Genomic DNA, 54,947 nt, shown 5'->3' with positions numbered 1-54,947 from the left:
TTGATCCCGCTACCGCCAGCTTGCTGATAGGAGATCAAGCAATGACCAAGTTCATGACTCGCTTCGCCAAGGATGAATCCGGCGCCACGGCTATCGAATACGGCCTGATCGTCGCCCTCATCGCCGTCGTCATCATCACCGCCGTGACGACCCTCGGCACCAAGCTCAACACCGCCTTCACGACCATCAACGGCAAGCTGACCTAAGACCCGTCAGCTCTACCGTCGAAGACAGGAGGCCGCGGAGAAATCCGCGGCCTTTTCTGTTGCCGGTAACCCCATAAGTTATTGAAATCTTACAATAAATTCGCGAAATTTGGTTCAGGTATCAATGATCGATTCACGATCTCCGCGCATAGTGTCTCTCGAAGGCCGGGCAAGCCTCCCAGAGGTTCCCGCCCAGGCCCTGAGACCCGAATTCCAATCGACCCGCCCTGACGGCCGGTCACATCGAGGAGCTGCACTATGACGAAGTTCATGACCAAGTTCGCCAAGGACGAGTCGGGCGCCACGGCCATCGAGTACGGCCTGATCGTCGCCCTGATCGCGGTGGTCATCATCACCGCCGTGACCACGCTCGGCACCAAGCTGAACACCGCCTTCACCACGATCAACGGCAAGCTGACGTAATCCACGTCTGACAGACCGCCGAAAACAGGAGGCCGCGGAGCGATCCGCGGCCTTTCTGCTGCGCGGAACCTCGGAAGGTACCGAAAATAATGTCGTAAACCCGACATTTGCTTTGAAACCTCAATCTTCGATTCACGATCCCCGCGCATAGTCTCCCTCGAAGGCGCAACGAATTCCTGTCGTTACTTGAGATCGCGCCGAAGCGGATAGGCAATCAGACCGGTTTTCGGGGCCGGTCTTTCACGAGGAGAAGTGCAATGACGAAGTTCATGACCAAGTTCGCCAAGGATGAGTCGGGCGCCACGGCCATCGAGTACGGCCTGATCGTCGCCCTGATCGCGGTGGTCATCATCACCGCCGTGACCACGCTCGGCACCAAGCTGAACACCGCCTTCACGACGATCAACGGCAACCTGACCTAAGATCCAGGCGGTTCACATCGCCAGGGCCGGGGCCGCGGAGCAATCCGCGGCCCTTCGCTTTTTCGGCCCTCGTCAATCATCGGTTCACCGCCCGCCGCGATGATGGATCAACGACCCTGGCGCGGACTCCCATGCTTCACCTGATCCAGACCCTCATCCTCCTCGTCTTTCCCGCCCTGGTGGTGATCGGGGCGATGCGAGACGCGGTCAGCTTCACCATTCCGAACTGGGTGTCGATCGCCCTGGCCGCCGCCTTTCTGCCGGCGGCGGTGCTGATGGGCGCCGGGCCGGGCCAGATCGGCCTGGCGGTGCTGATCGGCCTGGGAACCCTGATCGCCGGCATGGGCATGTTCGCCGTCGGCTGGATCGGCGGCGGCGACGCCAAGCTGTTCGCGGCGGCCGGCCTGTGGATGGGTCTGGGCGCCCTGCTGCCCTATCTGCTGGTGACGGCCCTGGCCGGCGGCGCCCTGGCGGTGATCCTGCTGGCGCTGCGCTCGGTCTGGGTGCGCCCGATCGCCGCTCGCGGCCCCGGCTGGTTCGGCCGACTGGCCACGCCCGGCGAGAACGTTCCCTACGGCATCGCCATCGCCTTCGGGGCCCTGGCGGCGTTTCCCGAGAGCCTGCTGTCGACCCTCGCCCGCGGCCTGTCCTAGGCGCGGCTTAGGCCCGCGTTAACCATGGCGGACCGAAGGTAGGCCACCGCCAGAACGGTCGGTGACGAATCGCCCGTTTGCCCGGGCCGGACCGGCCGGGCCTGACACAGTTTCACCCCTCCATGGGGCCGTTCGAGTTCATGAGCGCCGTCCGCCTGTTCATCCTGGTGATCGCCGCAATCGCCGCCATCGCGCTGGCGTTTGTCGTGCGGGGCGCCTTTGCGCCTAAAAAGCCGGACGCAACGCCCGCCCAGGCGGCCGCGTCGGCGACGCCGGCCGTGACGCCGACCGTCAAGGTGCTGGTCGCCCAGCATGACCTGCCCGTCGGGACGCGCCTGACCGCCGCCGACCTGACCTGGCAGGACTGGCCCGCCGCCAACCTCAACGCCGCCTTCATCACCGACGGCGCCGCGCCGCAGGTCCAGCCGACCGGGGCCGCCGGCGCCGCGCGCAAGGCCGCCACCGCCGCGGGCGCCCTGCTCGGCGACTCGGCGATCCAGGCGATGGCCGGCTCGGTGGTGCGCGAGCCCATCCTGCAGGGCGAGCCGGTCATCGCCCGCAAGATCGTCAAGGCAGGCGAAGGCAACTACATGTCCGTCGTCCTGATGCCCGGCATGCGCGCCATGGCCGTGCCGGTCACCGTCGACACAGCCGCCGGCGGCTTCATCATGCCGGGCGACCGGGTCGATGTGGTGCTGAGCCGCGACGCCGGCGACAAGGGCGTCACCACCCAGACCGTCCTGCGCAACCTGCGCGTCCTGGCCATCGACCAGGCGGCCGAGGCGGCCAAGGACGCCAAGACCATCGTCGGCGCCGTGGCCACGCTCGAGGTGGCCGCCGCCGATACCGAAGTGCTCGCCGGCGCCCAGGCCGACGCCAAGAAGGGCGGATCCCTGGTGCTGGCCCTGCGCGCCTACACCGACGCCGGGGCGCCTGCCGGCAGCGGCGGAGGCGGTCCCAGCGGCCCCGGCCGCGTGGTCAGGGTCTTCCGGGCCGGTCAGTCCAGCGAAGTGACGGTGTCGCGATGAACAAGCTCCGCAGGCTGCGAACCGCCGCCCCCGCCCTGCTCGCCGCCGCCCTCGTCCAGACGGCGGCGCCGGCCGTTCTGGCCCAGGATGTGTCGGTGCAGTCCCAGACCCTCGCGGGCGGCGCCGGCCCGGCCACCGTGCGCATCGACCTGACCGGCGGCGGCGCGGCCCGCAACCTGGCCCTGCCGCGCGGCAAGTCGGCGGTCATCGACCTGCCGGTCGACGTGCGCGACATCCTGATCACCAATCCGGCCGTGGCCGACGCCGTGCTGCGCTCGCCGCGCCAGATCTATGTGCTGGGCATGACGTCCGGCCAGACCGACGCGATCCTGTTCGACGCCGCCGGCCGCCGCATCCTGTCGCTGAATATCCGGGTCGACGCCGACACCGGCGCCCTGGCCGACACCATCAACCGCGTCCTGCCCGGCTCCCGGGTGCAGGTCGAGCCGATCGGCGACGCGGTGATCCTGACCGGCATGGTCGCCAATGCCGGCGACGCCGACAAGGCGGCCCAGATCGCCCTGCGCTACGTGTCCAAGCCCGACCAGGTGCTGAACATGCTCAGCATCGCCGGCAAGGACCAGGTGATGCTCCGCGTGCGCGTCGTCGAGGTCCAGCGCAGCGTCATCAAGCAGCTGGGCGTCAATCTCAACGCCGTGCTGCAGCAGGGCAGCGGCAGCATCACCTTCGGCCAGACGGCCAACTTCAGCATCAACGGCTCGCTGCCGGGCGGCGTCACGGTCGGCGGCAGCTACACCGGCCCCAACAGCCCGGCCGACATCCTCAACGGCTCGATCCGCGCGTTCGAGCGGGTCGGCCTGGTGCGCACCCTGGCCGAGCCGAACCTGACGGCCGTGTCCGGCGAGGCCGCCAAGTTCCTCGCCGGCGGCGAATACCCGGTGCCGGTGAACCAGGACTCGAGCAACGGCTCGGTGACCGTCGAATACAAGCCGTTCGGCGTCGGCCTCGCCTTCACGCCGGTCGTGCTGTCGGGCGGTCGCATTTCGCTGAAGATCTCGACCGAGATTTCCGAGCTGACCACCCAGGGCGCCTTCACCCTCGGCAGCGCCACCTCCACCACCAGCCTGACCATTCCCGCCCTGACGGTGCGCCGGGCCGAGACCTCGATCGAGCTGCCGTCGGGCGGATCGATGATGATCGCCGGCCTGATCCAGCAGACCACCCGCGAGAACCTCGACGCCCTGCCCGGTGTGGGTTCGGTGCCGGTGATCGGGTCGCTGTTCCGCTCGCGCGACTTCCTCTCCGGCGACACCGAGATGGTGGTGATCGTCACGGCCTACATCGTCGACCCGAACAATCCGGGCGCCTTCCAGACACCGGCCGACGGCCTGCAGTTCGCCAGCGACGCGGACACCCTGCTGTTCGGCAAGCTGAACAAGACCGTCGGCGCGCCGCCCGGCGCCAACGCCGGGCGCGCCTACCAGGGCCCCATCGGCTACGTGATCGAGTAACCCCATGACGTCATCCCTCACCCGACTGACGCCCGTCCTCGCCGCCCTGGCCCTGTCGGCCTGCGCCTCCACCTCGACGCAGACGGCCGGGCCGCTCGCGCCGACGCCCCTCGATACCTGGTCGGCCCGGGTCCAGATCGTCGCCGAGCCGGAGGAAATCCGCCTCGCGCCGCACGACACGGGCCTGTCCGGGACCCAGGCCAGGGCGCTGGCCGAGTTTCACGCCCGCTGGACCCTCGCCGAAGGCGGGGTGATCACCGTCGCGGCGCCCACCGGCGCCCAGGGCGCCGGCGCCTATCGCGTCAGCGCCGACGCGCGCGCCTTTCTCCTCGCCCAGGGGGCCCGTCCGGAGATGGTCCGTCTGATCGGTTACGACGCGGGCCCCGCGGCCGACGCGCCGGTCATCGTCGGCTTCCAGCGCTACGCCGCCCTCACGCCCCGCTGCGGCGCATGGACCGCGGCGACCGCCACCGCGTCCAACCAGCCCTATGGCAACCTCGGCTGCGCGGTCACCGCCAACATCGCCGCCCAGGTGGCCAATCCGGGCGACCTCGCCGGGGCCCGGCCGATGGATCCGGCCGACACGGGCCGGCGCATGACGGTGCTGGGCAAGTACCGCGCCGGTGAGACGACCTCCACGGCCAAGGACGAGCAGGCGTCCGGCGCGGTTTCCAGGGCAGTGCAGTAGATGCCGACCGGACCCGCCGATCACGACCCGTTCGACCTGGGGTTCGACGCCGACGACGAGTTCGCCGCGTCGTCCGTCGATCCCTGGCGCGAGCCGGCGACGGGCGCGTCGCCCGGCGCGGATCCGTTCGCCGACTTCCCGCTGGCCCGTCAGGACGAGGATGATCCCTTCACCGACCGGCGGCCCATGGCCCAGGCGACGGCCGCGACCGACGCCGGCCGCCCGGCTGTCGGCTATGCGCCCGACCTGGCGTCGGTCGGCGACGGCGGCCTCGGCGACGTCAGCGTGCCGCGCATCTCGATCCACGTCTTCTGCGCCCGTCCGGACACGGCGGAACTGATCGAGCAGGCGGCCGCCGACCGGCGCATGTCGCGCGCGGCGACCACCGTCTTCCCGGGCGGCGTCCAGGCCGCGGTGGCCCAGTACCAGAACCAGCCGACGCCTTCGCTGGTGATCGTCGAAAGCCTCGATCCGGCGCCCGAACTGCTGGCCCAGCTGGATCTGCTGGCCGAGGTCTGCGATCCCGGCACCAAGGTCATGACCATCGGCTCGGCCAACGACATCGCCCTCTATCGCGAACTGATGCGCCGCGGGGTCAGCGAATATCTCGTCCCGCCCCTCAGCCCGCTGCAGGTCATCCGCTCGATCACCGGCCTCTACGCCGACCCGGCCGCGCCGTTCGTCGGCCGCCAGATCGCCGTGGTCGGCGCGCGCGGCGGGGTCGGCGCCTCGACGATCGCCCACAACCTCGCCTGGTCGCTGGCCGAACGGATGCAGGCCGGCACGGTGCTGGCCGACTTCGACCTGCCGTTCGGCACCGCCGGCCTGAACTTCAACCAGGACCCGCTGCAGGGCATCGCCGACGCGCTGGGTCAGCCCGACCGCCTCGACCCGGTGTTGATGGACCGGATGATGGCCCGCGTGACCGACCGGCTGTCGCTGTTCGCCGCTCCGGCCACGCTGGACCAGGATTTCGACATCCACCCCGACGCCTTTGAGGAGGTCGCCCAGAAGATCCGCGCCGCCGCGCCCTTCGTCGTGCTGGACCTGCCGCACGCCTGGAGCGGCTGGAAGCGCAAGATGCTGATCGGCTCCGACGATCTGGTGATCGTCGCCACGCCGGACCTGGCCTCGCTGCGCAACGCCAAGAACATGATCGACCTGGTCCGCCAGGCCCGTCCGAACGACGCTCCGCCGCGGCTGGTGCTCAACCAGGTCGGCGTGCCCGGACGGCCGGAGATTCCGGTCAAGGACTTCGGCGAAGCCCTCGGCATAGCTCCCTCGCTGGTGCTGCCGTTCGAGCCCAAGGCCTTCGGCCAGGCGGCCAACCACGGCCAGATGATCGGCGAGGTCGCGCCCAGGTCGAAGGCGGCGGAGGGCATCGACCAGCTCGCCCGCCTCGTCGCCCGCCGCGACCCGCCCCCCCAGCAGAAGTCGTCGCTCCTCGGCGGCCTGTTCAGAAAGAAGTAGGCCAGCGTGTTCGGCAAACGGTCCGATGGCAGTGTACCGCCCGAACGCAGGGCGCCTCCGCCCGCCTCCGAGGGCGCGCAGATCGCCACGCGTCCGCAGCCGGCCGCCGCGCCGGCGAAACCCGCCGCGCCCTCGCGGGCCCATGAGCCGCACAATCCCGCCACCGTCGCGCCCGGCCCGCAACGGACCAAGCCGAAGGAAATGAAGGGCCTGGACCAGCTGCGCTCGGCCCAGAGCCCGACCGCGCAGATCGTCCGTGAACAGAGCGACTATTACCACGCGACGAAGACGACGATCTTCAACGCCCTGCTCAACACCATCGACCTCAGCCAGCTGGCCCAGCTGGACCAGAAGTCGGCGGCGGAGGAGATCAAGGACATCGTCGCCGAGCTGGTGGCGATCAAGAACGTCCAGATGTCGGTCGCCGAGACCGAGCATCTCGTCCAGGACATCATCAACGACGTTCTGGGCTACGGGCCGCTCGAACCGCTGCTGTCGCGCGACGACATCGCCGACGTGATGGTCAACGGCGCCAACCGCGTGTTCATCGAAGTCGGCGGCAAGGTCCAGCTGACCAACGTGCGCTTCCGCGACAACGCCCAGCTGATGAACATCTGCCAGCGGATCGTCAGCCAGGTCGGCCGCCGCGTCGACGAGAGCTCGCCGATCTGCGACGCCCGCCTGCCGGACGGCTCGCGCGTCAACGTCATCGCGCCGCCGCTGGCGCTGGACGGCCCGACCCTGACAATCCGGAAGTTCAAGAAGGACAAGCTGACGATGAAGGACCTGGTGGACTTCAAGTCCATCAGTCCTGAAGGCGCGCGGGTCCTGGGCGTCATCGGCGCCTGCCGCTGCAATATCGTCATCTCGGGCGGCACGGGCTCGGGCAAGACCACCCTGCTCAACACCATGACCGCCTTCATCGACCCGACAGAGCGGGTCATCACCTGCGAGGACGCGGCTGAACTGCAGCTGCAGCAGCCGCACGTCGTGCGCCTGGAGACCCGGCCTCCGAACCTCGAGGGCCAGGGCATGATCACCATGCGCGACCTGGTGAAGAACTGCCTGCGGATGCGTCCCGAGCGGATCATCGTCGGCGAGGTCCGTGGCCCCGAAGCCTTCGACCTGCTGCAGGCGATGAACACCGGCCACGACGGCTCGATGGGCACGCTGCACGCCAACAGCCCCCGCGAAGCCATCAGCCGGATGGAGTCGATGATCACCATGGGCGGCTACGGCCTGCCCTCGAAGACCATCCGCGAGATGATCACCGGCTCGGTCGACGTGATCATCCAGGCCGCCCGCCTGCGCGACGGCAGCCGGCGCATCACCCACATCACCGAGGTCGTCGGCCTGGAAGGCGACGTGATCGTCACCCAGGACCTGTTCGTCTACGAAATGACCGGCGAGGACGACAATGGCCGGGTGCTGGGCAAGTTCCGCTCGACCGGCATCGCCCGTCCGCGCTTCTGGGACCGCGCCCGCTACTACGGGCTTGAGCGCGAGCTGGCCGAAGCCCTCGACGCGGCGGAGTAGGCCGCGATGATGATCCTCGTCGCCGTTCTGGCCTTCGTGACCATCGCCGGACTGGGCTTCGTGTTCGCCGGCGGCGACAGCGGCAACAGCCGCGCCGCCAAACGGGCCCACTCCCTGGTCAGCGGCGGCCCGGCCGCCAGCCGGGTGCGCAACGCCAGGGCAGTGGCCAATTCGCCGGAAGCCCGCCGAAAGGCGATCCTCAAGACGCTCAAGGACCAGGACCGGCAACAGAAGAAGGCCACCCTGTCGGTCGCCGCGCGGCTGCAGCAGGCCGGGCTGACCTTCAGCGAGAAGCAGTTCTGGATCGCCAGCGCCGTGTTCGGCCTGGTCATCGGCGCCATCTCCCTGCCGTTCGGCAAGTCGCCGCTGATCGCGCTCGGGCTCGCCTTCGCCGCGGGCATGGGCCTGCCGCGCTGGATCGTCGGTTTCCTCGCCAAGGCCCGGATGAAGAAGTTCACCGAGGCCTTCTCCGACGCCATCGACATCATCGTGCGCGGCATCAAGTCCGGCCTGCCGGTACACGACTGCCTGAAGATCATCGGCAAGGAATGCCCCGAGCCCCTCGCCGGCGAGTTCCGCCGCCTGGTCGAGAACGTCGGCATGGGCATGGCGATGGATCAGTCGCTGGAGAAGATGTACGAGCGCATGCCGACCAACGAGCTGCGCTTCTTCGCCATCGTGCTGGCGATCCAGCAGAAGACCGGCGGCAACCTCGCCGAGGCCCTGAACAACCTGTCGGTCGTGCTGCGCGGCCGCAAGCTTATGCGCGAGAAGATCAAGGCGCTGTCGTCGGAAGCCATCGCATCCTCGTTCATCATCGGCAGCCTGCCGCCGGGCGTGGTGACGATGATCTCGGTGACCTCGCCCAAGTACATGGCGCCGCTGTTCACCGACCCGCGCGGGCACCTGATCCTGATGGGCGCGGTGCTGTGGATGAGTCTGGGCATCTTCGTGATGCGCAAGATGATCAACTTCAAGTTCTGAGGGCGGACCGATGGATCTCGTCCAGCTCCTCACCGATCCCGACAACGTCCTGACCGCGTTCGTGGCGATCGTGGCCTTCGCCACCATCATCACCCTGATCCGGCCGATGTTGTTCACCTCCAGCCTGGAGAGCCGGCTGAAGTCGGTGTCCAACCGCCGCGAGGAGCTGCGCCGCCGCTCCCGCGAGGAGATGGCCAAGCGCGCCTCGGGAAGCAGCCTGCGCCAGACCGACGAGGGGCTGTACAAGAAGGTCGTCGACCGGCTGCAGCTGTCGCGGCTGCTGGAAGACCCCAAGGTCGCCGAGAAGATGGCCCAGGCCGGCTTCCGCGGGCCCCGGCCGATCACCACCTTCTACTTCTTCCGCTTCGTCATGCCGTTCGTGTTCGCCATGGTCGCGGGCTTCTACCTGTTCGTGGTCAACGACTTCGGCCTGCCGACCATGAGCCGCTTCACCATCTGCGTGGCGGCCCTGCTGCTCGGCTACTACGCGCCCAACGTCTACATCAGCAACGTCGCCCAGAAGCGCCGCGAGTCGATCGTCGCGGCCTTCCCCGACTCGCTCGACCTGCTGCTGATCTGCGTCGAGAGCGGCATGTCGATCGAGGCGGCGATCCAGAAGGTCAGCCAGGAAATCGGCGGCACTTCCATCGAACTGGCCGAGGAACTGACCCTGGTCAGCGCCGAGCTCAGCTACCTGCCCGAACGTCGCCAGGCCTACGAGGGTCTGGCCAAGCGGACCAACCACCCGGGCATCAAGGCGGTGGCCACGGCGATGATCCAGGCCGAGCGCTACGGCACGCCGCTCGGCGCCGCCCTGCGGGTGATGTCGAAGGAGAACCGCGAACTGCGCCTGTCGGCGGCCGAAAAGACCGCCGCCGCCCTGCCGGCCAAGCTGACCGTGCCGATGATCCTGTTCTTCCTGCCGGTGCTGTTCATGATGATCCTCGGCCCGGCGATCATCACCGTGCAGGACACCCTGGCGAAACAGCACTCGGGCGGCTAGCGGTCGCTTCCCCCTCCGTCATCCTCGGGACAAGCCCGACGATGACGGCGTTTTGGAGCGCCGGCTGACGCCGAATTGCTACTCGCTCAACGCGCCGGCCAGCACGGCCTCGGCATAGGCGCAGTGCATGGCGATGCCGCGCGCCATGACCTGTTCGTCCAGGGTCATCCTGTTCGAGTGCAGCGCGCAGCAGCTGCGGTAGTCGCCGCCGACCCCGGTGGGGGCCGCGCCGAGGAAGGCCATCAGGCCGGGAACCTTCTGCAGCACGTAGGAGAAGTCCTCCGCGCCCATCATGGGGTTGGGCATGGTCATCCAGGCGCCGTCGCCATAGAGGGCCTTGGCCGTGGCCTCGGCCAGGTCGACCTCCGGGCCGCTGCAGACGGTCACCGGGAAGCCGCGCTCGATGTCGACCTCGGCGACGCAGCCGTGGGCGCGGGCGATGTTCTCCGCCACCTTGCGGATGCCGTCATGGGCCGCCTCGCGCGTGCGCTCCGACAGGGTCCGCAGGGTGCCGCGCAGGGAGGCGAACTCGGGGATGATATTGTAGGTCGTGCCCGCCTCGATGTGGGCGATGGTGATCACCGCCGGGTCGAACACCGAAAGGGTCCGGGTGACCATGGTCTGCAGCGCGGTGACGATCTCGCAGGCGACCGGGATCGGGTCGACGGCGTCGTGCGGCATCGAGGCGTGGCCGCCGGCGCCGATCACCTTGATGCGCAGGAAGTCGGACGAGGCCATCAGCGTGCCCCGGCGGCCGGCGAACACCCCGGTCGGCATGTTGGGCGAGATGTGCAGGGCGAAGGCGGCGTCGGGCAGCGGGTTGATCAGGCCGTCATCGAGCATGAAGCGGGCCCCGTGATGGCCCTCCTCGCCCGGCTGGAACATGAACATCACCGTCCCCGCCAGCTGGTCCTTCTTCGCGCACAGGGCCCGCGCCGCGCCGGCCAGCATGGCCACATGGGTGTCGTGGCCGCAGGCGTGCATCGCCCCGGCCGTGCCCGACGAGAAGTCCAGTCCCGTGTCCTCGGTCAGCGGCAGGGCGTCCATGTCGCCGCGCAGCAGCACGGTGCGGCCGTTCGGCGAGCCGTGCAGGATGGCCAGCACCCCGGTGGTCGACGGCCCCTGGCGGATTTCCAGCGGCAGCCCTTCCAGCGCCTTGAGCACCTTCTCGGTGGTCTTCGGCAGATGCAGGCCCAGCTCCGGTTCGCGGTGGATCGCGCGACGCAGTTCGATGGCGTCATGCAGCAGGGCGTCGCCGGCGGCGGTCCATCCCTCGCGATCAATGGTCAGGGCGTTCATAAATCGACTCCGGATGTGATCTGGACCAACGTCGCCCTTTTTCGCGCATCGGTCTAGGAGAGGCGCATGAGCACCGTGACCTTCGCCGACATTGCCGCCGCCGCCGGACGCCTCGAAGGCCTGGCCGTGAAGACGCCGCTGATCGAGAGCCCGGCGCTCAACGCCCGCCTGGGCGCCCGGGTGCTGCTGAAGCCCGAGACGCTGCAGCACGCCGGCGCCTTCAAGTTCCGCGGTGCGATGAACAAGATCTCGCAGCTGTCGCCCGAGGAACGGGCCCGCGGCGTCGTCGCCTGCTCGTCCGGCAACCATGCCCAGGGCGTGGCGCTGGTGGCGCGGATGCTGGGCGCGCCGGCGGTGATCGTCATGCCCGTCGACGCCCCGGCGATGAAGGTGGCCAACACCCGCGGCTACGGCGCCGAGGTGATCCACTACGATCGCTACAGCGAGGACCGCGACGCGATCACCCGCGAGATCTCGGCGACGCGCGGCATGACCATCGTCTGGCCGTTCGACGACGCGGACATCGTCGCCGGCCAGGGCACGGTCGGACTGGAGCTGGTCGGGCAGGCGACGGACCTCGGCGCGCGCCTGGATGTCGTTCTGACCCCGGTCGGCGGCGGCGGTCTGGCGGCCGGCGTGTCGACGGCGGTGAAGCATCTGTCGCCGGGCGCGCAGGTCTATGGCGTCGAACCGTCCGCCTTCGACGACACGGCCCGCTCGATGGTCAGCGGCCATCGCGAGAAGATCGACCCGGCGGCCCGCTCGATCTGCGACGCCCTGCAGACGCCGTCCCCCGGCGAGATCACCTTCGCCATCAACCGCGACAGTCTCGACGGCGTGCTGACGGTCAACGACGCCCAGGTGGCCGAGGCCATCCGCTACGCCTACACCACCCTCAAGCTGGTCGTGGAGCCGGGCGGGATCGTCGGGCTGGCGGCCCTTCTCGCCGGCGAACTCGACGTGTCCGGCCAGACGGTCGGCGTCGTCCTGTCCGGCGGCAACATCGACCCGGCCCTGTTCAGCAGGATCCTGGCGGGAGACCTCTGATGATCGCCGGATTTGTCCCGCCCCAGACGCCGCTGCTGGTGCTCCTGCGCTCGGCGCTCGACCATAACCTGGCCACCATGCAGAGCCGCTGCGACAAGGCCGGTGTGCGGCTTCGCGCGCACGGCAAGACGCACAAGTGCTCGACGCTGGGGCGGCTGCAGGTCGCCGGCGGGGCTGTCGGCCTGTGCGCCCAGAGCGTCGGCGAGGCCGAGGCGTTCGTCGCCGGCGGTATCCGCGACGTGCTCGTCACCGCGCCGCATCCGGACTGGGGGTCGGCGCGGCTGGCCGAGCTGGCGAAGCGTGGCGCGCGTGTCGGCGCGACCGTCGACGATGAGCGGCAGATCGCCCGCCTGGGCGCGGCGGCGCGGGCGGCGGGGGTGACCCTCGACTGCGTCATCGACATCGACCCCGGCACCCATCGCACCGGCGCCCATCCTTCAAAGGTGGTGGCGCTGGCGGCGCTGGCGGCGGCGACCGAGGGCCTGACCTACGCGGGCGTCCAGGCCTATGCCGGCCACCTGCAGCACATGGACGACATCGGCGCCCGCCGGGCGGCCGACGACGCGGTCACGGCCAGCCTCGCGGGCGTCGTCGAGCAGCTGCGTCAGGCGAACCTGGCCCCGGGCGTCGTCACCGGCGGCGGCACGGGCACCCACGCCTGGGACCTCGACTCCGGCGTGTTCACCGAGATCCAGGCCGGCTCCTACGCGGTGATGGACGTCGAGTACGAGACCTGCGGCGGCCCCGAGGGCGGCTGGCCGTTCCAGCAGGCGCTGTTCGTCGTCGCCGCCGTCGTCTCGACCAACCACAAGAGCCACGTCACCATCGACGCGGGCTTCAAGGCCTTCTCCAGCGACGGCCCGCCCGCGCGGATCGCCGCCGGCGCCGCCGACGGCTCGCTGTGGCGACCGATGGGCGACGAGCACGGCATGATCATCCATCCGTCGGGCCTGCCGGCGCTGAAGAGCGGCGACTTCATCGGCGCCGTCGACGCGCTCGACGCCGACCCGGCCGCGCCCTGGCCGGACGACGCGCCGAAGCCGGGCGGCTTCGTCTGGCTGCAGCCCGGCCACTGCGACCCGACCATCAACCTCTACGACGCCCTGCACGTGGTCTCCGACGACGGCGCGATCGAGCGCTGGGCGATCGATGCGCGACGCTCGAGCCGGGCCGGGGTCCGGTCCCGCGCCGGAGAAGAATGATCAGGGGCTTGCGCTCTCCCGGGGTCAGCCGTGCAGTCTCCCGGAAAATCAGGGAGCGAACGCGATGAACGACATGGATTTCACCGGCAAGCGGGTGCTGGTCGTCGGCGGCACCAGTGGCATCGGCAACGGCATCGCCCATGCGTTCCGCGAACGGGGCGCGAAGGTCGCGGTCTGGGGGACGCGTGACGCGTCGGACTACCGCGTCGAGGACGGGTCGGACCTCGCCGGTCTGACCTTCGCCCGCATCGACGCCTCCGACAGCGACGCGGTGGCCGCCTCGGCCTCGCCGTTCGATGGCCTGGATGTGCTGGTGCTGGCCCAGGGCACGGTGCTCTACCGCAAGGGCGAGTTCGAGATGGACGGCTTCCGCAAGGTGGTCTCGGTCAACCTCGACAGCATGATGGCCTGCGCCATGCGGTTCCTCGCCGACCTCAAGGCCTCCGGCGGCAACATCATCACCGTCAGCTCGACCTCGGCCTATCACGCGACGCGCGGCAACCCGGCCTACAACGCCTCCAAGGCCGGCGTCGTGGCCCTGACCCGCACGCTCGGGCAGGCCTGGGCGACCGACGGCGTGCGCGTCAACGGCGTGGCCCCGGGCCTGGTCGACACCAAGCTGACCAAGGTGACCACCGAGCATCCGGACCGGCTGGCCGGCGCCCTGCGCGGCATTCCCATGCACCGGCTGGGCACCCCCGCCGACATGGCCGGGGCGGCGCTTTTCCTCGCCTCGCCGCTGGCCAGCTACATCACCGGCCAGACGATTATCGTGGACGGTGGTCTGACCCTCTGAATCAGCGGTTTGCGGTGAGCGATTTCGGGCGATAGGGTCCGGACCGCAAAATCCTCGCCACCAAGAGCGCTGTTTCATGAAAAAGCTTCTGCTTGCCGCCCTCGTCGCCGCGATGCCGCTGGCGGCCTTCGCGGCCGACCCCGTGGTCAATCCGGCCCATCTGGCCACCGACATCAAGGTGCTGGCCTCCGACGCCTTCGAAGGTCGCGGCCCGGCGACGCCCGGTGAAGCCAAGGCGGTCGGCTGGATCATCGGCCAGATGATCGCGGCGGGCCTGCAGCCCGGCGGCGACCTGAAGGACGGCAAGCGCGCCTGGACCCAGGACGTGCCGCTCGGCCGGTTCGAGATGAAGGGTCCGGTGACCTCGAGCTTCTCCGTCGGCGGACAGCAGATCGCCCTGAACCAGGGCGAGCAGATCGCCATCCGCGCCAGCCTGACCAACGTCGACAGCGTGAACCTGGCCAACGCCCCGGTGGTGTTCGCCGGCTACGGCGTCGACGCGCCCGAGCGGAAGTGGAACGACTTCGCCGGCATGGACGTGAAGGGCAAGATCGTCATCGTCCTGATCAACGACCCGGACTTCGAGTCCGGCAAGGGCGACTTCGGCGGCAAGGCCATGACCTACTACGGCCGCTGGACCTACAAGTACGAGCAGGCCGCGCGCCTCGGCGCCGCCGGCCTGATCATCGTCCATGAGACCGGCCCCGCCTCCTACGGCTGGGCCACGGTGAAGAACTCCAACACCAATGTGATGTTCGACATCGTCCGGACCGAGCCGACGAAGAGCCATCCGCCGCTGGAAGCCTGGATGCAGCGCGACGTCGCCGTCGACCTGTTCCACCGCGCCGGCCTCGACTTCGACGCGCTGAAAAAGAAAGCCGCCAAGCGCGGCTTCAAGGCCGTCGAGCTGCCGGGCGTGACCTTCTCGGCCAGCTACAACGTCGATCACCAGGTGATCGTCTCGAAGAACGTCGTCGGCGTGCTGCCCGGCAAGACTCGCCCGGACGAGCGGCTGTTCTTCACCGCCCACTGGGACCACCTGGGCGTCGGCCAGCCTGACGCGAAGGGCGACACGATCTACAACGGCGCCGTGGACAACGCGACGGGCATCGCCGCCCTGCTGGAGCTGGGCCGGATGTACGCCCAGGCCCCGCGCACCGACCGCTCGATCGTGTTCCTCGCCGTCACCGCCGAGGAAAAGGGCCTGCTGGGCTCGGAATACTACGCCGCCAACCCGCTCTACCCGCTGGCGACGACGGTGGCCGACCTGAACATGGACGCGCTCAGCCCGACCGGCCCGGCGCGCGACTTCACCACCTCCGGCGACGGCAAGGTCAGCCTGCAGGACGACCTGGTCGCCGCGCTCAAGGCGCACGGCCGGACCTTCACCCCCGACCCCGCCCCGGAAGCCGGCCACTTCTTCCGCTCGGACCATTTCCCGTTCGCCAAGCGCGGCGTACCGGCCATCTCGATCGGCTCGGGCGAGGACCTGGTCAACGGCGGCGTCGCGGCCGGCAAGGCGGCCGGCGAGGCCTATGTGAAGGACCAGTACCATCAGCCGGCGGACGAATGGTCGGACGACTGGGACCTGACCGGCATGACCACCGACATCAATCTGCTCTACGGCCTGGGCCTCGACCTCGCCAACTCCACCCGCTGGCCGGAGTGGCAGGCGGGCTCGGAGTTCAAGGCCGTCCGCGACGCCACGGCGGCCCAGCGCAACTAGCGCCGGGGCCGGCAAGGCCATGACCGTCAGCGTCTTCGACCTGTTCAAGCCCGGCATCGGGCCGTCCAGTTCGCACACCATGGGCCCGATGAGCGCCGCCGTGCGCTTCGTCGGGCTGCTGCGGGCGGCCGCCCTGCCGGCGCCGGTCACGCGGGTGGAGGTCAAGCTCTACGCCAGCCTCGCCCTGACCGGTCGCGGGCACGCCACGGACACGGCGGTGATGCTGGGGCTGATGGGCTTCGTGCCCGCGACGCTCGATCCCGACGCCGGCGAAGCCGCGCTGGCGGCCCTGCGCGCCGAGCAATGGATGGTGCTCGGCGGCGATGGCCCGGGCATCGCCTTCGATCCGGCGACGGACATCGTCTGGGCCGGCCGCGAGCGCCTGCCGCAGCATCCCAACGCCCTGACCCTGACCGCCTTCGCCGGCGACGCGGTGCTGCTGTCGCGGTCGTATTTCTCGATCGGCGGCGGCTTCGTGCGCGACGAGGACGAGATCCTGCGCAACACCGGCGACGAGGAGGGGCCGCCCGTGCCCTATCCCTACGAGTCGGGCGCCGAACTGCTGGCCATGACGGCCGAGGGCGGCGTGACCATCGCCGAGGCGATGATGGCCAACGAGCGGGTGCGCCGGTCCGAGGCCGAGGTCATCGAAGGCCTCGATGCGATCTTCGCGGCCATGGAGGCCTGCATCGACCGCGGCATGCGCCTCGGCGGGACCCTGCCGGGCGGCCTGAACGTCAAGCGCCGGGCGCAACAGGTGCACCAGGCGATCATGGCCAAGGTCGAGAAGCAGATCAGCGACCCGCTGGCGGCGATGGACTTCGTCAACCTCTGGGCCCTGGCGGTCAACGAGGAGAACGCCGCCGGCGGCCGGGTGGTCACGGCGCCGACCAACGGCGCGGCCGGGCTGATCCCGGCGGTGCTGCGGTTCTACAACCGCTTCTACCAGGGCACGCCCGAGGGCCGCCGCACCTTCCTGCTGACCGCCGCCGCCATCGGCGCCCTGTACAAGAAGAACGCCTCGATCAGCGGGGCCGAGGTCGGCTGCCAGGGCGAGGTCGGCGTCGCCTGCTCGATGGCGGCCGCCGGCCTGTGCGCGGCGCTCGGCGGGACCAACAGCCAGATCGAGAACGCCGCCGAGATCGGCATGGAGCACAACCTCGGCCTCACCTGCGACCCGATCGGCGGCCTGGTGCAGATCCCCTGCATCGAACGCAACGCCATGGGCGCGATCAAGGCCATCGACGCCGCCCGCCTGGCCCTGCTGGGGGATGGGGAGCACTCGGTCTCGCTCGACAAGGTCATCGCCACGATGAAACGCACCGGCGAGGACATGAACGAGATCTACAAGGAAACCTCGCTCGGCGGCCTGGCCGTGGGGCTGGCGGTGAACCGGGTGGAGTGCTGACGGTGCGTGGTCCGAGACGCGATCCTGAGGGATCGCTCCTCACCATGACGCCATTTGTGCGCCCCACCCAGGTTCGTCATCCTGAGGCGCCCGCGCTGCGGGCGTCTCGAAGGACACAGGATCGATGAGCAGCTCCTCCCAAATCCGCATCGGCGTCGGCGGCTGGACGTTCGAGCCCTGGCGGGGCGTGTTCTATCCGGACACGCTCAAGCAGAAGGACGAGCTCGGCTACATGAGCCGGCAGCTGCGGGCGATCGAGATCAACGGCACCTACTATTCCACCTTCAGGCCCGACAGCTGGCGCAAGTGGCGGGACGAGACGCCCGACGGCTTCGTGTTCACAGTCAAGGGCAGCCGCTTCACCACCAACCGCAAGGTGCTGGCCGAGGCCGGCGAGAGTCTCGGCAAGTTCTTCGACCAGGGCATCAGCGAGCTGGGCGACAAGCTGGGGCCGGTGTTCTGGCAGTTCGCCAACTCCAAGAAGTTCGACCCCGACGACTTCGGCGCCTTCCTCGAGCTGCTGCCCAAGTCGGTCGACGGCGTGCCGCTGCGCCACGCGGTCGAGGTGCGGCACGACAGCTTCTGCACGCCCGAATTCCCGGCCCTGCTGCGCAAGCACAACATCGCCAACGTCTACGCCGACCACGCCACCTATCCCGAGATCGCCGACGTGACGGCCGACTTCGTCTACGCCCGGCTGCAGACCGGCTCGGACGACATCGACACGGCCTACGCGCCGAAGGACCTCGACAAATGGGCCGGCCGGCTGAAGACCTGGGCCAACGGCGGCGAGCCGGAGGATCTGCCCAAGGTCGACCCCGGCTTTCTCCCGCTCGCCAAACCGCGCGACGTGTTCGCCTTCATCATCCACGAGGGCAAGGTGCGGGCGCCGCACGGGGCCGTGGCGTTGCAGAAGCGGGTGGATCGGTAACCTCCCTCTCCCGGAGGGAGAGGTGGCCCGGCGGAGCCGGGTCGGAGAGGGAAGAACAGCTGTCCGACGGGGAGCGCTGAACTGGTCCCGCACCTGCGCCTCCCTCTCCACCATGCTCCGCATGGTCCCCCTCTCCCTCCGGGAGAGGATAGAAGGATAGAGTCCGAAAACCGCGAGACTCGGCCCCTTCGCCGCGCGACTATCCCGGCATGGATCTGACCCCTGACGCCTGTTACCGCGCCATCGAGACGCGCGACGCCCGGTTCGACGGGCGGCTGTTCATCGGCGTGACCAGCACGGGCATCTACTGCCGGCCGGTCTGTCCGGCGCGGACGCCCAAGCGCGAGAACTGCACCTTCCACCGCAGCGCGGCCGCCGCCGAGGAGGCCGGATTCCGCGCCTGCCTGCGTTGCCGGCCGGAAACCTCGCCGGACCTCGGGGCCTGGCTCGGCACCTCGGCGACGGTGCGACGGGCCCTGACGCTGATCGAGGGCGGGGCGCTCGATGACGGCGACGTCGAGGCCCTGGCCGGACGGCTCGGCGTCGGCGACCGGCAGCTGCGGCGGCTGTTCAAGGAGCACCTCGGCGCCTCGCCCGTCGGGGTGGCCCAGACCCGCCGGGTGCTGCTGGCCAAGCAGCTGATCCACGAGACCGACCTGCCGATGGGGGAGGTGGCGCTGGCCGCCGGCTTCGGCAGCGTGCGGCGGTTCAACGAGACCTTCCAGCGGCTGTACAACCGCCCGCCGCTGGCCCTGCGCCGACGCGGCGCGCGGGCGTCGGACGGCGAGTCCGTCAAGCTGCACCTGCGCTACAAGCCGCCCTACGACTGGGACGGCCTGCTCGACTTCCTGCGCCTGCGGGCCATTCCCGGCGTCGAGACGGTGGTCGGCGACACCTATTCCCGCACCATCACGGTGGGCGAGGACGCCGGGACCCTGTCGGTCAGCCACGCCGGCGACAACCGGCTGGCGGTGGAAATCCGCTTTCCGAAACTGACCGCCCTGCCGACGATCCTTGCGCGGGTGCGGCGGGTGTTCGACCTGTCGGCGGACCCGCTGCAGATCGGCGAGCATCTGAGCGTCGACCCGGCGCTGGCGGCGATGGTCGCGGCGCGGCCGGGGCTGCGGGTGCCGGGGGCCTGGGACGGCTTCGAGCTGGCCGTGCGGGCGATCCTCGGCCAGCAGATCTCCGTGCCGGCGGCGGTGAAACTGGCCGGGCGGCTGGCGGCCGAGTACGGCGACCCGCTGGCCGAGGGCTGGGCCCGGCCCGGCCTGACCCTGACCTTCCCGCGCGCCGCGCGGATGGCCGGGGAAGACATCGCGGGCCTCGGCCTGATGCCCGGCGCCCGGGCGCGGGCCATCGCTTCGATCGCCGCGGCGGTGCACGCCGACCCGGCGCTGTTCGGGCCGCAGGCGAGTCTCGAAGAAGCGGTGCTCAAGCTCCGCGCGTTGCCCGGCATCGGCGAATGGACGGCGCAGTACATCGCCATGCGCCAGCTGCGCGAGCCGGACGCCTTCCCCGCCGCCGACATCGGCCTGATGCGGGCGCTGGAGGTCGAGGGCGTGCGCCCCACGCCGGCGGAGCTGCTGGCGCGGGCCGAGCAGTGGCGGCCGTGGCGGGCCTATGCGGCCCTCCACCTTTGGGCCTCCGACACCGTCGTGCTGAAGGCGATCGCCGATGCCAGGCGCGCGGCCTGAGCGCCTGATCCGCAGCCGGCTGGAAACGCCGGTGGCGACGCTGCAGATCGTCGTCGATCCGGACGACGTCGTGCGGGTGCTCGATTTCGATACCGACAGCCCGCGCACCCGCCGGCTGATGACGATCCACTACGGCGACGTGCCGGTGATCGAGGGCGACACGCCCCCGGCTGTTCGCGCGGCGCTGGAGCGCTATTTCGCCGGCGACATGGCGGCCCTGGCCGCCATCCCGTATCGCGTCGCCGGCACGGACTTCCAGAGACAGGTCTGGCAGGCGCTGACTGAAATCCCCGCCGGGGAGACCCGCACCTACAGCCAGCAGGCCGCCCGCATCGGGCGCCCGAAGGCCGTGCGGGCCGTGGGCCTCGCCAACGGCGCCAACCCGGTGGGGATCATCATCCCCTGCCACCGCGTGATCGGCGCCAACGGATCGCTGACCGGCTTCGGCGGCGGGATCGAGCGCAAGCGTTGGCTGCTGGCGCATGAAGCAGACAATGCTCCCCACCCTTGTGGGGAGCTGTCACGCGGAGCGTGACTGAGGGGAGTCGGCGCACGGACTCCCCTCCACCACGCTCCGCGTGGTCCCCCTCCCCAGCGAAGCTGGGGAGGATCGATGACCCCTTGCTCCCGCCAGTCTGCTGCCATCATGCTGTCAGCAGACCCCGGTTAGACCCCCGCCATGAGACGCGCCGACCGCCTGTTCCAGATCATCCAGATCCTGCGCCGCGGGCGCGGGCCGGTGACGGCCGACGCCATGGCCGAGGAGCTGGAGACCTCCAAACGGACCATCTATCGCGACATCGCCGACCTCATGAGCCAGCGGGTGCCGATCCGCGGCGAGGCGGGCGTCGGCTATGTGCTGGAGGGCGGCTTCGACCTGCCGCCGTTGATGCTGACGGCCGACGAGATCGAGGCGGCGGTGCTCGGCGCCCAGTGGGTCGCCAGCCGCGGCGATCCGGCCCTCTCGCGGGCGGCGCTGGACCTGGTGGCCAAGATCAGCGCGGCGGTGCCCGAGCGGCTGCGGCCGCTGATCCTCGACCCCAGCACCCGCTCGACGCCGAGCAACTGGCACCGCCCGGACGGGCTCGACATGGCGCGGGTTCGGGCCTCGATCCACGCGGGACTGAAGCTGCACCTGCATTACAGGGACGAGCAGGAGCGGGAGACCCGGCGGACCATCTGGCCGGTCGCCGTCGGCTACATGGACGCCGTGCGGCTGCTGATCGGCTGGTGCGAGCTTCGGCAGGACTTCCGCAGCTTCCGCACCGACCGGGTGGTCGACGCGGCCTTCCTCGACGAGCGCTACCCGGAACGGCCGACGATCCTGAGGGCGAAGTGGCGCAAGACTCTCGGCGGCCCCAGGGCGGCGTGAAAGTCCAACATCCGGAACACGCCGGGATGAGAATGGCCCCTTGGCCTTGATGGAATGATGCGCTCCGATCGCCGGACCTGGTCAAGGACGACCCCTGCGGGGTCGCCGCTGCGCGGCCGCGAAGCGGTCCTTGAGCAGGACCGCCGACGGAGCAACGCTGGCCTTCAAGAGATCGGCGCGAAACTGCCCCGCGGGCAGACGATTGTCGCTATCGCCAATCCATCGCCGCGGCGATGACCGAGCCGTCGCGCAGGGCGCGGCCGAGCGGCGCGCCATCGACTGTGCAGACGGCGACCACCTGGCGGTCGGCGTCGAGTTCGGTCCGGCACTCCGCCATTTTCGCGAAGGCCGCGGCCATCATCACGCTCTTGGGGTCGGCCTCGTCACGGTTCGACACGCGGCGGAACGCCGACGGAACGGGCGCGTCGGCCAGCCGCAGGCGGATCCATTCGTCGGGCGCATAGCCGAGCGCCACGCAGATGGTCTCACCGTCGATGACGTGCAGGACCGGACCGCGAATCTGCACGCCGGCGACCGGGCGGGGGCCGCTGCAGGGCTCCGCCGGGGCGGCCGTCGCCGGACCGGCGGCGGCGCACAGGGACAGGCCCGCGGCGAAGAGAGCCGATCCGATCCAGGTCTGAAGGTGATGCGCCATGAGACCTAAATCTCCGGTCGGCGCGAAAGTTCCCTCAGGCGAAGACGGCGGCGATGTCGGCGTCGGTCATCAGGCGGAATTCACCGGGTGGCAGATCATCCGGCAGGGTCAGGCCGCCGACGCTCTCGCGATGCAGGGCGGTGACGTGGTTGCCCATCGCCGCGAACATCCGCCGGACCTGGTGGTAGCGGCCCTCGTTCAGCGTCAGCAGCGCCTCGGTCGGCGACAGCGTCTCCATGACCGCCGGCAGCAGGGGCTTGGTCTCGCCGTCGAGCATCAGTCCGCCCTCGGCGAAGGTCGCTTGCTCGTCGCCACGCAGGGGCCGGTCGAGCGTCACCCGGTAGCGCTTGGCCACATGGCTTTTCGGCGAGATGACCCGGTGCAGCAGGGCGCCGTCGTCGGTCATCAGCAGCAGGCCCGACGTCTCCTTGTCCAGCCGGCCGATGGTCGAGATGGCCGGCTCGCGCATCCGCCAGCGCGTCGGCAGCAGATCATAGACCAGCGGGCCGGCTTCCTTGTGCGAACAGGTCGTCCCCAACGGCTTGTGCAGCATCAGGGCGATGCCCGGCGGCGGGTCGATCGGCTTGCCGTCGAGCTTCAGCCGGTCGGGCAGGTCGCGGCTGACCGGCACATGCTTGTCGGCGTCGCGGAACGGCTCGCCATCGAAGGTGATCCGGCCGTTCTTCGCCAGCGCCTGCATCTCGCGCCGCGAGCCGTAGCCGAGGTTGGCCAGCAGCCGGTCGAGCCGCAGGGTCGGCGTCTTGCTCACCGACGGGCCTCGAAGATCTTGTAGCCGCCGGTGTCGACGCGCGGCGTGACCACCTTGAACACCTCGGCCAGCACCCGCTCGTAGGGCAGGTGGCGGTTGGCCACCAGCCACAGGGTCCCGCTGCGCCGCAAGGCGCCCGCGGCCTGGCGGATGAAGGTCTGGCCCAGCTGCTTGTCCTCGGTCCCGCCGTCATGGAACGGCGGGTTCATCACCACGAAGTCGAGGCTGCCCGGCTCGATGCCGGCGCCGCGGACGTCGGTCCAGGCGAAGCTGGCGCGCGGGTCCTCGATGTTGCGGCGGGCGGCCTCGATGGCCCGGCGGTCGAGGTCGACGAGCAGCAGGCTCTCGACCTTCGGCGCGGCCAGCACGGCCCTGGCCAGCACCCCGACGCCGCAGCCAAAGTCGGCGCCCTTGCCCGCCATGGGCGGCAGGGTCTTCGCCAGCAGGGCGCTGCCCGGATCGATGCGGTCCCAGCTGAACACGCCGGGCTGGGTCCAGCCGTCGACGGCCTCGACGAAGCGCGGCGCGCCCTCGGCGATGGCGGCGTCGAGCCCCTGCGGCGCCTCCGGCTTGCGCACGACACAGATTCGGTGGTGCCGGCGGGAGTCCTCGTTGACGAGGCAGCCGAAGGCTTCCAGCTCCTTCTTCAGCCGCGAGCCGCCCTTGTCCTTCGGCGCGGCGATGGTCAGCCGGCCGCCGGGGGCCAGGGCCTTGAGGCCCAGCGCCACGACGTAGCGTCGCTCCACCGTGCCCGGCGGGGCGAGCAGGGTCAGGCTGTCGAGCGCGCCCTCGGTCAGGTCCTCGAGTTTTCCCGCGCCGGGAACCAGCGGCGAGAACTGCGTGGCGCCGGCGGGCGCTTCGGCCACCTCGCGCGGCGGGGCGCCATAGACGCCATGAAGTTCGGAATGTTCGGTCACGGCGTCCCTATAGCGGGCCGATCAGCCGATGGCGACGATCTCGACCGATTGGCCCGCCACGATGGCCTCGTCGCCGAGCCGCTTGCCGAGCAGCGCCTGACCGAGCGGCGAAATCCACGACACGCTGCCCTTCGCCGGATCGGCCTCGTCCTCGCCGACGATGCGCCAGGTCTGTTGACGGCCGTCCTCGCGTTCGATGGTCACCGCCTCGCCGAAGCGCACGGTCCCATCCGGCGCGCCGGGCTCGACCAGCTGGGCGTTGGACCGACGCGCGGACCAGTAGCGCAGGTCGCGGGTGGCCCGGGCCATGGCGGTGCGGTCGGCGCTGACATCGCCACCGGACTTGGCCGCGGCCATGGCGGCGCGCGCCTCGGCCAGGGCGGCCTCGATCAGGGCCAGGCCTTCCGGCGTGACCATGTTGGGATGGGGCGACACTGGCCGGTCCGGCAGGTTGGCCGCGACCGACTCGTAGTCCTCTTCCTTGGTGAAGGCGACGCTCATGCTCCTAACCTAGGCGCTTGACCGACCTTCCGTAAGGCGGACCCTTCTGCCGCAAACAGGGAGAACCGCCATGACCTTCAAACCCGACGACCTGATGTATCGCCCCGGCCTGATGGACGGCGAGCGGATCCTGATCACCGGCGGCGGTACGGGGCTGGGCAAGGTGATGGCCGAGGCCTGCCTGATGCTCGGCGCGACGGTCTATATCTGCGGCCGGCGCGGCAATGTGCTGGACGAAACCGCGAAGGAACTGATGGCGGCCCACGGCGGCAAGGTCGTCGGCATCCCCTGCGACATCCGCGTGCCCGAGGCGATCAAGGACATGATCGACACCATCTGGGCCGACGGCGGGGCGCTGACCGGGCTGGTCAACAACGCCGCCGGGAACTTCATCAGCCGCACCGAGGACCTGTCGCCGCGCGGCTTCGACGCCATCGCCAACATCGTCTTCCGCGGCTCGTTCTTCGTGACGCTGGAATGCGGCAAGCGTTGGATCGCCGAAGGCAGGAAGGCCTCGGTCATCTCGATCCTGACCACCTGGGTGTGGAACGGCGGCCCGTTCACGGTGCCCAGCGCCATGTCCAAGGCCGCGCTGAACGTCATGACCCAGTCGCTGGCCGTGGAGTGGGGCCCCAAGGGTATCCGCTTCAACGCCATCGCGCCCGGCCCCTTCCCGACCGAGGGCATGAGCGCCCGGCTGAACCCCGGCCAGCAGCAGAACGCCTATGAGGACATGCGCGGCAATCCGATGGGACGGGTCGGCGACATGGCCGAACTGGCCAACCTGGCCGTCTATCTGCTGGCGCGGGGTTCGGAGTATGTGAACGGCCAGACCATCGCCATCGACGGCGGCCAGTACAACGCCAGCGGCGGCAACTTCTCGCGGCTCAGCGACTGGGGCGACGAGCAGTGGCAGGCCGTGAAGGACATGATCAAGTCGACCAACGACAAGGACCGGGCCCAGCGCACGGTGTGAGACCCCGATGAGCCCGCCCCGCGAACGCCTGACGGTCCGCCTCCTGCTGGTCTCCCCGGCGGGCCGTCTGCTGCTCATGCGCTTCGAGGACCCCGCCAACAGCGGCGGGGGCTGGTGCACCATCGGCGGCGGGGTCGACGACGGCGAGACGCTGGAAGAGGCCGCCTGGCGCGAGCTGCGCGAGGAGACGGGCCTGACCGAGATGGCGCTGGGGCCGAAGGTCTGGCTGCGCGAACTCGACCTGATCGTCGAGGGCGAGCCGCGCCGGCTGCTGGAGCACTATTTCCTCGCCCATGCGCCGCACGAGGACATCGTCGATCACCACTGGACCGAACTTGAGCGACAGGTGGTGACCGCGATGCGGTGGTGGGATCCGGCCGAAATCGCCACCAGCGAAGAGGTCATCTTTCCCGCCGATCTGCCCCACCGGCTGGCGTCCATCCTGGCCGGAGACCTGCCGGACACGCCGGTGATGCTGAACGCCTAGAGCCCGTCCAGGCTGACCAGCTTGCCCTTGCTCCACTGGATCGCGCCGGCGGTGGTGGCCGGATACTGCGTGGCCCTGCCGCCGTTCGAATAGGTCCCGGTCCGGAACAGCAGCTGCTCCTTCTTGCGGCGCGGAATGATCGAGGCCGGGCTCTTCCAGTTCATGAACTGCGTCCCGGCGAGGGTCTTGTTGCCGGCGTTGATGGACGCGGTCAGCGAGGCCGTCGCGATCCGGCCGGTGTTGTAGTGGAACGAGACCAGGGCATCGAATTCGTGCTGGTCCAGTGGGACGTGGATCGCGGCGTTGACGGCGGCGACATAGGCCTTCACGTCGTGCGTGAAGAGATCGAACGCCGCCTCGAGGGTCAGCGCCGGAACGGGGTGGGTCGGGTCGGGCGGGCCGGCCGCGGCCGTATGGCCGATGCCGATGGTCCAGACGCCCACGGAATCCAGATAGCGCGTCAGCACCACGGCCTCGTGCCCGACCAGTTCCTTCGCGCCCGCGCTCGACAGGGTCATCGCCGCCATTATCGCCCCCTTTGCTCAACCTTGCAGGGAGTTGGCGACAATCACGGCTTTTTGGCAAGATTTATGGTTAAGCAGAGCTTAACGAAGGTCGCGTAGACACAGGCCATGCGCCGTCTCGCCGCCTGTCTGATCGTCAGCCTCGCCCTCGCCGCGCCCGCCGCCGCGCAGCAGGGCCGGATCGCGAGCGGCCCGCCGGCGACCGATGCGGCGGCGCTGAAAGGCTCGCAGACGGCCGCGCCCCCGTCCGCGCCGGACGACACGCCGCTGCTCCTGCCGCTGCCGGTTCAGCCGACCTCGATCAGCGCGGCCGCCGCGTCCGGCGGCGCGCTGTGCCGGCTCGACTGTTCGCGGGACTACTATTTCTGTCTCGCCGGCGAGGACGACCGCTGTCCGCAGTACTGGAGCCGTTGCGTCTCGGGCTGCGCCGGCTGACCCGGCGTCACGGTTGACGCGCACGTCACTGCCGATAGGCTCGCCTGAACAACGATAAGTCAGGGAGCGCCGTCATGGCCGAACGTCTGCCCAAGGCCTGCATCATCGGGGCGGGATGCTCGGGTTTCACCACCGCCAAGCGGCTGAAGGACGTCGGCGTCCCCTATGACTGCTTCGAGGTCTCCGACGAGATCGGCGGCAACTGGTACTACAAGAACCCCAACGGCATGTCGGCCTGCTACGAGAGCCTGCATATCGACACCTCCAAGTGGCGCCTGGCGTTCGAGGATTTCGCCGTGCCGGCCGACTGGCCCGACTTTCCCTCGCACGCCCAGCTGTTCCAGTACTTCAAGGACTATGTGGCCCACTTCGGCCTGCGCGAGACGATCACCTTCAACACCGCGGTGGAGAAGGCGAGACGCAACGCGGACGGTCTGTGGGAAGTGACCCTCTCGACCGGCGAGACGCGGCTCTACGACGTCCTGTTCGTCTGCAACGGCCACCACTGGAGCCCGCGCATCCCGGAGTATGACGGCGAGTTCGACGGGGCGGCCTTCCATAGCCACGCCTATCGCGACCCGTTCGATCCGGTCGACATGCGCGGCAAGAACATCGTCGTCGTCGGCATGGGCAACTCGGCGATGGATATCGCCAGCGAACTGGCGCAACGGCCGATCGCGAAGAACCTGTGGGTCTCGGCCCGGCGCGGCGTCTGGGTCATGCCCAAGTACATGAACGGCAAGCCGTCCGACAAAACCGCCATGCCGCACTGGATGCCGCGCAAGCTGGGCATCGCCATGGCCCGCCGGGTGCTCAAGAAAACCGTCGGCAACATGGAGGACTACGGCCTTCCCAAGCCCGACCATGAGCCGCTGGAAGCCCACCCCTCGGTCAGCGGCGAGTTCCTCACCCGGGCCGGCTGCGGCGACATCAAGTTCAAGCCGGCGATCAAGGCGCTGGAGGGCAGGAACGTCCGCTTCGCCGACGACAGCGTGGAGCAGGTCGACGCCATCATCTTCGCCACCGGCTACGACATGCGCTTCCCGTTCTTCGACGACCCCGACCTGGTTCCGGACGCCGACCACCAGCTGCCGCTGTTCAAGCGGATGATGAAGCCCGGCATTCCGAACCTTTTCTACATGGCGCTGGCCCAGCCCCTGCCGACGCTGGTGAACTTCGCCGAGCAGCAGGCGAAACTGGTCGGCGCCTACCTGACCGGCAAATACCTGCCGCCGTCGGAGGCGGAAATGAAGGCCGTCATCGTCAAGGACGAGGCCACCCACAAGGGCCAGTACTACGCCTCCAAGCGGCACACGATCCAGGTCGACTTCGGCATCTATTGCCACGACCTGATCAAGGAGATCGCAAAGGGCGAGAGGCGCGCCAGGGCCGCCGGCAACCCGCTGCCCGTCAAGGCGCGGGCGGAGACGGTAAAGGCGTAGGAATCGGGGACATGCACTTCCGTGCGTGTCCGCCCCCTCAGGCCTTGAACGCCCGCAGGAACGCGGCGGTGTGGAAGGCGCGATAGCGGTCGCGTTCGGCCTGGTCGCCGACCGGCAGGGCGTAGCCGACCGAGCTCAGCGACGTCTGCAGGAACGGGGCGAAGAACACCCGCGCCATGAGGGCGGGGTCATGGCCGCCCGCCAGCTCGCCGCGCGCCATGGCCTGGTGGAAGGCCTTGGCCAGCACCAGCAAACCCGGCGCGAGGATCCGGTTGCGGATGAAGTCGGCGATCTCCGGATGGCGGCCGGCCCCGTCGAGGGCGAGCACGAGGTAGCCGCGCATCAGGCCGCCGGCCTGCAGTTCGTCGACCTTGTCCGAAAACCCGTCGATCAGCGCCTCGATCGGCCCCTCGTGGCTGTCGGCCCAGGCCGACAGCTGGCGGAACGGCACGGCCAGGTCATCCTCGAGCAGGGCCTCGATCAGCGCGCTCTTGCCCGGGAAATAGCGGTAGACCGCCGGCTTGGTCACGCCGGCCGCCGCGGCGACCTCGTCCATGCGCGCGGCCTCGAAGCCCTTGCGGGCGAAAAGGTCCCTTGCGGCGTCGAGAATTTCGCGCGGACGGGCCCGCGCGCGATCGCGCCGCGCCGCAGCCGTCCGGGAGGCCGGCCCCTCGGGCTGCCCAGTCGTTCGGCCGGTCATCGATTCCCCCATGGTTCGAAGCGCACCGTCCTATATACTCACGGGTAACAAAACGGTTCCTGGAGGGGGAAACACCAAATGACCCTGAGCGTCGATGTCTTCTGGTCGTTCCGCAGCCCTTATTCGTGGCTGGCCACGCCGGGACTGGTCAAATTGCAGGCGGACTATGACCTGACCGTAAACGTCAGGCCGGTCCTGCCGATCGCCGTGCGCATCGACGGCTTCTTCAAGCGCGTGAACCCTCTCTGGCCGCCCTACCTGGCGCGCGACGTCTATCGGCTGGGGCAGATGCAGGGCACGCCGATCCGCTGGCCGCGACCCGACCCGATCGTCATGGACATCGCCAGCGGCGAGGTGCCGAAGGAGCAGCCCTACATCTACCGCATCACCCGCATGGGCCAGGCGGCGGCGGAAGCCGGTCGGGGTCTCGAATACATCGCCGAGGCCGGCCGGGTGATCTGGGGCGGCAGCATCGACAACTGGCACGAGGGCGACCATCTGGCCCAGGCCGCCGTGCGCGCCGGGCTCGACCCGGAGGCGCTCGAACGCGCGGCCCGCGATGACGCCGACCGCCTCGACGCGGCCATCGCCGCCAACCAGGCGGCGCTGGAAAGCGCCGGCCACTGGGGCGTTCCGACGATGGTGTTCGAGGGCGAGCCCTTCTTCGGTCAGGACCGTCTCGACGTGCTGCTGTGGCGGATGAAACAGAACGGCCTGCAGCCGCGGGCCTGAGGCGCCGGTCCGTGCAAAGAATGACACGGCGTCATGTTGCCGCTTTCCGCCGGGCGGCGTGACCTGTTAGATTCGCTGCGATGAGTCACGTGGCCGTTCTTACGTCTGGAAAGCGCGAACAGACCAAGGTCGCCAATCGCAGGGCGATCCTGGACGCGGCGCGCGAGGTGTTCGGCGAGCTGGGCTACGAGGTCGCCACCGTGCGCGACATCATTCGCCGCACCGGCCTCGCCTCGGGCACCTTCTACAACTACTTCCGCTCGCGCGAGGAGGTCTTCGAGGCCCTCGCCGACGACGGCGCGGCGCGGTTCCGGCCGATCCTGCGCGCCTGCTGGGACGCCTCGAACAGCTTCGACGGCTACCTGCGCGCGGCCATCCAGGCCTATTTCGACTTCATCGCCGACGAGCACGAGACCTGGCAGGTCCTGCGGCCGGCCGGCGAGAAGCAGCCGCACATGCGCGTCCAGACGCCGGAGATGGAGCGGGTCTTCGAGGAGGTCCGCGACGCCTTCGCCCAGGCCATCGAGCATGGCGGGGCCCCGCGGGTCGACGCCGACTACCTCGCCGCCGCCTGCATCGCCGTGGCGCGGCAGGTCGGCGACAAGATGCTCGAGCGGCGGCCCATCGACACCGTCGCCGCGACCGACTTCGCGACCAGACTGATCCTGGGCGGCCTGCCCGCCCTGCCCCGACTGGCGACCTGACCCCGGAGACCGCATGGCCGATCCCGCCCTCCAGAAGGCGATCCTGAAAGTCATGCTGTCGCTGCCCTCGCCGGTGCTACGCATGATGTCCGGCGGCGGCGTGGTCTGGCAGGGCGGGCGCACGCTCGACCCCCGCCTGCAGTTCCTCGCGGCCAGCGCCAGGCGCATGCCGCCGATGTCGTCGCTGTCGCCGGAAGAGGCCCGCGCGGCCAGCGCCGGCGGTCTGGCGATGATGAGCGGCAAGCCCGAGCCGGGCGTGCGGACCGAGAACCTCTCCATCGACGGCCCGGGCGGCCCGCTGCGGCTGCGCGCCTACCGACCGGCCGACCAGGACTCCAGCGCGCCCCTGATGGTCTTCGCCCACTTCGGCGGCGGGGTGATCGGCGATCTGGAAACCTGCGACGCCTTCTGCGGCATGATCGCCCGCATCGCCCGCACGGCGGTGCTGTCGGTCGAGTACCGCCTGGCGCCCGAGCACCGCTTCCCGGCCGGCCTGGACGATGTGCTGGCGGCCTTCCGCTGGGGCCGCGACCACGCCGCCCGCTTCGGCGCGGCGCCGGGCGTCGCCTCGATCGGCGGCGATTCCATGGGCGGCAATTTCGCGGCCATCATCGCCCAGGACCTGAAGCGCGCGGGCGAGGCCCAGCCGGCCCTGCAGCTGCTGATCTATCCCGCCGTCGACGTGGCCAGCGAGACCCAGTCGATGACCACCTACGCCGACGCCTATCCGCTGTCGGCCGACACCATGACCTGGTTCATGGGCCACTACATGGCCGCGGACGCCGATCCGGCCGACCCGCGCCTGTCGCCGATCAAGACCGAGGACCTGTCGGGCCTCGCGCCCGCCATCGTGGTCACCGCCGGTTTCGATCCGCTGGTCGACCAGGGCGAATGCTACGCCAAGCGGCTGAAGGACGCCGGCGTGCCGGTGATCTACCGCTGCTACGACAGCCTGGCCCATGGCTTCACCGCGTTCACCGGCGCCATCCCCGCCGCCGACACCGCCTGCCGCGAGATCGCCGGCTTCGTCCGCCAGGCGGCAGACGGGATGCTGAAGTAGTCCTTCACAACCCGCTCATCCCGGCGAAGGCCGGGACCCAGGCTTTTTCTGGAAGACTTTCGTAGCGGAAACAGAACCAAAAACCCCTGAGTCCCGGCCTTCGCCGGGATGAGCGGATAAGGGCTTGGAAATGCGCGCGCTGATCGTCGACAGCCTTGGCCCGGACTACGAGGGCGTGTCCCTGAAGGACATCCCCCCTCCCACGACGCGCCCCGGCGAGGTTCTGGTCCGGGTCCGGGCCGCCAGCGTCAACTTCCCCGACATCCTGATGACGAAGGGGGAGTACCAGCTCAAGCCGCCGCTGCCGTTCATCGGCGGCATGGAGCTGGCAGGCGAGGTCACCGCTCTCGGCGAGGGCGTGACACAGTTCGCCGTCGGCGACCCGGTGGTCGGCGGGGCCAAGCTGGGCGGGTTCGCCGAATTCGCCGTGCTGCCGGCCGCCGCCATCCGCCGCAAGCCGGACAATCTGAGCTTCTCGCAGGCCGCGGCCGTCGGCGCCGCCTATCTGACCGCGTACGTCGCCCTGGTGCGCAGGGCGCGGCTGGAGCCCGGGGAGTGGGTCCTGGTGCACGGCGCCGCCGGCGGGGTCGGCCTGGCCGCCGTGGACCTCGCCAGGGCCCTGGGCGCGCGGGTCATCGCCGCCTCGGCCTCGGACGAGAAGCTGAAGATCGTCGCCGACGCCTATGCCCCCGACGCCACGCTCAACGTCACCGGCGGCTTCCGCGAGCAGGTCAAGGCGATCACCGGCGGCGCGGGCGCGGACGTCATCTATGACCCGGTCGGCGGCGACGTGTTCGACGAGAGCACGCGCTGCATCGCCTTTGACGGCCGGCTGCTGGTGATCGGCTTCACCTCGGGCCGGATCCCGACGATCTCGGTCAACATGCCGCTGATCAAGGGCTTCTCGGTCATCGGCGTGCGGGCCGGCGAGTACGGCCGCCAGTTCCCCGAGCGCGGCCGCGAGAACATGGACGCCGTCTGGGCGATGGCGGCGGCCGGGACGATCCACCCGCGGGTCCACGCCGAGCTGCCGCTGGCCGACTGGCGCCAGGCCTTCGACCTGCTTGCCGACCGCCAGGTCGTCGGCAAGGCCGTCATCCGCCCGGACCTGTAGGGGCCCCGGGTTGACTCGGACCCGCCCTTCCCTTATCCACCCCCGCTCATCGCGACGAGCCCCGCTTGGCGCGGACAGACCTTTAGACTTTGGAGCTAACCCGTGAGCAAGCGGACCTTTCAGCCTTCGCGTCTCGTGCGCGCGCGCCGTCATGGCTACCGTGCGCGGATGGCCACCAAGAGCGGTCAGAAGATCGTTGCGCGCCGCCGCGCCAAGGGCCGCAAGCGCCTGACGGCCTAGTTTTCGTCGCGCGCGTCCCCATTTGCCTCGCACGCCCGGTAGTTTGGGTAGGGGCCGGGACCGTTGGACCAGACACCCATTCTTGAACGCCTGACCAAACGGCCGGATTTCCTTTCGGCCGCAAAGGGTCCGTCGTGCGCCCGCGGCGCCGTGGTCGTGCAGCGTCGCGACCGCGAAGACGGCGACACCCGCATCCGCGCGGGCTTTACCGCAACAAAAAGAGTCGGCGGATCGGTGGTCCGCAACCGGGCGCGCCGGCGCCTGCGCGAGGCCGCGCGCCTGCTGCTGCCCCAGGCCGGCAGGCCGGGATCCGACTATGTGTTCATCGCCCGGGGCGGCACGACGACGCGCGCCTGGGACCGTCTCCTTGACGATGTGAAAAGCGCGCTGTTAAGGCTCGCCGCCGATCCAGACCCTGCGTCCGCGCACCCCGCCGCGACGTCCGATCCCTCCCGAACCGGTTAGCGCGACATGCCGCAAAACGAATCCCGCAACATGATCGCCTTTATGGTGATCGCGTTCGTCATTCTCATTGGCTACCAGGCCCTGGTTCTGGATCCCGCCAACAAGAAGAAGCAGGCGGCGCTGAAGCACGATCGCGCGGTGGCGGCGGCCCAGGTCGGCGCGCCCAAGGCGGTCAGCGGCCCGACGGTGACGGTGTCCCGCGCCGAGGCCGTCGCCCGCAGCCCGCGCGTCGCCATCGAGACGCCCGCCCTGAAGGGTTCGCTGCGCCTGCAGGGCGCGCGCATCGACGACCTGTTCCTCACCGAGCGCGGCCCCAAGGGCTACAAGTACAGCGAAACGCTGGACAAGGGCTCGCCCCCGGTCGAGCTGCTGCGCCCCGAGGGCGCCGAGTATCCCTGGTTCGCCGACTTCGGCTGGACCGACAACATCGCGCCGGGCGTGCCGACGCCCAAGGTCCCGGGCCTGCCCTCGGCCGACACGGTCTGGACCGTCTCCTCGGCCAACACCGTGCTGGCGCCGGGCAAGCCGGTCGAGCTGACCTACGTCGCCCCCAACCGGCTGGTGTTCAAGCGCACCATCTCGGTCGACGACAAGTTCATGTTCACGGTGACCGACACGGTCGCCAACCTGGGCGCCGCGCCCGTCACCATCCGCCCCTACGCCTCGATCCAGCGCCAGGGCCTGCCGCCCCACCACGGCAAGGCGCAGAACGTGCACGAAGGCGCGGTCGGCGCCCTGGGCGACCTGCCGGACAAGGCCGCGCCGGAACTGCGTCTGCTGAAGTTCACGGCCTGGAAGAAGAAGGCCGCCGACGCCGCCGAGCGCGCCCAGAAGGACGCCGCCAAGACCGGCCAGGCCTGGGACCCCAACGCCGAGGTGATCGTCAACAGCTTCAACTCCACCGGCGGCTGGCTCGGCCTGACCGACAAATACTGGCTGGCCGCGCTCGTGCCGGCCCAGTCGGAAAAGGTCACCGGCGAGTACGGCTCGGTCACCAGCGGCGGCGTGAACATCTATGACGCCCACTTCGGCGGCACGCCCCGCGTGATCAACCCCGGCCGCCAGGTCGTCACCACCACCCGCCTGTTCGCCGGCGCGAAGGTGGTGCAGACCCTGAAGGGCTACCAGAAGTCCTACGGCATTCCGATGTTCGAGAACGCGGTGGACTGGGGCGTGCTGAGCTTCCTCACCAAGCCGTTCTTCATGCTGCTGGAGTTCTTCTTCAACCACCTGGCCAACTTCGGCCTGGCCATCCTGGCCATGACCGTCTGCGTGCGCCTGCTGGTGTTCCCGCTGGCCCAGAAGAGCTCCGAGTCGATGGCCCGGATGAAGAAGCTCCAGGAGCCGATGGCCGAGATCAAGGCCCGCTACAAGGACGACCCGGTCAAGTCGCAGCAGGAGACCATGGCCCTGATGCAGCGGGAGAAGGTCAACCCGATGGCCGGCTGCCTGCCGATCCTGGTGCAGTTCCCGGTGTTCCTCGCCTTCTACAAGGTGCTGTCGGTGACCATCGAGATGCGCCACGCGCCGTTCTTCGGCTGGCTGCATGACCTGTCGGCCCAGGATCCGACGACCCTCGTCAACCTGTTCGGCCTGCTGCCGTTCGATCCGGCCCACATCCCGCTGATCGGCGGCCTGGTCGACCAGTACCTGCACATCGGCGTGCTGCCGCTGCTCTACGGCTTCACCATGTGGCTCGTCACCTCGATGAACCCGCCGGCGCCGGACCCCACGCAGCAGCGCATCTTCCAGCTGATGCCGATCATGTTCACCTTCATCATGGCCGCCTTCCCGGCGGGCCTTCTGGTCTACTGGACCTTCTCGAACGTGTTCTCGATCTTCCAGCAGTACGTGATCATGCACCGGCTCAAGACCGAGAACCCCATCGACACCTTCATCGCCCGCCTCCGCGGGGAGGGTAAGGCGCCCGCGTGACCGAGCTGTTCGACGACGAGGCCCTGGAGGCCGCCCGGGTTCTGTTCGCCCACCCCTGCGAGTTCATGATGGGGGCGGTGAAGATGGACGGGCTGCCGCCGGCGGACCTGCCGGAGGTGGCCTTCGCCGGCCGCTCCAACGTCGGCAAGTCGAGCCTGATCAACGCCCTCGTCGGCCAGAAATACCTGGCCCGCGCCTCCAACGAGCCGGGCCGCACGCGGGAGATCAACTTCTTCGTGCTCGACAACAAGCTGCGGCTGGTCGACCTGCCCGGCTACGGCTTCGCCCGGGTGTCGCGCACCTCGAAGGACAAGTTCCAGAACCTCGGCCGCCAGTACCTGCGCGGCCGGCCGAACCTGAAGCGGGTCTATCTGCTGATCGACTCCCGGCACGGCCTCAAGGCGCCCGACACCGAGGCGCTCGACGCCCTCGACACGGCGGCGGTGTCCTACCAGATCATCCTGACCAAGGCCGACAAGATCAAACCGGCCGAAGTCGAGGCCGTCGTGGCGAAGACCACGGCCCAGATCGCCAAGCGTCCGGCCGCCTTCCCGCGCGTGCTGGCCACCTCGTCGGAGAAGGGGACCAACATGCCCCTGCTCCGCGCCGAGATCATGGCGACCTGCGAGGTTTGATCTTACCTCCCTCCCCATGAGGGGGAGGGAGAGGTCCTACTTCCCGCGCACCACGACCCCGCCCTTCATGACGAAGGCCACGTGCTCGAGCACGCTCACGTCGGCCAGCGGGTCGCCCTGGACGGCGATCAGGTCGCCCCAACGGCCGACGGCCACCTGGCCAACGTCGCCCGGCTGGCCGAGCGCCTCGGCGGCGTTGATCGTGGCGGCCTGGATGGCCTGCAGGGGGGTCGCGCAATAGCGGACCATCACCGCGAACTGCTTCGCGTTCCAGCCGTGCGGATAGATGCCGGCGTCGGTCGAGTAGATCTGGCGGACGCCGGCCTTCACGGCCTTGCAGAAGTTCTGCCGCTGGGCCTCGCCGATATCGGCGTCCTTCTTGATCTCGCTCTCGCGCACGCCGTTCGCCCGGCCCTCGGCCTGGGTGTAGTCGGTGTTGTAGATATCCATGCCGAAGAAGGCGCCGGCCTTCAGCGCCAGTTTGATGCCCTCGTCGTCGACCAGGCTGGCGTGCTCGATGGTGTCGACGCCGCCGAGGATCGCCGCGCGGATGCCTTCGGGGCCGTGGGCATGGGCGGCGACCTTCATGCCGTCCATGTGAGCCTCGTCGACGATGGCCCGGATTTCCTCGACGCTCAGTTGCTGGATGCCGACCGCGTCGTTGGAGAAGACGCCGCCGGTGGCGCAGATCTTGATCACCCTGGCGCCGTACTTCTTCATCGTGCGGACCATCTTGCGGGCCTCGTCCGGCCCGTTGAACACACCCGGCGAGCTCAGATCCACGGACGGCGGGAAGTAGGTCGAATCGCAATGGCCGCCGGTGGCGCCGAGGGCGTAGCCGGCCGGGGTGATACGCGGTCCGGGAATGATCCCCTCGTCGATCGCCTGCATCAGGGCCACGTCGTTGTAGCGGTCGGCGCCGACGTTGCGCACCGAGGTGAAGCCGGCGTTCAGCGTCGCCGCGGCGTTGGGCACCGCGACCACGGCCCAGAAGCTGTCGGTGAAGGCCAGCCCCGCGTAGCCGCCATACTTCGGCGTCGAGTCGAGGTGCACATGCATGTCGATCAGGCCGGGCAGCAGGGTCAGGCCGGGCAGGTCGACCTTTTCGGCGTCGGCCGGGACGGTCATCGCCGCCTGGGATCCGACCGCGGTGATGCGGCCGTCGGTGATCACCACCATCGGCTTGTCGACATATTTGCCGGTCGCCACGTCGAGCAGCCGGGCGGCGGTCACGACCACCGTCTTGGCCTGCGCGACCCCGCCGGAAAACACGGCCAGGGCCAGGGTGAAGGCGGCAATCGCGCGGCGCATCCAGGAAACTCCCGATAGGAACAGGCCCGACTCTTAGCGCCGCTTCGGCCGGTCTCGCCAGCGCGAAAAGGGGGGTCTCCTAAACGCTCCCTCAAGGGTTGGCCGCTAGTCTTCTTCGCGGCAACACCGCCGGGGAGCGCCTCTCGTGAAGATCGATGTCGTCAGACCGTGGGAGCTGACCGCCTACGCCGTCGAACGCTGGGCGGCGCTGCAGGCGGCCGACCCGGCGCTCGACAGCCCCTTCCTGTCGCCGCACTGGCCCCGGGCCGTGGCGCGGGCCCAGGGACAGGACAGCGGGACGGACCGCGGACTGCGCGTCGTGGTGCTCGGCGGCCTGGCTGATCCGAAGGGCTTCATGGCCGCCCGCGTGGGCGCCTTCACCGCCATGCCGGCGGGCGCGCCGATGTGCGACTATCAGGGGCTGGTGGCCGAGCCCGGCCTGAAGATCGAGCCGCGCAGGATCGCCGAGGCCCTCGGCGTCGGCCGGTTCGACTTCTGCCACATGCTCGAGGACCAGGCCGCGTTCGCGCCGCTGGCGCGCGGCCGCGAAGACTCCTTCGTCATCGACGTGGGGGACGGTTACGCCGCCTATGAAGCCGAGCGCAGGGCCGCCGGCGTCTCGGCCCTCAAGGACACCGACAAGAAGCGTCGCAAGGTCGAGCGCGAGCTGGGTCCGGTGACCTTCACCGCCTTTTCCCGCTCGAAGGCCGACCTGGACCAGCTGATCGCCTGGAAGCGCGCCCAGTGGCTGGCCACCGGCCAGACCGACCTGTTCGCCGCCGGCTGGCCGCTGGCGCTGGTGCGCAACCTGTTCGCCAGCCGCGACCCGGACTTCGGCGGCGCCCTGTTCACCCTGCACATCGGCGAGCAGCTGGCCGCGGCGCAGCTGAACCTGCGCGGCGGCCGCAACATCCACAGCTGGATCATCAGCCACGACCCGCAGTTCGAGCGCTATTCGCCGGGCATGCTGCTGTTCCAGGACATCCTGCGCTGGATGGACCACGCCCCCTACAGCCGGGTCGACCTCGGGGCCGGCGACTACCGCTTCAAGCGCGAGCTCTCGAACGTGCGCGTCGGCGTGACCCACGGCTTCATCGGCGCCCCCTCGGCCTCGGCGCTGCTGCGCGAAACCGCCTACGCCCTGCGCAAGGCGGCCGAGTCCCTGCCGCTGGGTCGCATGTCCGAACTGCCCGGAAAGGCCATGCGGCGGCTTGACCTCATGCGGGGTTTGCGGTGAAGGCTGGCGCCCCCCTCGCCTGATCGCCCATGACCCTGACCCTCGAAGACATCAAGGCCGCCGCCGGCCGCATCGCCGGCCATGTCGAGCGCACGCCGTGCCGCCATTCCCGCACCCTGTCGGAGATCACCGGCGCGGACGTGTGGATCAAGTTCGAGAACCTGCAGTTCACCGCCGCCTACAAGGAGCGCGGCGCGCTGAACAAGCTGCTGCTGCTCAGCGACGAGGAGCGGTCGCGCGGCGTGATCGCCGCCAGCGCCGGCAACCATGCCCAGGGCCTGGCCTATCACGGCGCCCGGCTGGGCGTGCCGGTGACCATCGTCATGCCCAAGGGCACGCCGTTCGTGAAGGTCGAGCACACCCGCCAGCACGGCGCCACGGTGGTCATCTTCGGCGACACCTATGACGAGGCCGCGGCCCACGCCCAGCAGCTGCGCGAGGAGCGCGGCCTGACCTTCGTCCACCCGTTCGACGACTACGACGTGATGGCCGGCCAGGGCACGATCGCGCTGGAGATGCTCGAGGACGTGCCCGATCTGGAAGTGCTGCCCGTGCCGATCGGCGGCGGCGGCCTGATCAGCGGCGTGGCCACGGCGGCCAAGGCGATCAACCCCAGCATCCGCATCATCGGCTGCGAGCCGGCGCTGTTCCCCAGCTTCACCGCCCGCATGCGCGGCCTGAACGCCGAGGCCGGCGGCCAGACCATCGCCGAGGGCATCGCGGTCAAGGAAGTCGGGACCAAGACCTACGCCATCGCCCGGCCGCTGATCGACGACGTGCTGCTGCTGGAGGAGCCCTACATCGAGCGGGCCGTGGCGCTTTACTGCAACGTCGAGAAGACCATCGCCGAGGGCGCCGGCGCGGCCTCGCTGGCGGCCCTGCTGGCCTATCCCGAACGGTTCCGCGGCAAGAAGTGCGGCCTGATCCTCTGCGGCGGCAACATCGACACCCGCCTGCTGGCCTCGGTGCTGACCCGCGAGCTGGTGCGGGCCCAGCGCCTGTGCAGCCTGCGCATCATCGGCGACGATCGTCCGGGCCTGCTGGCCACGGTCAGCCGGGTGATCGGCGAGATGGGCGGCAACATCATCGAGGTGGCCCACAACCGCCTGGCCCTCGACGTGCCGGCCAAGGGCGCGGAGTTCGACATCATGATCGAGACCCGCGACGCCCAGCACACCCACGAAATCATGGACGCCCTGCGCGAGAGCGGTTACCCGCCGCGCTTCGTCTAGGAGACCGACAATGTTCAAGCGCACCCTGATCGTCGCGGCCGCCGTCGCCAGCCTGGCCCTGGCCGGCTGCGCGAAGAAGGAAGCCGACACCTCGCTGATCCAGGCCAACGCGGCCACGGCCGCGACCTTCCTCGAGACCACGGCCAAGGAGCCGGGCGTTCAGAAGCTGCCGTCGGGCGTGCTCTACAAGGTCGTGACCTCCGGCCCGGCCGACGGCGTCTCGCCCAGGCGCGAGGACGAGGTCAAGGTCCACTACGAAGGCAAGCTGATCTCCGGCGAGATCTTCGACAGCTCGTTCGCCCGCGGCGCCCCGGCGGTGATGCGGCTGGGCGGCCTGATCCCGGCCTGGATCGAGGCCCTGCAGAAGATGAAGCCCGGCGACGAATGGATCCTCTACGTCCCGCCGGCGCTCGGCTACGGCGAACAGGGCGCGGGCCCGATCCCGCCCAACAGCGTGCTGATCTTCCGCATCCAGCTGATCGGCGTGCTGCCGGCCGCGAGCGCGATGGGCTGAATTCTCGATGATCCTCCCCGCTTCGCGGAGAGGATTGACGCGGCTCAGTCCGTGAACACCACGGTCTTGCGGCCGTTCAGCAGCACGCGGTCCTCCAGCGACCAGCGCAGCGCCCGCGCCAGCACGCGGCGTTCGATGTCGCGGCCCTTGCGGATCAGGTCGTCCGGGGTGTCGCGGTGGCTGATGCGTTCGACGTCCTGTTCGATGATCGGGCCCTCGTCGAGGTCGCCGGTGACGAAGTGGGCGCTGGCGCCGATCACCTTCACGCCGCGCGCATGGGCCTGGTGATAGGGCTTGGCGCCCTTGAAGCCCGGCAGGAACGAGTGGTGGATGTTGATGCAGCGGCCTTCCAGCTTGGCCGCCAGGCCGTCCGACAGCACCTGCATGTAGCGGGCGAGCACGACCAGGTCGGCGCCGGTGTCGCGGATCAGCTTCCAGACCTCGGCCTCCTGCTCCAGCTTGGTGTCCTTGGTCACCGGCAGATGGTGGAACGGCAGGTCCGACAGGTCGACGTTGCGATAGGTCTCGGCCGGGTGGTTGGAGATCACCCCGGCGATGTCCATCGGCAGCTCGCCGATGCGCCAGCGGTAGAGCAGGTCCGACAGGCAGTGGTCCGACTTGCTGGCCAGGATCATCACCTTCTTGCGCACCTTCGGGTCACGCAGGCTCCAGGCCATGCCGAAGGCCTCGCCGATCTCCGCGAAGGCCTCGCGCAGGTCGTCCGCGCCGTAGCTGTCGGGACGGAACACCACGCGCATGAAGAAGACGCCGGTCTCGGCGTCGTCATACTGCTGAGCGTCGAGGATGTTGCAGTCCCGCTGCGCCAGGAAGGCGGACACGGCCGCGACGATTCCGCGGCGGTCGGGACAGGACAGGGTGAGGATCAGGCCTTGGGTCGACATGGAGCGACGGCTTAAGGGCGCGGCCCCGATACGGCAAGGGTTTGCGCGCAACACCAAGCCTTCCTCTCCCGGAGGGAGAGGTGGCCCGGCGGATCTGCAAATCACCGTCATCCTCGGGCTTGTCCCGAGGACCCATGCACACCGTGCCGGCCGGCGGGGCCTCAAGCCATTCCGCCTTCATCTCGTCTGTTCGCGATCATGGGTCCCCCGGGTTCGGCCAGCGGCCGACCCGAGGACAGGCTCTGGAACAAGTCCGACGATGACGGAAGGGGGTGGTCAGCCTACACATCCCCCATGCCCCACACCGACGCCCTCGCCGACCGCGCCATCGCCATCCTCGGCGCACTGGTCGGGTTCGACACCACCTCGCGCCTGTCCAATCTCGCCCTGATCGACTGGGTCGAGGGCCATCTGGCGGCGCAGGGCGTCGCCAGCCGCCGCATCGCCAGCGCCGACGGCGACAAGGCCAACCTGCTGGCCACCGTCGGGCCGATGGTTGAGGGCGGGGTCATCCTGTCGGGCCACACCGACGTGGTGCCGGTCGACGGCCAGCCCTGGACCAGCGATCCCTTCGTCCTGACCGAGCGCGACGGGAAGCTCTTCGGGCGCGGCGCCGCGGACATGAAGGGCTTCATCGCCCTGGCCCTGGCGGCCGTTCCGCTGTTCCGCGACGGGCTGAAGCGCCCCGTGCACCTGGCTTTTTCCTATGACGAGGAAGTCGGCTGTTTCGGCGCGCCGGAGATGATCGCGACGATCGCCCGCGACCTGCCGCGACCGGCCCTCGCCATCGTCGGCGAGCCGTCGCTGATGAAGGCCGTCGGCGGCCACAAGGGCGCGGCCTTCTTCCGCGTGGTGGTCACAGGACGCGAGGCCCATTCCAGCCAGACCCATCTGGGCGTTTCGGCCAACATGGCGGCGGTGGGCCTGCTGGCGATGCTGTCGGACCTGTCCGCCGACCTCGCGGCCCGGGCCGACCCGGCCTCGCCGTTCGAGCCGAAGGGAACCAGCCTGACCATCGGCCGGATCGACGGCGGCACGGCGGCCAACATCCTCGCGCGCCGCTGCGAGGTCGTCTTCGACGTCCGCGCCGAGCCCGGCGACGATCCGCTGGTGGTCCTGGCGCCGTTCATCGCCCGGGTGGCCGAACTCGACGGCCGGCTGAAGGCGCTGGACCCGGATTGCGGCGCGGTGTTCGAGGTTCTGGCCAATGTGCCCTCGATGGCGCCCGACAACGGCGCGGCCGAGGCGTTCGTACGCGGCCTGACCGGCGACAACGGCCCGCTGCGGGCCGTGCCCTACGCCGCCGAGGGCGGCCAGTTCCAGGGGGCGGGCTTCTCGACCGTCATCTGCGGCCCCGGCGCCATCGACCAGGCCCACCAGCCGGACGAGTACGTGGAGGCCGACCAGATGCGCCAGGGCGCGGCGTTCATGATCCGGCTGGCGGAGACGTTGCGGGCGGGGTGAGAGATCCTCCCCCGCAGGGGGAGGGGGACCATCCGAAGGATGGTGGAGGGGGCGGCGCCTGTGTCGGCCCCCTCAGTCAGCCCGTTCGGGCTGACAGCTTCCCCAGAGGGGGAGCAGCTCGTTCTACGCCGCGCCCAGCCGCGCCAGCGCCCAGCCGGCCGCATCGCGCACGACCTCGGACGGATCACCCGTCAGCGCCTCCGCCGACGCCGCCAGCGCCGCATCGCCGCTGTTGCCGATGGCGTAGAGCACGTTGCGCACGAAGCGATCGCGGCCAATGCGCTTGACCGGGCTCTTGCGGAACTTCGCGCGAAACGCGGCGTCATCCAGCGTCGCCAGCTCGGCCAGTCCCGGCGAGCGCAGTTCGTCCCGCGCGTGGAAGGCGCTCTCCCGCGCCGTGGCCGCGAACTTGTTCCACGGGCAGACGGCCAGGCAGTCGTCGCAGCCGTAGATGCGGTTGCCCATCGCCGCGCGCAGGTCTTCCGGCACGGGCCCGGCGTGCTCGATGGTCAGGTAGGAGATGCAGCGTCGCGCATCGAGCCGGTAGGGCGCCGGAAAGGCGTTCGTCGGGCAGATGTCGAGGCAGGCGCGGCAGGAGCCGCAGTGGTCGACCTCGGCGGCGTCCGGGTCGATGTCCAGCGTCGTCAGGATCGAGCCGAGGAACAGCCAGGAGCCCAGATCGCGGGAGACAAGGTTGGTGTGCTTGCCCTGCCAGCCGAGGCCCGCCCGCTGGGCCAGCGGCTTCTCCATCAGCGGCGCGGTGTCGACGAACACCTTCACCTCGCCGCCCGCCCGCGCGACGATCTGGCCGGCGAGGGTCTTCAGCCGGCCCTTGATCAGCTCGTGGTAGTCGTCGCCCTGGGCGTAGACCGAGATCGCGCCGGTCGAGCGGGCCTTGAGCGCCTCCAGCGGATCGCGATCCGGACCGTAGTTGAGACCCAGCACGACGGCGCTGCGGGCCTCGGCCCACATGCCGGTCGGATGGACCCGGCGCGGCAGGGTCTCGGCCATCCAGCCCATGGTCCCGTGCAGGCCTTCGGCGACGAACCGTTCCAGCCGCTCGCCGGCGGGCCAGGCGTCGGACGCCGAGGCGAAGCCGCAGACGTCGAACCCGAGGCCTAGGGCGTCGGCGCGGATGCGGCTCCTGTCGGCCTCAGAAATCAAGGTCGTGATAGTGCGGCGCGGGCGCGAGGCCGGGCCAGCGGTCGGCCAGCAGCGGCCGGAAGCAGGGGCGCGACTTGATCTTCATGTACCAGGTGCGGGCGGTGGTGAAGTCGTTCCACGGCACGTCGCCGAAGTAGTCGATCACCGACAGGTGGGCGGCGGCGGCCATGTCGGCCAGCGAGATGCGCTTGCCCGCCAGCCAGTCGCGGTCGGCCAGCAGGCCCTCGATATACTGCATGTGCAGCTTCAGGGCGTCACGGCCGGCGCGGATGTTCGCCAGCGCCGGCGCGCCCAGGCCCAGCAGCCGCTTTTCCATCTTCTCGTGCAGCAGGTAGCCGGAGACCTCGGCGTCGAACTTGCGGTCGAACCATTGCAGCAGGCGGCGCGCCTCGGCCCGTTCGGACGGCTCGCGACCCAGAAGGGCGGGCTCGGGGTTCTGTTCCTCGATGTGTTCGAGGATGGCCCGCGTCTCGCAGACCACGACGCGTCGGCCGGCGCCGTCGACCTCGACCAGCACCGGCGGCACGCCGGACGGGTTGAGCAGCAGGAAGTCGGCCGGGCTTTCCCACCAGCGGACCTGCACCTCGGTGAAGGACAGCCGCTTCTCGCCCAGCGCCAGCCGCACCTGCCGCGAGGCCGGGTCGAGCGGGAAGTGGTGGAGGGTGCGATCGACGCTCATCGGGAGTCCGGGTGATTCTCACCAGACATAGCGCAGACGGGCGTTAAGGGCGCGTTTACCGCGCGCCGTGCTCGACCTCGCCGAAGGTCCCGCCGTGCGGTTCGGCCCGGCCGTGCGGATCCGGATGGATGATGATGTCAGCCGCCGGGAAGGCTTCCAGCACCCGCTTTTCGGCCGCGACCATCGCCTCGTGCGCGGCGGCCAGACTGCAGTCGGGATCGAGGTCGGCGTGCATCTGGATGTGGATCCATGGACCAGACGCCCGGGTGCGCAGCTGGTGGACGTCCTGGATGCGGTGGTCCTCGGTCATCAGGGCGATGATCCGCGCCCGGTCTTCTTCCGGCAGCTCGTGGTCCATCAGCTGATTGCCCGCCTCGCGGAACACGCCGATGGCGCCCCACAGCAGCCAGACGGCGACCAGCAGGCCGGCGGCGGCGTCCAGCCAGTGGATACCCAGCAGCGCCGCGCCGGCGATGCCGGCCATGGCGGCGATGTTGGAGACAAGATCGGCCGCGTAGTGGGCCCGGTCGCCGGTGACGGCCACCGAGCGCGTCCGCTTCAGCACCCAGGACTGCACCGTGATCAGGCCGAAGGTCATGATGACCGACAGGCCCATGACGGCGATGGCCCAGCCGCCCGCGTCGATCGGCTGCGGCCTGAGCAGGCCGGCGAAGGCCTCGCGGCCGATCAGGGCGGCGGAGGCGAACACGAGGCCCGCCTGCATCAGGCTGGCGAAGGCCTCGGCCTTGCCATGACCGAAGCGGTGCTCGGCGTCCGGCGGCTCGACCGCGTAGCGCACCGCATAGAGGGTGATCAGCGAGGCCAGCAGGTCGAGCCCCGAGTCGGCCAGCGACGCCAGCAGCGCCACCGAGCCGCTGAACCACCAGGCGACGGCCTTGGCGGTCACCAGCACCACGGCGGTGGCGACCGACAGGGTGGTGACCCGCCGGGTCAGGGCGGCCGTCTGGGCGTTGGTGAGGGGCGCGGTGCTCATCCCGCCCTTCTAGCCGCGTCCCGCCTCCGACCGAAGCGCGAACGATTCGCGGTTTCAGGCCGCGCGGCGCGGCTGCGGTCCGATGTACTGCGACGCCGGCCGGATCAGCCGTCCGCCGACCAGCTGCTCGCGGGCGTGGGCGATCCAGCCGGCGACCCGGCCCATGGCGAACACCCCGGTGAAGGTCGAGGGCGGGAAGGCCAGGGCCTCGAGCAGCAGCGCCGTGTAGAACTCGACATTGATGTCCAGCGGCCGGTCGGGTTTGCGATCCTTGAGGATGGCCAGGGCGGCCTTCTCCACGGCCTCGGCGAAGGCGACGCGGCCCGGCAGGACGTTGGACCCCTCGCTCATCCGCCGCACGGCCGCCTTGAGCACATCGGCGCGCGGGTCGCGCACGCGGTAGACCCGGTGGCCGAAGCCCATCAGCCGCTCGCCCCGGTCCAGCGCCGCCTCCAGCCAGGCGCGGGCGTTCTCCGGCCGGCCGATGCCGTCGAGCATGTCGATCACCGGCCCCGGCGCGCCGCCGTGCAGCGGACCCTTGAGCGCCGAGATCCCGGCCAGCACGGCCGAAGTCAGTCCGGCCTGGGTCGAGGCCACCACCCGGGCGGCGAAGGTCGAGGCGTTGAGGCCGTGGTCGCTGACCGTCACCAGATAGGCGTCGAGCGCGTCAGCCTCGGCTTCACTGGCCGGGCGGCCGCGCAGCATGCGCAGGATGTCGGCGCTGTGGCGCAGTGTGGCGTCCGGCGGGACCAGCGACTGGCCGGCCTGGGCCCGCACCACCGCCGGAATGAACACCGCCGGCGCGGCGAGCAGCCTGAGGGCCGTCTCCAGTCCGTCGCCGTCGGCCAGCCGCGCGGTCAGGGCCCGCATGGCCTCGACGGGCGTCAGTTTCAACAGGCCCGCGTCGATCGCGGCCGTTTCGGCGAACACCGCCACGCGCGCGGCGCCGAGGGCGGCGGTCAGGTCCGACGGCATGTCGTCGAAGAAGCCGTCGAACAGCAGGTGGGCGACGTCCTCGAAGCGGGTCCGTCCCGCGAGGTCGTCGAGGCTGTAGCCGCGGATGATCAGATGCCCGGCCAGCCCGTCCACATCCGACAGCACCGTGTTGGCGGCGATCACGCCTTCCAGTCCGTCACTCATGTCTTGTCTCCTTTTCACGGCGAGACAAATCCGCCCGACGCATGCTATCGTCAATCTTGATCAATATAATCAATATGTGACCATGGATCGCGACTGGATATCCGCCGAAGAGGCGCTGGACCGGCTCGGGGTGCGGCCGCAGACGCTGTACGCCTATGTCAGTCGGGGCCGCATCGAGGCCCGGCCCGACCCCGCCGACCCGCGCCGCAGCCGCTATCGCCTGGCCGACGTCGGCGGGCTGGCCGAGCGCAAGAAGCGCGGCCGCAAGGCGTCCGAGGTGGCGGCGGGGGCCATCGCCTGGGGCGAGCCGGTTCTGGCCTCGGCCATCACCACGGTCGCCGGCGGGCGGTTGTTCTACCGCGGCCGTGACGCCGTGGGCCTTGCAGAGACCGAAACCCTGGAGTCGGTGGCCCGCCTGCTGCGGGGCGGCCACGGCGCGGCGCTGAAGGCCGCGCCCGCCCCTGTCGCCGCCGGCGGGACCTCCCTGCGCGAGCGTCTGTTCAACGCCCTGTCGACCCGCGCGGGCATCGACCCGCCCGCGCGCGGCCGGGCGGCCCTGGCCCTTGCGGTCGAGGCGGTCGGGCTGCTGGACCTTGTGGCCGACGCCGCGGCCGGCGGTTCGGGCGAAGGACCCATCCACCGGCGCATCGCCGACGCCTGGGGCCGGCCGGACGCGGCCGACTTCATCCGCCGACAGCTGGTGCTGCTGGCCGACCATGAGCTGAACGCCTCGACCTTCGCCGCGCGGGTCACCGCCAGCACCGGGGCCTCGCTGGCCGCGTCGGCGCTGTCGGGCCTGTGCGCCCTGTCAGGCCCGCTGCACGGCGGCATGGCCGGGCGGGTGATCAACCTGGTCGAGGAGTCCCGACGGATCGGGCCCGAGGCGACGGTGGCCGGCCGCATCGCCCGCGCCGGACCGACGCCGGGCTTCGGCCACCCGCTCTATCCGGACGGCGACCCGCGCGCGGCGGCCCTGCTGGCCGTGCTGGAGCCGCCCGAGGACTACGCCGCCCTGCAGGCGGCCGTGGAGGCGATGACCGGCGAGGCGGCCAACGTCGATTTCGCGGTCACCGCCCTGTGCGCGCGGTTCGGCCTGCCGCCGGACGCGCCGTTCGCCCTGTTCGCGGTGGCCCGCACGGCCGGCTGGCTGGCCCACGCCGTCGAGCAGGTGCAGACGGGGACGCTGATCCGTCCCCGCGCGCGCTACATCGGCGAGGTCCCGGCCCTCTAGGCCCGCTCGAACGCCGCTTCCTCGGCCTGCAGCGGGTGATCGAGCCGGCCGGCCATCTCCTTGGGGCAGACCTGCCAGAACAGGCCGCGCATGCGGTCCCAGTCGCGCAGGATGCCCTGGGCGAAGGCCGAACCCGTCTCGTGGGCGTGCTCGGACACCAGCTTGCGCAGGTGCTCTTCCCAGTGTGGCGAGGCCAACCGCTGGACGATGACGCTGTCGTTGTTGACCCGGCCGGGGAACCGGTCGGAGAGGTCGAGCACATAGGCCATGCCGCCCGTCATCCCGGCGCCGAAGTTGCCGCCCGTGGGGCCGAGGATCACCGCCGCGCCGCCGGTCATGTACTCGCAGCCGTTGGCGCCGCAGCCTTCGACCACGGTGGTGGCCCCGGAATTGCGCACGGCGAACCGCTCGCCCGCCTGGCCGGCCGCGAACAGCTTGCCGGCCGTCGCGCCATAGAGGCAGGTGTTGCCGATGATGGCGTTGGACTCGGGCGACACCAGATGCGGCGAGGGCCGCACCACGATGGTCGCGCCCGACAGGCCCTTGCCGACATAGTCGTTCGCCTCGCCAGTCAGGACGATGCGCAGGCCGCGCACCGAGAAGGCCCCGAGGCTCTGGCCGGCCGAGCCCTTGAGCTCGATGGTCAGGTGATCGGACGGCAGGGCGCTCATGCCGAACTTGCGGGTGATGTGGCTGGAGATGCGCGCGCCGATCGCCCGGGCGGTGTTCCGCACGGTGTAGGTCAGCTGCATCTTCTCGCCGCGCTGGAGCAGCGGGGCCGCGTCGCGAACGATCTGGGCGTCCAGCGTGTCGGGCACCTCGTTGCGGCCCTCGACCGTGCAGTAGGGCTTGTTGTGCCCCGGGTCGGCGCGGACCAGCAGCGGGTTGAGGTCGAGGTCGTCGAGGTGCTCGCCGCCGCGGCTGACCTGGGTCAGCAGATCGGTCCGGCCGACGATCTCCTGGATCGAGCGGAAACCCAGTTGGGCGAGGATGTCGCGCACCTCCTCGGCGATGAAGGTGAACAGGTTGACGACCTTGTCCGGCGTGCCGGTGAACCGGGCGCGCAGGGCCTCGTCCTGGGTGCAGACCCCCACCGGACAGGTGTTGGAATGGCACTGGCGGACCATGATGCAGCCCATGGCGATCAGGCTGGCCGTGCCGATGCCGAACTCCTCGGCGCCGAGCATGGCGGCGATGACCACGTCGCGGCCCGTGCGGATGCCGCCGTCGGTGCGCAGCCGCACCGAGTGGCGCAGGTTGTTCAGCGTCAGCACCTGGTTGGCCTCGGACAGGCCCATTTCCCACGGACCGCCGGCGTACTTGATCGAGGTCTGCGGGCTGGCGCCCGTGCCGCCGACGCTGCCCGAGATCAGGATGATGTCGGCCTTGGCCTTGGCCACGCCGGCGGCGATGGCGCCGATGCCGGTCATGGCCACCAGCTTCACCGTCACCCGGGCGTCCGGGTTGATCTGCTTCAGGTCATAGATGAGCTGGGCCAGGTCCTCGATCGAGTAGATGTCGTGGTGCGGCGGCGGGCTGATCAGCATCACGCCGGGCGTGGCGTGGCGCAGCCGGGCGATCATCTCGGTGACCTTGAAGCCGGGCAGCTGGCCGCCCTCGCCGGGCTTGGCGCCCTGGGCGACCTTGATCTCGATCTCGCGGCACTCGTTCAGGTACTCGGCGGTGACGCCGAAGCGGCCCGAGGCGACCTGCTTGACGGCGCTGTTGGGGTTGTCGCCGTTGGGCAACGGCCGGTAGCGGCTGCGGTCCTCGCCGCCCTCGCCGGAGACCGACTTGGCCCCGATCCGGTTCATGGCGATGTTCAGCGCGCCGTGCGCCTCCGGGCCGAGCGCCCCGAGGCTCATGCCCGGCGTCAGGAAGCGCTTGCGGATCTCGTTGACGCTCTCGACGTCGTCCGGGGACAGCGGCTTGCGGTCGCTGCGCCAGTCGAGCAGGTCGCGCAGCTGGATCTGCGGCAGGCTACGCATGCCGTCGGAGAAGCGCTTGTAGGACTCGTAGTCGCCGGTGTCGCAGGCGTGCTGCAGGGTGTGGATCATGCGCGCCTCGAAGGCGTGCGCCTCGCCCGAACGGCGGGCCTTGTAGAAGCCGCCGACCGGCAGGGCAACGAACGCCGGGTCCCAGGCGCGCTGGTGCAGCTCGACCGCGCGCTTTTCCAGACCGGCGAAGCCGATGCCGGAGATGCGCGAGGGCATGCCCGGGAAGAATTCCGCCACCAGCGACCGCGACAGGCCGACGGCCTCGAAGTTGTAGCCGCCGCGGTAGGACGAGATCACCGCGATGCCCATCTTGGAGATGATCTTCAGCAGGCCCTGTTCGATGGCCGTCTTGAAGTTCACGCAGGTCTGGCGAAGCGTGGCGTCGCCCATCAGCCCGCGCTCGAGCCGGTCCTGGAAGCTTTCCTGCGACAGCCAGGCGTTGACCGCCGTGGCTCCGACGCCGACCAGCACCGCGAAGTAGTGGGTGTCCATGCACTCGGCCGAGCGCACGATGATGGAGACGTAGGACCGCAGGCCCTTGCTCACGAGGTGCGCGTGCACCCCGCCCGTGGCGAGGATCATCGGCAGGGCGACGCGGTCGGGGCCGCTGTGCTCGTCGGTCAGGACGATGGTCGCGCAGCCGCGCAGGGCCGCGTCCTCCGCCTCGGCGCGGATGCGGTCGAGGTTGGCGCGCAGGGCGTCGCCGGGCCGCGCCTCGTCGGCCGGGATCGGCATGGTGCAGTCGATGACCGCCAGGGCCTTGTCGCCGATATAGCCGAGGATCCGCTCGTACATGCCGGTCGTCAGCACCGGGCTTTCCAGCACATAGACGTCGGTCTGGGCCTCGTCCTCGACGAGAATGTTGCCGAGGTTCTTGAAGCGGGTCTTCAGGCTCATCACCCCGGTTTCGCGGAGCGGGTCGATGGGCGGGTTGGTCACCTGGCTGAAGTTCTGCCGGAAATAGTGGCTCAGCGGCCGGTAGTTGTCGGACAGCACGGCCAGCGGCGTGTCGTCGCCCATCGAGCCGACGGCTTCCTTGCCGTCCTCGACCATCGGCGCGAGCACCAGCTCAAGGTCTTCCAGCGTCATGCCGGCGGCGGCCTGGCGACGGGCCAGGTCTTCGCCATAGCAGCGGCGCGGCTCGGGGCCGGGCGCGATCCGCTCCTCGAGGTTGACCATGTTGCCGAGCCAGTCGGTATAGGGATGCGCGTCGGCGAGGCGATCGATGATCGCGTCCTCGTCGTAGAGCCGCCCCTCGACCAGATCGATGGCGATCATCCGCCCCGGCGAGATGTTGAGCTTGCGGACGATGCGCTCCTCGGCGACGCCGCACATGCCCGCTTCCGAGCCCATGATGACCAGGCCGTCGTCGGTGTAGGCCACGCGCAGCGGACGCAGGCCGTTGCGGTCCTTGCCGGCCACGACCCAGCGGCCGTCGGTGGCGCACAGCGCCGCCGGGCCGTCCCACGGCTCCATCACCGCGTTGCAGTAGGAGTACAGCGCGCGGTGCTGCGGCTTCATCTGTTCGTCGGACTTGCTGGCCCAGGCTTCCGGGATCAGCAGGGCCTTGGCCATCGGCGCGTCGCGGCCAGCGCGGACCAGAACCTCGAAGGTGTTGTCGAGCGCGGCGGAATCCGAGCCGCTGGGCTGGATCACCGGCTTCACGTCGTCGCCGAAATCGCCGAACGCCTGGGCGGCCATGCGGATTTCATGGCTCTTCATCCAGTTGGTGTTGCCCTTCAGCGTGTTGATTTCGCCGTTGTGGGCCAGCATCCGGAACGGCTGGGCCAGCCGCCACTGGGGAAAGGTGTTGGTCGAGTAGCGCTGGTGGAAGATGGCCACCGCGGCGGCGAACCGCGCGTCGCGCAGGTCGGGATAGAAGTCGTCGATGTTCTCGGCGAGGAACATGCCCTTGTAGATCAGCGACCGGGCCGACAGGGAGCAGATGTAGAAGTCGTTGATCGCCGCGGCGGCGACCTTCTTCTCGATCCGCTTGCGGCAGAGGAACAGCGCGCGCTCCAGCGCCTCGCCTTCCATGCCCGACGGCGGCGAGAGCATGATCTGCTCGATCTCGGGCCGGGTGGCGTTGGCCTTCTCGCCGATCACCGAGGTGTCGACCGGCACCTGGCGCCAGCCGTAGATGTAGAAGCCGAAGCGCAGGGCCTCGCTCTCGACGATGGTCCGCGCCGCTTCCTGGGCGCCCAGATCGGTGCGCGGCAGGAAGATCTGGCCCACGGCGATGGCGCCCGGGCGCAGCTTGTGGCCGGTGTTGCGCACCTGGTCGATGAAGAAGTCCTGTGGCACGGACAGCAGGATGCCGGCGCCGTCGCCGGTCTTGCCGTCGGCGTCGATGGCGCCCCGATGCCAGACGGCCTTCAGCGCCTTGATGGCCAGCTCGACCACTTCGCGGCGCGGCTTGCCGTCGATCGCGCAGACCAGGCCGACGCCGCAGTTGTCGCGCTCGGAGGTCGGATCGTAGGCGTGACCGTCGATCAGCAGCTGACGGTTGGCGAGGTAGCGGGTGAGTTCGGCGCTCATGTCAGTCACTCCGCCGCGACGAGGGCGGGAGAGTCCGCCTTCGCCTGCAGGTAGCTGTGGATGGAGTCGGCGGCGTCGCGGCCGTCGCGGATGGCCCAGACGACCAGCGAGGCGCCGCGGGCGATGTCGCCGGCGGCGAACACGCCGTCGAGATTGGCGGCCTGGGTCTTGCGGTCGATCTTCACCGTGCCCCAGCGGCTGACCGACAGGTCGGGCGCGGCCAGGGTCGTGGGCAGGTCTTCGGGATCAAAGCCGAGGGCCTTGATCACCAGCTGGGCCGGCAGGTCGAAGTCGGAGCCCTCGACAGCCTCCGGCGCACGGCGGCCGGAATGGTCGGGCGGGCCCAGCCGCATGCGCACCGCGCGGACACCGGTGACGCCGTCGGCGCCGCCCAGCAGGCTGCGGGGCGCGGCCAGCCATTCGAAGATCACGCCTTCCTCCTCGGCGTTGGAGACCTCGCGCAGGGAGCCCGGCATGTTTTCCTTGTCGCGGCGATAGAGGCAGGTGACCGACTTCGCGCCCTGGCGGATCGCCGTACGGACGCAGTCCATGGCCGTGTCGCCGCCGCCGATGACCACGACGTCCTTGTCGGCCGCGTCGAGCACGCCCGACTCGAAGTCGGCGACCATGTCGCCGAGGCCGTGACGGTTGGAGGCGATCAGGTAGTCGAGCGCGGCGACCACACCCTGGGAGCCGGTCCCCGGCATCTCCAGTTCGCGGGCGGCGTAGACGCCGGTGGCCAGCAGCACGGCGTCATGGCGTTCGCGCAGCTGCGGCAGGGTGGCGTCGCGGCCGACCTCGAAGTTCAGCTTGAACACCACGCCGCCGTCGGCCAGGCGCTGGGTGCGGCGCTCGACCACGTCCTTTTCCAGCTTGAAGCCGGGGATGCCGTAGATCAGCAGGCCGCCGGCCCGGTCGTGCCGGTCGTAGACGGTGACGGCGTAGCCCAGCTCGCGCAGGATTTCCGCCGTCGCCAGGCCCGCGGGGCCGGCGCCGACGATGCCGACCGACTGGCCGAGCTCGGCGCGGGCGACCAGCGGCTTCACCCAGCCCTCTTCCCAGGCCTTGTCGCTCAGGTAGCGCTCGACCGCGCCGATGGTGACGGTGCCGTGGCCCGACTGCTCGATGACGCAGTTTCCCTCGCACAGGCGGTCCTGCGGGCAGATGCGGCCGCAGATCTCGGGCATGGTGTTGGTCGCCTGCGACAGGCGATAGGCCTCTTCCAGCCGCCCGGCCGCCGTCATCCGCAGCCAGTCGGGGATGTTGTTGTGCAGCGGACAGTGGGTCTGGCAGAAGGGGACGCCGCACTGTGAGCAGCGCGAGGCCTGTTCGGCGGCCTTCGCGTCGATAAAGTCGGCATAGATTTCATGGAAGTCGCGGTCGCGCTCTCGCGCATCCCGCTTCTCCGGAGTGCGGCGATCGATGGTCGTGAACTTAAGCATCCGCTCGGCCATGCCGCGCTCCAGCCTTCTAGAAGAAAAACATTGCCCGGCAGGGGTTCTACGGGCTGGCCCGCGCATGAAAAATGCGATTGTCCACTTTTGGGACCACAATCCGACACCGCTCCGCGAAACCGGACGCGGATTCGCTCCCGCACGCGCCGTTATCGTCCCGTTTGTAGACCATAGCCAAAAAGGCCTCTCATGAGCGACCTCCTCGCCGCTGTCATCCTCGGGATCGTCGAAGGGCTGACCGAGTTCATCCCGGTCTCGTCCACCGGCCACCTCCTGCTGGCCAAGCTGGCGCTCGGACTGCAGGGCCAGGCGTGGAACGACTTCATCGTGCTGATCCAGCTGGGCGCGATTCTCGCGGTGGTGGCGTTGTACTTCGGGCGCCTGTGGAAGGTTCTCATCGGCCTGCCGACGAAGCCGGAGGCGCGGCGCTTCACGCTGTCGGTGCTGGTCGCCTTCCTGCCGGCCGTGGTGTTCGGATTCCTGCTCTACGACTTCATCAAGACGGTTCTGTTCGAGAGCCCGCAGGTGATCTGCTGGTCGCTGGTCATCGGCGGCGTGGCGCTGCTGGCCATCGATCGCTGGAGTCCCGCGCCGAAAGAGCACGACGCCATGAAGCTGCCGCTGCTGACCTCGCTGGGCATCGGCCTGGTGCAGTGCCTGGCGATGATCCCCGGCGTGTCGCGGTCGGGCGCGACCATCGTCGGCGGCGTCCTGCTGGGCGTCGACAAGCGGGCGGCGGCCGAGTTCAGCTTCTTCCTCGCCATCCCGACCATGATCGGGGCCTTCGCCAAGGATTTCTGGGAAAGCCGCGAAAGCCTGATGCAGGGCGATCACCTCGGCCTGCTGGCCGTGGGCTTCGTCGTCTCGTTCCTGTCCGGCCTGGTGGTCGTGAAGGTGCTGCTCGACTTCGTGAGCAAGCGCGGCCTCGCACCGTTCGGCTGGTGGCGGATCCTCGTCGGCGCCGCGGGCCTGGCCTGGCTGTACCTGGCCTAGGTCAGAACGCGCCCTCGGGCGCCGCCGCGTACTGGCCGCCCTTACGGTAGCGATAGAGGTAGGTCGGGGCGATCGCCTCGACGCTGCGCGGCGTGACGCCCAGGGCGTCCAGCCCCTCGGCGCCGTCGCTGACGACATTGTCGCTGCGCAGAAGTTCGACCTGGTCGCTGGTCAGCACCGGCGCGATGCCGACGACGGCGGTGACGGCCGCCACCTTGCCGATCAGGCCGGCGACCGGCCAGGGCAGCGGCGCGAGGATGCGGCTCTTGCCGATCTCGCGCAGGACGAACTCCATCAGCTCGCGGAAGGTGAACACGCCTGGGCCGCCCAGTTCAAAGGTGCGGCCGGCGCAGGCCGGATCGCCGATCGCCGTCGCCACGGCCTGGGCGACGTCGCCGACATAGACCGGCTGGAAGCGGGTCGCGCCGCCGCCGGGCAGCGGC

The 54,947-nt window shown here is 69.8% G+C and carries 54 protein-coding genes (1 of these 54 cut by a window edge); 38 read left to right on the top strand and 16 right to left on the bottom strand.

The genetic code is table 11. The features are described from left to right. The first annotated feature begins 41 nt into the window (after positions 1–41). The 11 genes from AC1RN0_RS08160 (at position 42) to AC1RN0_RS08110 (ending at position 9,885) form a co-directional block, all read left to right on the top strand. Entirely contained in the window at positions 42–206 is a 165-nt protein-coding gene (locus AC1RN0_RS08160) for a Flp family type IVb pilin (protein ID WP_492341467.1), read from the top strand. Between the two features lie 258 nt (positions 207–464). Beyond that, on the top strand, positions 465–629 hold the full coding sequence (locus AC1RN0_RS08155; RefSeq protein ID WP_488901711.1) for a Flp family type IVb pilin: 165 nt from the start codon (positions 465–467) through the stop codon (positions 627–629). A 257-nt stretch (positions 630–886) separates the two neighbouring features. Next, the gene (locus AC1RN0_RS08150; protein WP_492786926.1) at positions 887–1,051 is read left to right on the top strand and encodes a Flp family type IVb pilin; all 165 of its coding nucleotides are present in this window, start codon (positions 887–889) and stop codon (positions 1,049–1,051) included. A 131-nt stretch (positions 1,052–1,182) separates the two neighbouring features. Then, positions 1,183–1,704 (top strand): A24 family peptidase, encoded by a 522-nt coding sequence (locus tag AC1RN0_RS08145; protein WP_492786925.1) that lies wholly within the window; start codon positions 1,183–1,185, stop codon positions 1,702–1,704. 140 nt (positions 1,705–1,844) lie between these two features. Then, positions 1,845–2,732 carry a Flp pilus assembly protein CpaB gene (cpaB, locus tag AC1RN0_RS08140; RefSeq protein ID WP_492786924.1) on the top strand — a complete coding sequence of 296 codons (888 nt, stop codon included), beginning with the start codon at positions 1,845–1,847 and terminating at the stop codon, positions 2,730–2,732. After that, a complete protein-coding gene (locus AC1RN0_RS08135) occupies positions 2,729–4,204 on the top strand; it encodes a type II and III secretion system protein family protein (protein WP_492786923.1) in 1,476 nt (491 codons plus the stop codon). Before cpaB ends, AC1RN0_RS08135 begins: the two co-directional genes overlap by 4 nt. A gap of 4 nt (positions 4,205–4,208) precedes the next feature. Continuing rightward, positions 4,209–4,892 (top strand): CpaD family pilus assembly protein, encoded by a 684-nt coding sequence (locus AC1RN0_RS08130; protein ID WP_492786922.1) that lies wholly within the window; start codon positions 4,209–4,211, stop codon positions 4,890–4,892. Beyond that, entirely contained in the window at positions 4,893–6,362 is a 1,470-nt protein-coding gene (locus AC1RN0_RS08125; protein ID WP_492786921.1) for a CpaE/TadZ family protein, read from the top strand. A gap of 6 nt (positions 6,363–6,368) precedes the next feature. Continuing rightward, complete coding sequence (locus AC1RN0_RS08120) at positions 6,369–7,898, top strand: TadA family conjugal transfer-associated ATPase (RefSeq protein ID WP_492786920.1); 1,530 nt, start codon at positions 6,369–6,371, stop codon at positions 7,896–7,898. Positions 7,899–7,904: 6 nt separating this feature from the next. Next, positions 7,905–8,882 carry a type II secretion system F family protein gene (locus tag AC1RN0_RS08115; RefSeq protein ID WP_492786919.1) on the top strand — a complete coding sequence of 326 codons (978 nt, stop codon included), beginning with the start codon at positions 7,905–7,907 and terminating at the stop codon, positions 8,880–8,882. Positions 8,883–8,892: 10 nt separating this feature from the next. After that, entirely contained in the window at positions 8,893–9,885 is a 993-nt protein-coding gene (locus tag AC1RN0_RS08110) for a type II secretion system F family protein (protein WP_492786918.1), read from the top strand. Positions 9,886–9,963: 78 nt separating this feature from the next. Here AC1RN0_RS08110 and AC1RN0_RS08105 read toward each other — a convergent pair whose 3' ends face one another. Further along, positions 9,964–11,184, bottom strand: a complete 1,221-nt coding sequence (locus AC1RN0_RS08105; protein ID WP_492786917.1) for a M20 metallopeptidase family protein — start codon at positions 11,182–11,184, stop codon at positions 9,964–9,966. A 66-nt stretch (positions 11,185–11,250) separates the two neighbouring features. On the opposite strand from AC1RN0_RS08105, the gene AC1RN0_RS08100 reads away from it, so the two are divergent. The 9 genes from AC1RN0_RS08100 (at position 11,251) to AC1RN0_RS08060 (ending at position 21,363) form a co-directional block, all read left to right on the top strand. Further along, complete coding sequence (locus AC1RN0_RS08100) at positions 11,251–12,231, top strand: threonine ammonia-lyase (protein ID WP_492786916.1); 981 nt, start codon at positions 11,251–11,253, stop codon at positions 12,229–12,231. After that, entirely contained in the window at positions 12,231–13,433 is a 1,203-nt protein-coding gene (locus tag AC1RN0_RS08095; RefSeq protein ID WP_492786915.1) for an alanine racemase, read from the top strand. The genes AC1RN0_RS08100 and AC1RN0_RS08095 overlap by 1 nt, the downstream gene beginning before the upstream one ends. 64 nt (positions 13,434–13,497) lie before the next feature. After that, positions 13,498–14,229, top strand: coding sequence for an SDR family NAD(P)-dependent oxidoreductase (locus AC1RN0_RS08090; RefSeq protein WP_492786914.1), 732 nt, complete (start codon positions 13,498–13,500; stop codon positions 14,227–14,229). Between the two features lie 76 nt (positions 14,230–14,305). Continuing rightward, positions 14,306–15,955: a M28 family metallopeptidase gene (locus tag AC1RN0_RS08085; RefSeq protein ID WP_492786913.1), complete on the top strand. Its 1,650-nt coding sequence runs from the start codon at positions 14,306–14,308 to the stop codon at positions 15,953–15,955. A gap of 19 nt (positions 15,956–15,974) precedes the next feature. Next, entirely contained in the window at positions 15,975–17,363 is a 1,389-nt protein-coding gene (locus AC1RN0_RS08080) for an L-serine ammonia-lyase (RefSeq protein ID WP_492786912.1), read from the top strand. Between the two features lie 124 nt (positions 17,364–17,487). Next, a complete protein-coding gene (locus AC1RN0_RS08075; protein ID WP_492786911.1) occupies positions 17,488–18,294 on the top strand; it encodes a DUF72 domain-containing protein in 807 nt (268 codons plus the stop codon). A 209-nt stretch (positions 18,295–18,503) separates the two neighbouring features. Further along, positions 18,504–19,991: an AlkA N-terminal domain-containing protein gene (locus AC1RN0_RS08070; RefSeq protein WP_492786910.1), complete on the top strand. Its 1,488-nt coding sequence runs from the start codon at positions 18,504–18,506 to the stop codon at positions 19,989–19,991. After that, the gene (locus AC1RN0_RS08065) at positions 19,972–20,526 is read left to right on the top strand and encodes a methylated-DNA--[protein]-cysteine S-methyltransferase (protein ID WP_492786909.1); all 555 of its coding nucleotides are present in this window, start codon (positions 19,972–19,974) and stop codon (positions 20,524–20,526) included. The genes AC1RN0_RS08070 and AC1RN0_RS08065 overlap by 20 nt, the downstream gene beginning before the upstream one ends. Before the next feature lie 144 nt (positions 20,527–20,670). After that, positions 20,671–21,363 (top strand): helix-turn-helix transcriptional regulator, encoded by a 693-nt coding sequence (locus AC1RN0_RS08060; RefSeq protein ID WP_492786908.1) that lies wholly within the window; start codon positions 20,671–20,673, stop codon positions 21,361–21,363. Positions 21,364–21,571: 208 nt separating this feature from the next. Here the strand turns inward: AC1RN0_RS08060 and AC1RN0_RS08055 are convergent, their stop codons facing one another. The 4 genes from AC1RN0_RS08055 to greA are packed head-to-tail and all read right to left on the bottom strand — an operon-like array spanning position 21,572 to position 24,205. Beyond that, entirely contained in the window at positions 21,572–22,018 is a 447-nt protein-coding gene (locus AC1RN0_RS08055; protein WP_492786907.1) for a hypothetical protein, read from the bottom strand. A 34-nt stretch (positions 22,019–22,052) separates the two neighbouring features. Then, the gene (locus AC1RN0_RS08050) at positions 22,053–22,787 is read right to left on the bottom strand and encodes a pseudouridine synthase (RefSeq protein WP_492786906.1); all 735 of its coding nucleotides are present in this window, start codon (positions 22,785–22,787) and stop codon (positions 22,053–22,055) included. Further along, complete coding sequence (locus tag AC1RN0_RS08045; RefSeq protein WP_492786905.1) at positions 22,784–23,704, bottom strand: class I SAM-dependent methyltransferase; 921 nt, start codon at positions 23,702–23,704, stop codon at positions 22,784–22,786. Before AC1RN0_RS08045 ends, AC1RN0_RS08050 begins: the two co-directional genes overlap by 4 nt. Before the next feature lie 21 nt (positions 23,705–23,725). Beyond that, positions 23,726–24,205, bottom strand: a complete 480-nt coding sequence (greA, locus tag AC1RN0_RS08040) for a transcription elongation factor GreA (RefSeq protein WP_492786904.1) — start codon at positions 24,203–24,205, stop codon at positions 23,726–23,728. A gap of 70 nt (positions 24,206–24,275) precedes the next feature. On the opposite strand from greA, the gene AC1RN0_RS08035 reads away from it, so the two are divergent. Continuing rightward, positions 24,276–25,181, top strand: a complete 906-nt coding sequence (locus AC1RN0_RS08035) for an SDR family oxidoreductase (protein ID WP_492786903.1) — start codon at positions 24,276–24,278, stop codon at positions 25,179–25,181. Positions 25,182–25,188: 7 nt separating this feature from the next. Then, a complete protein-coding gene (locus AC1RN0_RS08030; RefSeq protein WP_492786902.1) occupies positions 25,189–25,668 on the top strand; it encodes an NUDIX hydrolase in 480 nt (159 codons plus the stop codon). On the opposite strand, the gene AC1RN0_RS08025 is transcribed toward AC1RN0_RS08030, so the two are convergent. Continuing rightward, complete coding sequence (locus AC1RN0_RS08025) at positions 25,665–26,195, bottom strand: lysozyme (RefSeq protein WP_492786901.1); 531 nt, start codon at positions 26,193–26,195, stop codon at positions 25,665–25,667. The genes AC1RN0_RS08030 and AC1RN0_RS08025 overlap by 4 nt on opposite strands. A 105-nt stretch (positions 26,196–26,300) precedes the next feature. Between AC1RN0_RS08025 and AC1RN0_RS08020 the strand changes: the two genes are divergently transcribed. Both AC1RN0_RS08020 and AC1RN0_RS08015 read left to right on the top strand, forming a co-directional pair. Further along, positions 26,301–26,627, top strand: coding sequence for a hypothetical protein (locus AC1RN0_RS08020; protein WP_492786900.1), 327 nt, complete (start codon positions 26,301–26,303; stop codon positions 26,625–26,627). A gap of 74 nt (positions 26,628–26,701) precedes the next feature. After that, entirely contained in the window at positions 26,702–28,069 is a 1,368-nt protein-coding gene (locus tag AC1RN0_RS08015) for a flavin-containing monooxygenase (RefSeq protein ID WP_492786899.1), read from the top strand. Between the two features lie 37 nt (positions 28,070–28,106). Here AC1RN0_RS08015 and AC1RN0_RS08010 read toward each other — a convergent pair whose 3' ends face one another. Beyond that, the gene (locus AC1RN0_RS08010; protein ID WP_492786898.1) at positions 28,107–28,769 is read right to left on the bottom strand and encodes a TetR/AcrR family transcriptional regulator; all 663 of its coding nucleotides are present in this window, start codon (positions 28,767–28,769) and stop codon (positions 28,107–28,109) included. Between the two features lie 78 nt (positions 28,770–28,847). On the opposite strand from AC1RN0_RS08010, the gene AC1RN0_RS08005 reads away from it, so the two are divergent. The 8 genes from AC1RN0_RS08005 (at position 28,848) to yihA (ending at position 35,654) form a co-directional block, all read left to right on the top strand. Further along, positions 28,848–29,501 (top strand): 2-hydroxychromene-2-carboxylate isomerase, encoded by a 654-nt coding sequence (locus AC1RN0_RS08005; RefSeq protein ID WP_492786897.1) that lies wholly within the window; start codon positions 28,848–28,850, stop codon positions 29,499–29,501. An 89-nt stretch (positions 29,502–29,590) separates the two neighbouring features. Continuing rightward, complete coding sequence (locus AC1RN0_RS08000; protein WP_492786896.1) at positions 29,591–30,205, top strand: TetR/AcrR family transcriptional regulator; 615 nt, start codon at positions 29,591–29,593, stop codon at positions 30,203–30,205. A 13-nt stretch (positions 30,206–30,218) separates the two neighbouring features. Beyond that, positions 30,219–31,265 carry an alpha/beta hydrolase gene (locus AC1RN0_RS07995; RefSeq protein ID WP_492786895.1) on the top strand — a complete coding sequence of 349 codons (1,047 nt, stop codon included), beginning with the start codon at positions 30,219–30,221 and terminating at the stop codon, positions 31,263–31,265. A 130-nt stretch (positions 31,266–31,395) separates the two neighbouring features. Next, entirely contained in the window at positions 31,396–32,379 is a 984-nt protein-coding gene (locus AC1RN0_RS07990; RefSeq protein WP_492786894.1) for an NADPH:quinone oxidoreductase family protein, read from the top strand. Positions 32,380–32,481: 102 nt separating this feature from the next. Continuing rightward, positions 32,482–32,619: a 50S ribosomal protein L34 gene (rpmH, locus tag AC1RN0_RS07985; RefSeq protein ID WP_488901179.1), complete on the top strand. Its 138-nt coding sequence runs from the start codon at positions 32,482–32,484 to the stop codon at positions 32,617–32,619. A 63-nt stretch (positions 32,620–32,682) separates the two neighbouring features. After that, a complete protein-coding gene (locus AC1RN0_RS07980; RefSeq protein WP_492786893.1) occupies positions 32,683–33,084 on the top strand; it encodes a ribonuclease P protein component in 402 nt (133 codons plus the stop codon). A gap of 6 nt (positions 33,085–33,090) precedes the next feature. Further along, positions 33,091–35,019, top strand: a complete 1,929-nt coding sequence (gene yidC, locus AC1RN0_RS07975) for a membrane protein insertase YidC (RefSeq protein ID WP_492786892.1) — start codon at positions 33,091–33,093, stop codon at positions 35,017–35,019. Positions 35,020–35,084: 65 nt separating this feature from the next. Then, positions 35,085–35,654, top strand: a complete 570-nt coding sequence (yihA, locus tag AC1RN0_RS07970; RefSeq protein WP_492787014.1) for a ribosome biogenesis GTP-binding protein YihA/YsxC — start codon at positions 35,085–35,087, stop codon at positions 35,652–35,654. A gap of 36 nt (positions 35,655–35,690) precedes the next feature. Here the strand turns inward: yihA and AC1RN0_RS07965 are convergent, their stop codons facing one another. Beyond that, on the bottom strand, positions 35,691–36,965 hold the full coding sequence (locus AC1RN0_RS07965) for a Xaa-Pro dipeptidase (RefSeq protein WP_492786891.1): 1,275 nt from the start codon (positions 36,963–36,965) through the stop codon (positions 35,691–35,693). 145 nt (positions 36,966–37,110) lie between these two features. Here AC1RN0_RS07965 and AC1RN0_RS07960 point away from each other — a divergent pair, with 145 nt between their 5' ends. From AC1RN0_RS07960 to bamJ, 3 genes are read left to right on the top strand one after another with little or no spacing between them, the layout of a single operon-like run. After that, on the top strand, positions 37,111–38,202 hold the full coding sequence (locus tag AC1RN0_RS07960; RefSeq protein WP_492786890.1) for a GNAT family N-acetyltransferase: 1,092 nt from the start codon (positions 37,111–37,113) through the stop codon (positions 38,200–38,202). 29 nt (positions 38,203–38,231) lie between these two features. Beyond that, positions 38,232–39,434, top strand: coding sequence for a threonine ammonia-lyase (locus AC1RN0_RS07955; RefSeq protein ID WP_492786889.1), 1,203 nt, complete (start codon positions 38,232–38,234; stop codon positions 39,432–39,434). Between the two features lie 10 nt (positions 39,435–39,444). Then, on the top strand, positions 39,445–39,948 hold the full coding sequence (gene bamJ / locus AC1RN0_RS07950) for a BamJ family beta-barrel-assembly machinery protein (protein WP_492786888.1): 504 nt from the start codon (positions 39,445–39,447) through the stop codon (positions 39,946–39,948). A 44-nt stretch (positions 39,949–39,992) separates the two neighbouring features. Here the strand turns inward: bamJ and purU are convergent, their stop codons facing one another. Beyond that, the gene (gene purU / locus AC1RN0_RS07945) at positions 39,993–40,835 is read right to left on the bottom strand and encodes a formyltetrahydrofolate deformylase (RefSeq protein ID WP_492787013.1); all 843 of its coding nucleotides are present in this window, start codon (positions 40,833–40,835) and stop codon (positions 39,993–39,995) included. 309 nt (positions 40,836–41,144) lie between these two features. On the opposite strand from purU, the gene argE reads away from it, so the two are divergent. Beyond that, on the top strand, positions 41,145–42,314 hold the full coding sequence (argE, locus tag AC1RN0_RS07940) for an acetylornithine deacetylase (RefSeq protein WP_492786887.1): 1,170 nt from the start codon (positions 41,145–41,147) through the stop codon (positions 42,312–42,314). 123 nt (positions 42,315–42,437) lie between these two features. On the opposite strand, the gene queG is transcribed toward argE, so the two are convergent. From queG to AC1RN0_RS07920, 4 genes are read right to left on the bottom strand one after another with little or no spacing between them, the layout of a single operon-like run. Further along, entirely contained in the window at positions 42,438–43,487 is a 1,050-nt protein-coding gene (gene queG / locus AC1RN0_RS07935) for a tRNA epoxyqueuosine(34) reductase QueG (protein WP_492787012.1), read from the bottom strand. Further along, positions 43,468–44,157, bottom strand: coding sequence for an FtsZ-binding protein FzlA (gene fzlA / locus AC1RN0_RS07930; RefSeq protein ID WP_492786886.1), 690 nt, complete (start codon positions 44,155–44,157; stop codon positions 43,468–43,470). The genes queG and fzlA overlap by 20 nt, the downstream gene beginning before the upstream one ends. Before the next feature lie 55 nt (positions 44,158–44,212). Further along, a complete protein-coding gene (locus AC1RN0_RS07925) occupies positions 44,213–45,151 on the bottom strand; it encodes a cation diffusion facilitator family transporter (RefSeq protein WP_492786885.1) in 939 nt (312 codons plus the stop codon). A 54-nt stretch (positions 45,152–45,205) separates the two neighbouring features. After that, positions 45,206–46,291, bottom strand: coding sequence for a citrate synthase/methylcitrate synthase (locus AC1RN0_RS07920; RefSeq protein ID WP_492786884.1), 1,086 nt, complete (start codon positions 46,289–46,291; stop codon positions 45,206–45,208). 82 nt (positions 46,292–46,373) lie between these two features. On the opposite strand from AC1RN0_RS07920, the gene AC1RN0_RS07915 reads away from it, so the two are divergent. Then, a complete protein-coding gene (locus tag AC1RN0_RS07915; RefSeq protein ID WP_492786883.1) occupies positions 46,374–47,522 on the top strand; it encodes a citrate/2-methylcitrate synthase in 1,149 nt (382 codons plus the stop codon). Here the strand turns inward: AC1RN0_RS07915 and gltB are convergent. Beyond that, complete coding sequence (gene gltB, locus AC1RN0_RS07910) at positions 47,519–52,057, bottom strand: glutamate synthase large subunit (RefSeq protein WP_492786882.1); 4,539 nt, start codon at positions 52,055–52,057, stop codon at positions 47,519–47,521. The two genes, AC1RN0_RS07915 and gltB, sit on opposite strands and share 4 nt — an antisense overlap. Before the next feature lie 5 nt (positions 52,058–52,062). After that, positions 52,063–53,511 (bottom strand): NAD(P)-dependent oxidoreductase, encoded by a 1,449-nt coding sequence (locus AC1RN0_RS07905; protein WP_492786881.1) that lies wholly within the window; start codon positions 53,509–53,511, stop codon positions 52,063–52,065. Positions 53,512–53,700: 189 nt separating this feature from the next. Between AC1RN0_RS07905 and AC1RN0_RS07900 the strand changes: the two genes are divergently transcribed. Continuing rightward, on the top strand, positions 53,701–54,504 hold the full coding sequence (locus tag AC1RN0_RS07900) for an undecaprenyl-diphosphate phosphatase (protein WP_492786880.1): 804 nt from the start codon (positions 53,701–53,703) through the stop codon (positions 54,502–54,504). Between the two features lies 1 nt (position 54,505). Here the strand turns inward: AC1RN0_RS07900 and AC1RN0_RS07895 are convergent, their stop codons facing one another. Then, positions 54,506–54,947, bottom strand: the end of a protein-coding gene (locus AC1RN0_RS07895; protein WP_492786879.1) for a complex I NDUFA9 subunit family protein. 524 nt of this gene lie beyond the right edge of the window; the window shows 442 of its 966 coding nt (coding positions 525–966); its start codon lies beyond the right edge, outside the window — the gene reads right to left on this strand; its stop codon occupies positions 54,506–54,508.

The sequence above is a fragment of the Caulobacter sp. GW821-FHT12F03 genome, from assembly GCF_058806855.1.
Note: the sequence above shows the minus strand (reverse complement) of the source record. Positions and strands in the feature narration are given on the sequence as shown.

What these genes read in the sequence shown, in the direction of transcription:
- AC1RN0_RS08160 (WP_492341467.1), top strand. Translation starts at nt 42, where the DNA reads ATGACCAAGTTCATGACTCGCTTCGCCAAGGATGAATCCGGCGCCACG.
- AC1RN0_RS08155 (WP_488901711.1), top strand. Translation starts at nt 465, where the DNA reads ATGACGAAGTTCATGACCAAGTTCGCCAAGGACGAGTCGGGCGCCACG.
- AC1RN0_RS08150 (WP_492786926.1), top strand. Translation starts at nt 887, where the DNA reads ATGACGAAGTTCATGACCAAGTTCGCCAAGGATGAGTCGGGCGCCACG.
- AC1RN0_RS08145 (WP_492786925.1), top strand. Translation starts at nt 1,183, where the DNA reads ATGCTTCACCTGATCCAGACCCTCATCCTCCTCGTCTTTCCCGCCCTG.
- cpaB (WP_492786924.1), top strand. Translation starts at nt 1,845, where the DNA reads ATGAGCGCCGTCCGCCTGTTCATCCTGGTGATCGCCGCAATCGCCGCC.
- AC1RN0_RS08135 (WP_492786923.1), top strand. Translation starts at nt 2,729, where the DNA reads ATGAACAAGCTCCGCAGGCTGCGAACCGCCGCCCCCGCCCTGCTCGCC.
- AC1RN0_RS08130 (WP_492786922.1), top strand. Translation starts at nt 4,209, where the DNA reads ATGACGTCATCCCTCACCCGACTGACGCCCGTCCTCGCCGCCCTGGCC.
- AC1RN0_RS08125 (WP_492786921.1), top strand. Translation starts at nt 4,893, where the DNA reads ATGCCGACCGGACCCGCCGATCACGACCCGTTCGACCTGGGGTTCGAC.
- AC1RN0_RS08115 (WP_492786919.1), top strand. Translation starts at nt 7,905, where the DNA reads ATGATGATCCTCGTCGCCGTTCTGGCCTTCGTGACCATCGCCGGACTG.
- AC1RN0_RS08110 (WP_492786918.1), top strand. Translation starts at nt 8,893, where the DNA reads ATGGATCTCGTCCAGCTCCTCACCGATCCCGACAACGTCCTGACCGCG.
- AC1RN0_RS08105 (WP_492786917.1), bottom strand. Translation starts at nt 11,184, where the DNA reads ATGAACGCCCTGACCATTGATCGCGAGGGATGGACCGCCGCCGGCGAC.
- AC1RN0_RS08100 (WP_492786916.1), top strand. Translation starts at nt 11,251, where the DNA reads ATGAGCACCGTGACCTTCGCCGACATTGCCGCCGCCGCCGGACGCCTC.
- AC1RN0_RS08095 (WP_492786915.1), top strand. Translation starts at nt 12,231, where the DNA reads ATGATCGCCGGATTTGTCCCGCCCCAGACGCCGCTGCTGGTGCTCCTG.
- AC1RN0_RS08090 (WP_492786914.1), top strand. Translation starts at nt 13,498, where the DNA reads ATGAACGACATGGATTTCACCGGCAAGCGGGTGCTGGTCGTCGGCGGC.
- AC1RN0_RS08085 (WP_492786913.1), top strand. Translation starts at nt 14,306, where the DNA reads ATGAAAAAGCTTCTGCTTGCCGCCCTCGTCGCCGCGATGCCGCTGGCG.
- AC1RN0_RS08080 (WP_492786912.1), top strand. Translation starts at nt 15,975, where the DNA reads ATGACCGTCAGCGTCTTCGACCTGTTCAAGCCCGGCATCGGGCCGTCC.
- AC1RN0_RS08075 (WP_492786911.1), top strand. Translation starts at nt 17,488, where the DNA reads ATGAGCAGCTCCTCCCAAATCCGCATCGGCGTCGGCGGCTGGACGTTC.
- AC1RN0_RS08070 (WP_492786910.1), top strand. Translation starts at nt 18,504, where the DNA reads ATGGATCTGACCCCTGACGCCTGTTACCGCGCCATCGAGACGCGCGAC.
- AC1RN0_RS08065 (WP_492786909.1), top strand. Translation starts at nt 19,972, where the DNA reads ATGCCAGGCGCGCGGCCTGAGCGCCTGATCCGCAGCCGGCTGGAAACG.
- AC1RN0_RS08060 (WP_492786908.1), top strand. Translation starts at nt 20,671, where the DNA reads ATGAGACGCGCCGACCGCCTGTTCCAGATCATCCAGATCCTGCGCCGC.
- AC1RN0_RS08055 (WP_492786907.1), bottom strand. Translation starts at nt 22,018, where the DNA reads ATGGCGCATCACCTTCAGACCTGGATCGGATCGGCTCTCTTCGCCGCG.
- greA (WP_492786904.1), bottom strand. Translation starts at nt 24,205, where the DNA reads ATGAGCGTCGCCTTCACCAAGGAAGAGGACTACGAGTCGGTCGCGGCC.
- AC1RN0_RS08035 (WP_492786903.1), top strand. Translation starts at nt 24,276, where the DNA reads ATGACCTTCAAACCCGACGACCTGATGTATCGCCCCGGCCTGATGGAC.
- AC1RN0_RS08030 (WP_492786902.1), top strand. Translation starts at nt 25,189, where the DNA reads ATGAGCCCGCCCCGCGAACGCCTGACGGTCCGCCTCCTGCTGGTCTCC.
- AC1RN0_RS08025 (WP_492786901.1), bottom strand. Translation starts at nt 26,195, where the DNA reads ATGGCGGCGATGACCCTGTCGAGCGCGGGCGCGAAGGAACTGGTCGGG.
- AC1RN0_RS08020 (WP_492786900.1), top strand. Translation starts at nt 26,301, where the DNA reads ATGCGCCGTCTCGCCGCCTGTCTGATCGTCAGCCTCGCCCTCGCCGCG.
- AC1RN0_RS08015 (WP_492786899.1), top strand. Translation starts at nt 26,702, where the DNA reads ATGGCCGAACGTCTGCCCAAGGCCTGCATCATCGGGGCGGGATGCTCG.
- AC1RN0_RS08010 (WP_492786898.1), bottom strand. Translation starts at nt 28,769, where the DNA reads ATGACCGGCCGAACGACTGGGCAGCCCGAGGGGCCGGCCTCCCGGACG.
- AC1RN0_RS08005 (WP_492786897.1), top strand. Translation starts at nt 28,848, where the DNA reads ATGACCCTGAGCGTCGATGTCTTCTGGTCGTTCCGCAGCCCTTATTCG.
- AC1RN0_RS07995 (WP_492786895.1), top strand. Translation starts at nt 30,219, where the DNA reads ATGGCCGATCCCGCCCTCCAGAAGGCGATCCTGAAAGTCATGCTGTCG.
- AC1RN0_RS07990 (WP_492786894.1), top strand. Translation starts at nt 31,396, where the DNA reads ATGCGCGCGCTGATCGTCGACAGCCTTGGCCCGGACTACGAGGGCGTG.
- yidC (WP_492786892.1), top strand. Translation starts at nt 33,091, where the DNA reads ATGCCGCAAAACGAATCCCGCAACATGATCGCCTTTATGGTGATCGCG.
- yihA (WP_492787014.1), top strand. Translation starts at nt 35,085, where the DNA reads ATGATGGGGGCGGTGAAGATGGACGGGCTGCCGCCGGCGGACCTGCCG.
- AC1RN0_RS07965 (WP_492786891.1), bottom strand. Translation starts at nt 36,965, where the DNA reads ATGCGCCGCGCGATTGCCGCCTTCACCCTGGCCCTGGCCGTGTTTTCC.
- AC1RN0_RS07955 (WP_492786889.1), top strand. Translation starts at nt 38,232, where the DNA reads ATGACCCTGACCCTCGAAGACATCAAGGCCGCCGCCGGCCGCATCGCC.
- bamJ (WP_492786888.1), top strand. Translation starts at nt 39,445, where the DNA reads ATGTTCAAGCGCACCCTGATCGTCGCGGCCGCCGTCGCCAGCCTGGCC.
- argE (WP_492786887.1), top strand. Translation starts at nt 41,145, where the DNA reads ATGCCCCACACCGACGCCCTCGCCGACCGCGCCATCGCCATCCTCGGC.
- fzlA (WP_492786886.1), bottom strand. Translation starts at nt 44,157, where the DNA reads ATGAGCGTCGATCGCACCCTCCACCACTTCCCGCTCGACCCGGCCTCG.
- AC1RN0_RS07925 (WP_492786885.1), bottom strand. Translation starts at nt 45,151, where the DNA reads ATGAGCACCGCGCCCCTCACCAACGCCCAGACGGCCGCCCTGACCCGG.
- AC1RN0_RS07920 (WP_492786884.1), bottom strand. Translation starts at nt 46,291, where the DNA reads ATGAGTGACGGACTGGAAGGCGTGATCGCCGCCAACACGGTGCTGTCG.
- AC1RN0_RS07915 (WP_492786883.1), top strand. Translation starts at nt 46,374, where the DNA reads ATGGATCGCGACTGGATATCCGCCGAAGAGGCGCTGGACCGGCTCGGG.
- gltB (WP_492786882.1), bottom strand. Translation starts at nt 52,057, where the DNA reads ATGAGCGCCGAACTCACCCGCTACCTCGCCAACCGTCAGCTGCTGATC.
- AC1RN0_RS07905 (WP_492786881.1), bottom strand. Translation starts at nt 53,511, where the DNA reads ATGGCCGAGCGGATGCTTAAGTTCACGACCATCGATCGCCGCACTCCG.
- AC1RN0_RS07900 (WP_492786880.1), top strand. Translation starts at nt 53,701, where the DNA reads ATGAGCGACCTCCTCGCCGCTGTCATCCTCGGGATCGTCGAAGGGCTG.